Genomic DNA, 56,197 nt, shown 5'->3' on the forward strand with positions numbered 1-56,197 from the left:
CCCGTCCTCCGACGGCAAGATCACCGGCCTGTCCAAGCTCGCCCGCCTCGTGGACGTCTACGCCCGCCGCCCGCAGGTTCAGGAGCGGCTGACCACCCAGATCGCCGACTCCCTGATGCAGATACTGGAGCCGCGCGGGGTCATCGTCGTCGTCGAGTGCGAGCACATGTGCATGACCATGCGCGGGGTCCGCAAGCCCGGCGCGAAGACCATCACGTCGGCGGTGCGGGGGCAGCTGCGGGATCCGGCGACGCGCAACGAGGCGATGAGCCTGATCATGGCGCGATGACGTCGCTGGACGTGTCGCCTCAAGTCGCCCTTTGCGTGCGGCAGTTGTCCTCGTAGCCGTTGGACGGCGTCCCGCCGCCCCGGAAGAATCATGGTCGTAGAGAGACGTGGGAGACGTCAGAGAGACGTCCTACGCGAGATCACGACCCGATTTTCCGCGGACGGAGTTGCCTTTCATGAGCGAGCGAGCACTGCCCACCCGCCGCCTTGGTGGCCTTGAAGTCTCCGCGCTCGGCTACGGCGCGATGGTGCTGTCGCCGGGCGTGTACGGAGAGATCGACGACGAGCGGGCCGAGCGGGCGCTGAACGCCGCGATCGACGCCGGTGCCACCCTGATCGACACCTCCGACGGCTACGGCGCCGACGGCCACAACGAGCGGCTCGTCGGCCGCGCCCTGAAAGGGCGCCGGGAGCAGGTCGCCGTCGCCACCAAGTTCGGCTTCCGGCTGCCCGAGGGCGTCGCGCCGCACCCGTTCCCCGTCGGGTACGCCTTCGGGGAGCTCGGGGTCAACGGCGATCCCCAGCATGTACGCGGCTACGCGGAGGCGAGCCTGCGGGAGCTCGGCACCGACCGCATCGACCTGTACTACCCGCACTTCCCCGACCCGCAGGTGCCACTGGCGGACACCGTGGGCGCGGTCGCCGAACTGATCGAGGCGGGGCTCGTGCGCCACCTCGGGCTCTCCAACGTGACGGCGGAGCAGCTGCGGGCCGCGCACGCCGTGCACCCCGTGGCGGCCGTGCAGATCGAGTGGTCGATGTGGCGGCCCGCCGAGCCGGAGCTGCTGGCCGCCGCGCGGGAGCTGGGCGTCGGTCTGGTGCCGTGGTCGCCGCTGGGAGCCGGGTTCCTCACGGGGACGGTCGGGAGGGTGGCGGAGGGGGACTTCCGGCAGAACGCGCCCCGGTTCGACGAGGCCAACCTGAAGGCCAACAACGACCGCTTCGCCCCCGTGCGGGGGATCGCCGCCGAACTCGACATCACCCCGGCCCAGCTGGCCCTCGCCTGGCTCCTCCACCAGGACCCCAACGTCGTCCCGATCCCCGGCAGCCGCACCCCCGCCCACATCGAGGAGAACCTGGCGGCGGTCCGGGTGGACCTGGACGCGACCGTGCTGGCCCGCCTGAACGGCATCCTCAAGGAGACGAACGTGGAGGGCGGCACGCTGCTCTAGCGACTCCGCCACGTCCAGCGACTCCGCCCCGTCCGGCGAGAACTCACGTCCAGCGGCCAAGTCACGCGCGCGCCGGGGCGGCTCACGCTGCGGGAGCCGCCCCGCCGTGCTCGTCGTCCCCGTCCTCCGGCAGCTTGCACACCCGCTCCAGGAAGAAGGCGGCCGCTATCACGCCGATGCCCGCGAGCACCGAGAACCCGGCGTAGTACGCCTGGTCCCGGCGCGCGGGAATGTCCAGGAACTCCAGCATGAACACGCCCACGCCGCCGTACATCCCGCAGACCAGCGCGGCGACCAGCGCGCTGGCCTGACCGAAGACGACCGCCCGCGCGGCCATCAGCGGCTCGACGCCCTTCGCGCCGGGCCGCCGCTCCCGCTGGGCCTTCAGCCGCGCGCGCAGCGAGATCGCCGTGGCGAGCAGCACCACGGCGATCAGCGCGAGGACGATGGGCGCGGCCAGCGGCACCCGGGGCAGCGTGCCCACGGAGTCCCACAGCCGGGCCCCCGCCCAGGACAGCACTCCGGCGACGGCGAAGAGGCCTGCGAGCACTCTCACGCGCAATTGCTTCATTCCGGAGGTCGCCCCTTTTGTTCCCTTGTTCCGTGCCGTGTGTGTCGGGTCGTCCAGCCGTGCTGTGGACCCGTGCTGTGGACCTAACGATTACTCAGGCAGCCGGAGTTCCAGGTCGACACGGGGCGCGACACCCTCGCGCGTGACCCCGGCGAGCAGCTCCGCGACCGGCCCGCGGCCCGCGAGCTGTGCCTCGGGCTCGACGTCGTACCACGGGGCGAGGACGAAGGCCCGCTCGTGCGCCCGCGGGTGGGGGAGGGTGAGGACCGGGTCGTCGGAGACCACGTCGGCGTACGCGACGATGTCGACGTCGATCGTGCGCGGGCCCCAGCGCTCGTCGCGGACCCGGTGGAAGGCCTCCTCGACGGCGTGCGCGCGCTCCAGGAGGGAGTCCGGGGGGAGCGTGGTCTTCACGACGACCACGGCGTTGAAGTACGACGGCTGGGAGCCGGGCTCGACGCCCCAGGGCTCGGTCTCGTACACCGGGGAGACCGCCTTGACCCGCAGGCCGGGCGTGTCCTCCAGGGCGTCGACGGCGCCCTGGAGGGTCTCCAGGCGGTTGCCCAGGTTCGATCCGAGGGAGATCACCGCGCGCTGGGGGTTGGAGAGCGTCGTGTCGGCGGCGTCCACCTGCTCCACGACGGACGTGGGGACCGGCTGGACGGTGGGGTCGCTGTGGGGGGTCATACGCGGCTCCGGGTGATGGTGACGGTCACGTCGTCGAACGGGACGGTGATCGGGGCGTCCGGTTTGTGGACCGTGACCTCGACCTCCAGGACGCCGTCGTGCTTCAGGCAGGCCTGGGCGATGCGCTCGGAGAGCGTCTCGATGAGGTTCACCGGCTCGCCCTCGACGACGGCCACGACCTCCTCCGCCACGATGCCGTAGTGCACGGTCTTCGCCAGGTCGTCGTCGGCCGCGGCCGCCCGGGTGTCCAGGCCGAGAACCAGGTCCACGATGAAGGTCTGGCCCTCCTCGCGCTCCCGCGGGTACACACCGTGGTGCCCGCGCGCCTTCAGGCCACGCAGCGCGACACGATCCACGCGAATCACTCCTGACAGTCGTCGGTATCGGCCGGTTCCGCCGAGTGCGGTCGGCACACCAGCCACATTCGAATCTACCTGCGAGCACTGACAGTGTTCGCCCGCGGGGGCCGCCGGACGGCCCTCCCACGACGGTTCGCGGGTGCCCCTACCCACTCGGCGGCAACCCGCCACCACTCATGCGGGTGGCTCGTCGTCCTCGTCGTCACCGGTTTCGGCAAGCACGGGTGACGCGTGGTGCGACCACAGCTTCCAGCCGTCGCACGTGCGCCGGAACACATTCGTGGCGACCACGAGCTGCCCCACGAGCGGCCCCAGCTCGTCGCCCTCCTGCGGCGCCGGGCCCCCGCTGAGGATGTTCTCCGTGCAGGTCACCAGGGCCGTGTCCCCGGCCACACTGACGCGCAGGTCGGTGAGGAAGAACTGGATGTACTCCGTGTTGGCCATGATCAGCGCGTACGACCTGAGGACCTCGCCGCGGCCGGTGAGCACCGGCCAGCCGGGGTGCACGCAGGAGATCGCGGGGCCCTCCGCGGCCGCGTCCGCGCCGCCCTGGCCTTCCCCGCCGTCGTCCGGGTCGGCCTCGTCGTCCGCGTCGGCGTCGCCGCCCGCGTCCGGCGCCCCGGTGTACGTCTCCGCGTCGGCGAGGTCCGCGGCGTCCAGCCACAGGTCCGACACGCCGTCGAAGTCACCGCGTTCCAACGCCTCGTAGAAGGCGGTGTTGGCGAGTTCGACCTGCTCGACATCCGTTCGCGCGTGCGTCACTGAGCGCCCGCCTCCCCGGCCGCGCCCGTGACGGCCCGAGCGACCCGGACCGCGTCCGCCGTGGCCCGCACCTCGTGCACCCGCACCGCCCAGGCGCCCTGGTGCGCGGCGATCGCGGACACCGCGGCCGTGGCCGCGTCGCGCTCCCGCGCGGGCGGCGGGGCACCCTCCGGGCCCGCGAGGACCCGGCCGAGGAAACGTTTGCGGGACGCGGCGACCAGGACGGGGCGGCCGAGCGTGTGCAGCCGGTTCAGGTGGGCGAGGAGCGCCAGGTCGTGCTCGGCGTCCTTGGAGAAGCCGAGTCCCGGGTCGATGACGATCCGCTCCGGGGCGATCCCGCCGTCGATCGCGGCCGCCACGCGCGCGTGGAGCTCGTCGACGACTTCGGAGACCACGTCCTCGTACGCGGGGCGGGCGTGGATGTCGGCGAGGAAGCCGCGCCAGTGCATGACCACGAACGGCGCCTGGGCGGCCGCCACCGACGGCACCATGTCCGGGTCGGCGAGGCCTCCGGAGACGTCGTTCACGAGCACCGCGCCCGCGGCGAGGGCCTGCCGGGCCACCCGGGCCCGCATGGTGTCCACGGAGACCGTGACGCCCTCGGCGGCCAGACCCCGTACGACCGGGACGACGCGCCGCAGCTCCTCGTCCTCGTCCACGCGCGAGGCGCCGGGGCGGGTCGACTCACCGCCCACGTCGACCAGGTCGGCACCCTGGGCCACCAGGTCGATGCCGTGCTTGACGGCGGCCGTGGTGTCGAACCACCGGCCGCCGTCGGAGAAGGAGTCGGGGGTCACGTTCACGACCCCCATGACCGCACAGCGGTCCCATTGAGGCAGACCCTCGACCGTTCCCCGCCCGCGCAACGTACTCATGCCTCAAGCCTAGGCCCGCGAGCACGGCCGCTACGCCGCGCGGACCCCCCGCTCGGCGGTCTGGGCCGACTCGTGCGGGCAGGGGCGGCGCTGCGCGGTGGCACGGCGCAGGAAGCGCGGCATGTGGAACGTCACGAAACCTTCCGCCTGCATCGTCGCGAAACCGATCCGCGGCAGGTCGCGGCTGGCGCGGTAGACGACGAAGCGGGGCTCCCAGCGCGGCCGGAACTTGGCGTTGAACTTGTACAGCGACTCGATCTGGAACCAGCGCGACAGGAACACGAGCAGGCCGCGCCAGGCCCGCAGGACCGGGCCCGCGCCCAGCTTCTCGCCGCGCGCGAGGGCCGCCCGGAACATCGCGAAGTTCAGGGAGATCCGCTCGATGCCGAGCTTCGGCGCGGCCTGCAGGGCGGCGACGATGAGCAGTTCGTTCATGCCCGGGTCGGCCGAGCGGTCGCGCCGCATCAGCTCCAGGGACACGCCGTCCTTGCCCCACGGCACGAAGTGGATGACGGCCTTCAGGTCGCCGTACGGTCCGGGCCGCTCGTCGGCCTTGTGGGCCGTCGCGATCAGGCAGTCGCCGTCGTTCGGGTCGCCGATGCGGCCGAGTGCCATGGAGAAGCCGCGCTCGGTGTCGGTGCCGCGCCAGTCCTCGGCGGCGCGCTGGATGCGCTCCAGCTCCTGCTCGCCGAGGTCACGGATGCGCCGCACGCGCGTCTCGTAGCCATTGCGCTCGATCCGCTTGACCATCTGGCGCACGTTGCGCATCGCGCGCCCGGACAGGGAGAAATCCGCGACATCCACCACCGCCTCGTCCCCGAGCTCCAGCGCGTCCAGGCCCGTCTCGCGGGTCCAGACCTCGCCGCCCGTCTCGGAGCAGCCCATGACGGCGGGCGTCCAGGAGTGTGCCTTGGCCTCGTCCATGAAGCGCTCGATGGCGCCCGGCCAGGCCTCCACGTCGCCGATCGGGTCGCCTGAGGCGAGCATCACACCGGAGACGACGCGGTAGGTGACGGCGGCCTTGCCGCTGGGCGAGAACACGACGCCCTTGTCGCGGCGGAGCGCGAAGTGGCCGAGCGAGTCCCGGCCGCCGTGCTTGACGAGCAGCTCACGCAGTCGGCTCTCGTCGTCCTGGGTGAGCCGCGCCGCCGGGTGCTCGGGGCGGAACGCCAGGTAGATGGTGGTGAGCGCGGTCAGCATGCCGAGCGCGCCGAGCGAGAAGCCGACCGTCCAGGAGGTCCGGCCGGTGTAGCCGACGGGCCCCTCGAAGCCGAACAGGCCGTACAGGACGTGCGCGAGCCGGTCCGCGATGCCCGGGTCGCCCACGACCTTGTCCGGGTGGACGCTGACGATGACCAGGCCGAGCGCGATGGAGCCGGCGCCCAGGAGCACGAAGTTGGCAAGGGCGCGCCAGCGGCTGCGCGGGTCCGGCAGCGCGGCGAACTCACTGCGATGGCGCAGCAGGAGCGCGAGCAGCGCGAGCGAGATCGCCGCGCCGATGAACGAGTGCCGGTACGTGAACTGCGCCACCGCGCCCGCGGGCAGCAGCACCACCGCGGCCCGCCACGCCCGGCGCTTGTTCCGCCGCAGTCCGTGCGCGAGCAGGAGCAGCAGCACCCCGCAGCTCAGCGCGAGGGCGGCCGCGAAGGGGCCGAGCGCGCCCGGCAGGACCTCCGCGAAGGTGTGCAGCCGACTGCGCCGGAAGCGGGGGAAGACACCGGCCGCGATGTTCAGCAGTCCGACGAGGGCGCAGATTCTCGCTGCGAGGACCGGGACGGCTTCGGGGCGTGGGCCGCGGAAGAACCGGCGCAGCCCCCGGTCGCTGCCATCGTTGCCTCCTGGAACCACACCCGACATTTCCCCATCTATCCTGACAGACATCGCATCCCGTAGTTCTGCGAGAGAGCTTCCATCCGGTGCCAAAGGTGGCGTCCGGTGATATTGCGCCCTCTAGGACGGTCCTTCGGGGACACGGGTTCACTCCCGGCCGGAAAACCGGTGGAAAGCTGGCGGAAAAGGAACGTCGCCCGCACGGAGCCGATGGTTCCACCCCCCGTACCGGCCCCCGGGAAGAGAACAGGCAGAAAGCGCAGGCAGGATCATCCCATGGGTCTCACGAGCAATAATGTGCTGGCACTTGCGGTAGCGCTGGCCGTGCTGCTGTTCATCGGCACGATCTGGCTATGGCCGCGGCTGGCACGCCGCACCTGGCGCGCCATCACGGGCCGCGTCGGACTGCTGCTCGCCACACAACTGGCCGTCTTCGCGTCGGTCGGCCTCTCCACCAACCAGGCCTTCGGCTTCTACGCCACCTGGGCCGACCTGTTCGGCCAGGAGACGGCACAGGGTGTGGTCGTCGACCACGACGCCATGAAGGGCGAGAAGGGGCCCGTCCGGGTGGTCGACACCAAGTCGGTCGACGTTCCCGGCGGCGGCATCCCCCGCGTGGGCGGCCAGATTCAGAAGATCGACATCCAGGGCCGGCACTCCAAGATCGCCAGCCCGGCGTACGTGTACCTGCCGCCGGAGTACTTCCAGCCGCAGTACAAGCACCGCACCTTTCCCGCGGCCGCCGTCCTGACCGGCTACCCCGGCACCGCGGAAGCCCTGATCAAGGGCCTGCACTACCCGCAGACGGCGCACAGCCAGGCCAAGGACGGCAAGATGCAGCCGATGATCCTGGTCATGCTGCGGCCGACCCTGGCGCCGCCCCGGGACACCGAGTGCGTGGACATCCCCGGCGGCCCGCAGTCCGAGACGTTCTTCGCCAAGGACCTCCCGAACGCCATCACCGACCACTACCGGGTCGGCAAGAAGCCCGACAGCTGGGGCATCATCGGCGACTCCACGGGCGGCTACTGCGCCCTGAAGCTGGCCATGCACCACCCCGACGTGTACGCCGCCGGAGTCGGCCTGTCCGCGTACTACAAGGCCGCGCAGGACGTCACGACCGGCAACCTGTTCCACGGCGACAAGGACCTGGAGCAGCGCGCGAACCTGCTCTGGTACCTCGACCACATGCCGCCGCCCAAGACCTCCCTGCTGCTGACCACCAGCAAGAAGGGCGAGGGCAACTACAAGGACACCAAGAAGTTCATCGACAAGGTCAAGGCACCGACCCGGGTGTCGTCGATCACCCTGGAGAGCGGCGGCCACAACTTCAACACCTGGCGCCGTGAGATCCCGGCGTCGCTGGTGTGGATGAGCGGACGGCTGACCGGAGGGTCGGACGTGCGATGACGTCCGGCCCGCGATGACGTCGGGGTGCGATGACTTCGTACGTAGGGGTGCGGTGACGTCGTACGTACGGTGACGGGGGATCAGGCCCCCGTCACCGAGGCCACCGTCTCCAGCTCCACGTCCTCGCGCGGGATGTCCCGCGCGTCCGCCGCCGTCGAGCGGCGCAGCGCCTCGTGCAGCCGGGCCGGGGTCAGCACGCCGAGGAAGCGGCCCTCGCTCTTCTCGTCGATGACCGCGATCCAGCCCGCGTCGTGCTGGAGCATCGTCGAGAACGCCTGCTTCAGGCTCGCGCCCACCGGCAGCCACGCCTCCATGCGGCGGGCGTGCTCGCGCACCGTGCCGATGCCCACGCGCGCGTGCTCGGCGGAGAGCCAGCCGTGCAGGTTGTTCTCGCCGTCCAGGACGACGGCCCAGCGGGCATCGAGGTCGGCGGGCAGCGGGTCGTCGAGGTGCACGACGGGCGGCTGCTCCAGGTCGCCCTCCTCGATGGGGGTCACCGAGAGCCGCTTCAGGCCCCGGTCGGCGCCCACGAAGTCGGCGACGTACTCGGTCGCGGGTGCGCCGAGGACGGTCGAAGGGGTGTCGAACTGCTCGATGCGGCCGTGGCCGTAGACGGCGATGCGGTCGCCGAGGCGGACGGCCTCCTCGATGTCGTGTGTGACGAAGAGCACGGTCTTGCGGACGGCCTGCTGCAGGCGGAGGAACTCGTTCTGCAGGTGCTCGCGCACCACCGGGTCGACCGCGCCGAACGGCTCGTCCATCAGCAGCACCGGCGGGTCCGCCGCCAGTGCCCGGGCCACGCCGACGCGTTGGCGCTGGCCGCCGGAGAGCTGCTCGGGGTAGCGGTCGCCGAAGGTCGCCGGGTCGAGACCGACGAGGTCCAGGAGTTCGGCGGCGCGCTCGCGGGCCTTGGCGCGCTTCACGCCGAGCAGGTGCGGGACGGTCGCCGTGTTGTCCAGGACCGTCTTGTGCGGGAACAGACCGACCTGCTGGATGACATAGCCGATTCGGCGCCGGAGTTGCACGGGGTCGATTCCGGATATGTCGTCGCCGTCGAGGAATATCCGCCCGCCGGTGGGCTCGATGAGCCGGTTCACCATTTTCATCGTCGTGGTCTTGCCGCAGCCCGACGGGCCGACGAGTGTGACCAGTTCACCCTCGCCCACCTCGAAGGACAGGTCGTCGACGGCCGTTGTGCCGTCCGCGTACCGCTTGGTCACGTTCTCGAACCGGATCATGATTCCCCATTGTGGCGCGTGTTCTGTGAAGGCCGTGTTGCGCCGGTACGAAGAGCCTCTCTGCGTCTCGGAGATTGTCAGTGCTCGGGGTTAGGGTCGCCAGACAGCGGAACGTGTGGCTTTCGGCACGTGTACGGGTGGGCATGGTGACGGGGTTTCGGGGGAGGCGGGGCGGGTGAGCAAGCGCGACTGCCTGGTGGCGAACGACTGGATCTGCGGGGAGTACGTCCGTTCCCGCAGCCAGGAATTGATCGACGCGACCGTGGAGCACGTGGCGATCACGGCTTCCTCGGTGGCGATAGGAGTGGCGGTCGCGCTGCCCCTCGCGCTGCTCGCGCGGCGCTGGCGCTTCCTCGCGGCCCCGATTCTCGGCGTGACGACGGTGTTGTACTCGATTCCGTCGCTCGCGATGTTCTCGCTGCTGCTGCCGTTCTTCGGCCTGTCGGCGTCGCTGGTCGTCACGGGCCTCGTGCTGTATTCGCTGACGATCCTCGTGCGGAACATCCTCGCGGGCCTGCAGGCGGTCCCCGATGAAGCCAGAGAAGCCGCCAAGGGGATGGGATACGGACCGCTGCGACTGCTGTGGGAAGTGGAATTGCCTCTCGCACTTCCCGCGTTGCTCGCGGGTGTGCGGATCACCACGGTCTCCACGGTCGCCCTCACCACCGTCGGCGCGATCGTGGACTACGGCGGCCTCGGCACGCTGATCCTCGACGGCCTCGACACCCAGTTCAAGGCGCAGGTGCTCACCGCGTCCGCGCTGTGCGTCGCGCTCGCCATCGCGGCCGACCTGCTGCTCCTCGCCCTCCAGCGGCTCCTGACGCCCTGGACGCGAGCTCATCGAATACGACCGGGCCGCTTCGCGCGCAAGGCGGGCGCGGCCAACAGCGTGGCCAAGGTGGCTGAGCCCGTATGAACGCGATATCCGGTGCCTACGACTGGCTGACCACGTCGGCCAACTGGCAGGGCGAGAAGGGGGTGTGGCACCGGCTCGCCGAGCACCTGTACTTCAGCGGCGTGTGCCTCGCCGTGGCCTGCCTGATCGCGCTGCCGCTCGCCATGCTGCTCGGCCACATCGGCAAGGGCGGCGCGCTCGCCGTGAACATCTCCAACGTGGGCCGTGCGGTGCCCACGCTCGCCGTCCTGATCCTGCTCACGCTCACGCCGCTCGGCGAGCACGGGGACCTGCCGACGCTGATCGCGCTCGTCCTGTTCGCGGTGCCGCCGCTGCTCACCAACGCCTACATCGGCATGCGCGAGGTGGACCGGTCGGTGGTGGAGGCGGCGCGCGGCATGGGCATGAGCGGGCGTCAGCTCTTCGCCCGCGTCGAGCTGCCGCTGGCGTACCCGCTGATCATGACCGGGGTCCGGTCGGCCGCCGTGCAGGTCGTCGCCACGGCGACACTCGCCGCGATGGCGGGGGAGGGGGGCCTCGGGCGGATCATCACGGCCGGGTTCAACCTCCAGAACACCCCGCAGGTCGTCGCGGGCGCCTTCCTGGTGGCGCTGCTCGCGCTGGCAGTGGAGGGCGCGCTGGTGCTCGCCGGGTGGGTCTTCGATCCGATGCGGGGGCGGTCCCGTGTGAGCGAGTGAGTGGCGGGGGGCGCCGTCTGTGGGCTCCGGCCCGCGCGGCTCCGCCGGTGTCGGCTCCGCCTGTTCGGGACGGGGCCCTTCTTGACGCTTGATGTGGAAACTCTCGAAATGGTGGTTCACCGATGAACAGCAGGACGCGTCGCGCGCGACGGATGGCAGGGGCGGCCACGGCCGTCGTGGCGCTGACCGCGGGTCTCACCGCGTGCGGCGGCGACAGCCTGGAGGACGACAAGGGGTCCGACGGCGGCGGCAAGGGCAAGGTCGTGGTGGGCTCGGCGCGGTTCACCGAGCAGAAGGTCCTCGCCGAGCTGTACGCGGGCGTCCTGCGCGACGCCGGGTACGACGCGTCGGTCAAGACCGTGCAGAACCGCGAGGTGTACGAGCCCGAGCTGAAGAAGGGCTCCATCGACGTGGCGCCCGAATACGCCGCCACGCTCACGGAATTCCTCAACCTGAAGAAGAACGGCGCGGACGCCAAGCCGGTCGCCTCCAGCGATCTCGACGCGACCTACGGCCAGCTCACCAAGCTCGCCGACGGGCGCGGTCTGAAGGCACTCCCGGCTGGTGAGGCCGTGGACCAGAACGCCTTCGCGGTGACCGAGGATTACGCCGAGGAGCACAAGCTCAAGACGCTTTCCGATCTTGGAAAGTCCGGCGAGAAGGTCCGCATCGCCGCCGGTGACGAATGCGAGACGCGGCCGTTCTGCGCGCCCGGCCTCAAGAAGAAGTACGGCATCGACGTCTCCGGAATCGACCCCAAGGGCGTCGGCACCACCCAGTCCAAGCAGGCCGTGAAGAACGGCACCGACCAGCTCGTCCTGACGACGACCACCGACGCGACGCTGAAGAACTTCGGCCTCGTGATCCTGGAGGACGACAAGAAGCTCCAGAACGCCGACAACATCCTTCCCGTGGTCAACGAGAAGTCGGCGGGCGACAAGAAGATAGCCGCGGCCCTCGCCAAGGTCACCAAGACCCTCACGACGGACGATCTCATCGAACTCAACCGCAAGGTCGACGCCGAGCGCGAGAAGGAAGCGGATGTCGCCAAGGAGTATCTGGAGTCGAAGGGGCTGATCAAGAAGTAGGTCCCGCGGACGGCCCGGGGGTGCGCTCCGCGCGGTCCCGGGCCAGGCCGAACTCCAGGCCCTCGCGGAGCCTTCGCGGCGGAATGCGGAAGCGGCGCGCGCCGGGTTGCGGAATCCGCGCGGAGGAGATGGAGTGACGCTTCCAGAGGAAGTGGCTCGGCGGGGTGGGGAGTTGTGGTGGGGGTACCGGGAATTTGGCGGGCGGGGCACCAGACTTCGCCTACGCGCGGTAAGTTTCTGGCCATGCCACGTGGACGTCACCGCCATTCCCCACCACTGCACAGGCTGCTTCCTCCGTCGGCGGTCGCAGGCTTCTCCCTCGTCTGCGCCGGCGGCGCCTGGATGTTCTCGGAACCAGTCGTGCTGCGCGGCCTCGCCGCCGCGGCGGCCGCGAGCGCCGTCATCGGCTCCGTCGTCATGCGTCAGTGGGACCGGGCGGCCGGCAAACGGGTCGCTGAGCTGGGCCGGGCCCGGGCCAGCGACGAGTGGCGCTACGACGAGCGGATAGCCGAGGCCGAGTCCGACCTCGAGGAGTCGCGCGAACTGCGCACCAAGCTGGAGGGCAAGCTGCGCTCCAAGCGGGCCGAGCTCGCGGCCCTCCGCAACGAGCACGCGGCGCTGCTGCGGCGGTACGCGACGGCGGAGACCGAGCGCGCCAGCGCCCTCGAAGGACGACGACTGCTGGCCATCGAGGCGACCACGCCTACGCGGGCGTTGCCGCCGGGGGCGGCGGGGGACGGCGGCGAGGCGGGGGCTTCTGCGGCGGGGGACGGGGCTGCGGATTCCGCTTCTTCGGCTGAGTCGGTCGAGGCTGAGCTGTCTGTTGAGTCTGCTGAGGGTGCGCGGTTGGTCGAGTCCGGCGAGGGTGCGTCGCCCGCTGAGGCTGCTTCGTCCGCCGAGGTGGCGGGGCCCGCTGAGGCCCCGGAGTCCTCCGGGACCGCCCGCGTGGCGGTCCGCCCTGGTGCCAGTCCGACGCCCTCGCTGTACGGGCGCGCCAACGACGCGCTCGACCGGCTGGCGCGGGCGGCGACCGTGGCGGGGCCCGCGGTTGCGGATGACGGCCTCGACGCCGGTGAAGTCGCCGACGTAGCCGACGTTTCCCACGGTGCCGATGCCTCCGACGCCGCCGGTGCCCCCGACGACGTGGACGGCGGTGACGGCCAGGGGAAGCCCGCGGCGGCCGACGGGCACGGGCACGAGCGTGCGGTCGCCGGTCACTTCGCGGTTCCCACCGCGGCGGCCGTGGTGCCGCCCGCGCGGGTGCGGCGGCCTGCCGGGGAGGGCGGCTTCGACTTCTTCGGTACGAAGAGCACGTCCGCCAAGAGTGTGGCTCCGGCCGCCCTGGAATCCGTCCAGAACGAGGACCTCGCTGACGTCGTCGGCGAAGAGGCCCTCGCCGTGCACAAGGCCGAGGCCGAGGCCGAGTTCAGGCCGTCGGACGCGGCGACGGACGCCGAGCGGGGGGTCGGCCAGGTCATCGACCTGACGGCCCACGACGAGACGGAGCAGATCGACGTCGAGGGGTTGCGCACCGCACTGCGCGCGTAGCGTTCCCCTGGCCGGGGGCGCCCTGGGCCGACCGCCGCTTGCGCGTCGGCCTTTCCCCCACCCGCCCGCCCGTCGCTGTGGGACGCGGGGCGCCGTCCGGCGCTGGTGGTCCTGCGTGGCCTCGTCGCCGAGTTGCCGTGCGCCCTCCCCCGACCGCCGCTGCGCGACGGCCGATCTCCCACCCGCCCACCCGTTTCTGTAGGACGCGGCGCACCGTTCAGCCCTAGGGCGCTTCTGATGGTTCTTGGTCGGCCGCCAGGGAGATCGTCGGCGCAACGGGAGCTGCCCCGCGAGGTGCTGCTCGCCCCGGCGCCCACACCCGTGACAGCCATCTGACGGTTTCAAGAGCCGTCAGAAACGCCCTAGCCGTGCCCGTGTGCCCGCGTCGCCGAGTTGCCGTGCGCCTTCCGCCGACCCGTTTCTGTAGGACGCGGCGCGCTGCGGGGCGTTGGTGGTGCCGCGTGCCTGCGGGCCGGAGCGGCTGTGTTCCTGCGGGCTAGATCCGCCTCGCACCGCCGGGCGTTGGTGGTGCCACGTGTCCTACGGCCGGAGTCGCTTCACGCCTGCGGGCCAGAGTCGCCTAGCACCGCCGGGCGTTGGTAGTGCCACGCGCCCTACGGCCAGAGCCGCCCCGTGCCCGCGTGCCAGAGCCGCCCCGTGCCCGCGTGCCAGAGCCGCCCCGTGCCCGCGTGCCAGAGTCGCTGCGTGCCTGCGTGCCGGGGTCGCTGCGTGCCTGCGTGCCGGGGTCGCTGCGTGCCTGCGTGCCGGGGTCGCTGCGTGCCTGCGTGCCGGGGTCGCTGCGTGCCTGCGTGCCGGAGCCGCCCCGCGCCCGCGTGCCGGGGTCGCCCCGCGCCCGCGTGCCGGAGTCGCCCCGCGCCCGCACCCGCACCCGCGCCCCTCAACCCCCCACCCCACCCACCATCCACCGATCCGGCAACGCCTCCCGTCGCCCCGTCCGGGACCGTTCCGCCTGGGCGCGCAGGAGTTCTGTGGCCTCCGCCGTGCCCCGTAGCCGTGCTGTCACCGTCTTGTTGGCCCCGGTGTCCACCTTGACGTCGGCGACGTCCTTGAAGCGCTCCCAAGGGCCCTGGGCCAGCCTTACGCTCTGGACCTTCGCGTGCGGGACCAGGGAGAGGCGGCGGCGGAGGAGGCCGTGGCGGGCTGCGAAGACCGCGTCGGTGACCGCGAGGCCGTAGCCGTGCCACCACACCGGGACGCACCAGGCCGCGCGTTTGGGCGGGCGGGAGAGTTCGCTCGCCGCCGGGACCCGGGCCCCGGGCAGGACCTGGGCGATCACCGACTCGGCGAGTGCGCGCGGGGCGACCGGGACCAGCACGCTGTTGGACGAACCGGCCACGTCCAGCTCGACCCGGACCCAGTCCAGGCGGCGCCACAGCATCGGCTCGACGACGTGGACCGTCTGCACGCGCCCCGGCGGCACCGTCTCGTGCGCCTTGTCGAGCAGCCCGTGGTCGATGCGCAGGCCGTCCGGCGACTCGCCCACCCGCCAGTCGTACTCCGCGATGAACCGGCCCACACTGCTCGCGAACGCGCCGCCCAGCATGGGCAGCGCGGTCGCGATGACCGTCCACGCGTTGTGCGTGATCAGCCACAGGAACGTCGGGACGACGAGCGCGGCCACCAGGAGCACCCAAGGCGCGCCGGTCAGGAGCAGCGACACGGCAAGCATCCGGGGCTCCACGTGCAGCAGGTTGCGTACCGGCGCCTCGCCGACCTCGCGGGCCGTCTCCGGGGCGAAACCGGCCGCCCGCGCGAGCAGTTCGGCGCGCAGCGCGGCGGCGTGCTTCTCGTCGAGGTAGGCCAGCTCGTCCTTCTTCTCGGTGCCGACGACGTCCAGTTTGAGCTTGGCCACGCCCACGAGACGGGCCGCGAGCGGCTGGGTCACGTCGACGGCCTGGATCCGGTCGAGCCGGATGTGCGCGGTGCGCCGGAACAGCAGCCCGGTGCGGATGCGCAACTCCGTGTCGGTGACGGCGAAGTGCGTGAACCACCAGCTCAGGAAGCCGTACAGGGCGCCGCCCACGACCACAGCCGTGGCGCCGAGGGCGAGCGTCGTCGTGGTCAGTTCGGACAGGCGGCGCTGCGTGCCGTCCGGGTCGTGGAAGGCCCAGCCGACGAGGATCGCGACGGGCGCCCACGCGCGACGCAGGGGCGTCACGGGGTGCAGCCGCCGCTCCCGTACGTCTTCGGAGGGTGGCGGTACGGAGGATTCCGGGTGCGGCCCGGCTTCGGCGGGCGGTGCGCTGCCGGGATGCGGCGCTGCGGCTTCGGGGGGCGTCGGTGCGTCGGTGGGGTGGGGTACGCCGTCGGGCGGCGGCGCTGCCTCGCGGGCCGGGTCGTCCGCCGCGGACGGCGGCACGCGCGCGGGCGCCCGCGCGTCGTCCTGTTCCCGCTCCCGCGCCCCGCTCACAGCCCCGCCGATCGGGCCTCGCCGAGCTCCGTGAGGCGGTCGCGCAGGCGCTCGGCCTCCTTGGGGTCGAGGCCGGGGATGCGGGCGTCCGTGGCGGCGGCGGCCGTGTGCAGCTGGACGCCGGCCAGGCCGAAGTACCGCTCCACGGGGCCGGACGTGACCTCGACGAGCTGCATGCGGCCGTACGGCACGATCGTCTCCTCGCGCCACAGCACGCCCCGGCTGATGAGGAGGTCGTCGGCCCGCTCGGCGTACCGCCACGACCGCCAGTTGCGTCCGAGCAGCACCCAGCCCCAGGCCGCGAGCGCCAGCGGCAGCGCCGCGAAGGCCGCCCACCCGGGCCCCGCGAACAGCCCGAGCAGCACGCCGAGCGCCACCGCGAGCGGCACCAGCCACACCACGAGCAGCATCCGGCGCATGGTCAGCACTCCGCGCGGCAGCCCGGTCCACACGGGCGGCGCGTGGCGCTCCTCCGTGGTTCCCCCTGGCCCCGACCCCGTCCCGGTCTCCATGCCTCAAGACTACGTAGGGGATCCGACAGCGGTGCGGTCGCGCGTGCGGGATGGGGCGGCGGTGATGCGGGCCCGCGTACGGGATCTGACCGCGGCGCCGCGGCGGACGTACGACAGACTGGGGGCATGAGCCCCACGACGGAGCACACGCCCACGACGCGGCCGCCGCGGACGACGGCACCCGCCGAGACCACGTTCGGCATCGGCGGTGCCGCCGAGAGCACCGACATGGTGCTCAACATCGGCCCCCAGCACCCGTCCACGCACGGCGTGCTGCGCCTGCGCCTCGTCCTCGACGGCGAGCGGATCGAGCACGCGGAGCCGGTCATCGGCTATATGCACCGCGGGGCGGAGAAGCTCTTCGAGGCGCGCGACTACCGGCAGATCGTGATGCTGGCCAACCGCCACGACTGGCTGTCGGCGTTCTCGAACGAGCTGGGCGTGGTCATGGCCGTCGAGCGGATGCTCGGCATGGAGGTGCCCGCGCGCGCGGTGTGGACGCGCACGCTCCTCGCGGAGCTGAACCGGGTCCTGAACCACCTGATGTTCCTCGGCTCCTACCCGCTGGAGCTGGGCGGCATCACCCCGGTCTTCTACGCCTTCCGGGAGCGCGAAGAGCTGCAGAACGTCATGGAGGAGATCTCCGGCGGCCGCATGCACTACATGTTCAACCGGGTCGGCGGCCTCAAGGAGGACCTGCCCGCGGGCTGGACCACGCGCGCGCGGGCGGCCGTCGCCGCGGTGCGCTCCCGCATGGACGTGTACGACCGGCTCGTGCTCGGCAACGAGATCTTCCGGGGACGCACCCGCGGCGTCGGCGTGCTCTCCGGAGAGGCGGTGCATGCCTACGGAGTGAGCGGTCCCATCGCCCGTGCCTCCGGAGTGGACTTCGACCTGCGCCGCGACGAGCCGTATCTGGCGTACGGCGAGCTTGCCGACGTCCTGAAGGTCGTGACCCGCGAGGAGGGCGACTGTCTGGCCCGCTTCGAGTGCCTCCTGGAGCAGACCCACAACGCCCTCGACCTCGCGGACGCCTGCCTGGACCGCGTCGTCGACCTGCCGCAGGGGCCGATCAACCAGCGCCTGCCGAAGGTCCTGAAGGCCCCCGAGGGCCACACGTACGCCTGGACCGAGAACCCGCTGGGCATCAACGGCTACTACCTGGTGTCCAAGGGCGAGAAGACGCCGTACCGGCTGAAGCTGCGCTCGGCCTCGTACAACAACATCCAGGCGCTGGCGGAACTCCTGCCGGGGCAGCTCGTCGCCGACATGGTGGCGATCCTCGGATCGCTCTTCTTCGTAGTCGGTGACATCGACAAGTAGTCGGTGACATCGACGAGCTGTCGGTGATTTTGGTGAGCAGCGGCCTGGGGGCCTTCAGGGCGTGAGTACGTCCTGCAGGTCCAGGTCCACCGGCTGTGCCAGCCAGCCGAAGTCGCCGAGGCCGCCGGGCGCCGTCAGCTCCGCGGCCTCTCCCGCGCGGGCCAGGGCCCGTACGTAGGCGGCCGGGTCGCTGGAGGCGAGGGACAGGGGCGGGCGGTCGCCGGAGACGCCCAGGGCGCGCAGGGCGGCGCGCTGGGTGAGGAGCAGGGCGCCGGGCAGGGCGCACGCGTCCAGGGCGACGTGCGCGGTGATGTCGCGGCTGCCGTCCGGGACGGGCGGCTCCTCGCGGCCCGCGCGGAAGCCCGTCAACGTACCGAAGGGCGGCCGGTTGTCGCGGCTGTGGGCGTAGTCCACGGCGACCGCGAGCCCGCGCGTGAGCGTGGCCAGGGCCGCCGTCCACGCCTCGTCCCGGAGGCGGCCGATCTCCGCGCGCTGGCCCGCCTCCGTGCCGAGCGGCCACCAGCGCGCGAGCCACGCGGCGTCGGGCCCGGCCACCGGGCCGCCGAGTTCCTCGGTGCCGTCGGCGCGTACGAGGACCTGGCGCACCGCGCCGTCGGGCGCCCGTTCGGCCACGTCAAGGGGGACGTTGTCGAGCCACTCGTTGGCGAAGAGCAGGCCGGTCACGTCGGCCGGGGGCGCCGCGCGCCACTCGATCACCGGGTCGAGGCCCTCGGGGCGCTCGGCGCGCTCCACCGCGTACGCGCGCGTGCGTGCCGCCACGTCGGCGGGCAGCGCCGCGAGGACGCCCGCCGTCAGCTCGCCGCGGCCCGCGCCCATGTCCACGAACGCCAGCTCCTCGGGCTGCCCCAGCGCGGCGTCGACGCGGCACAGGAGCCCGGCCACGGCGTCCGCGAACAGGGGCGAGGCGTGCACGGAGGTGCGGAAGTGGCCCGCGGGTCCCTCCGGGCGCCGATAGAAGCCCTCCGGGCCGTACAGGGCCTCCTCCATGGCTTCCCGCCAGCCGCGCGGCGCGCCGCCTGGCGCTCGCGGCGCTCCCCGTACCTCATTCGTCACATCGAGAAGGTTATGCGGGCCTCCACCTTGCGGAGTACGAGGCGGCCGTACGGATCGGACCTCCGGTTGACCCGAGGGGCCCGACGGGTTGCCTACGCTGGGTTACGTGCAGCGCCTCTATGACCTTCTCCGCAGACACCCGACGGGAGTCGACGCCTTCTGGGCCTTCGTCCTGTTCGGGATCTCCGGGCTTGGCGTGGTGGCCGTCTCCGAGGCCGATGGCCGCGATCCGGCCCTCGCGTCGATACCGGTCGTCATCGGCATGTGCGTCGTGGTGGCGCTGCGGCGCCGGTGGACCGACCGGATGCTGCTGCTCGCCGCGGGGATCGGCGTCCTGCAGATGGTCTTCGACGTGGAGCCCGGGCCCGCCAACTTCGCGATGCTCGTGATCATCTACACGGCGGCCGCGGACGGCCCGCCGTGGGCCTCGCGGTTCGCCCTGGCAGGCGGGCTCGCGGCGGCTCCGCTGTCGCAGCTGCGCTGGCCGGAGGGGGCGTCCGGCGTCTGGGGCAACCTCCTGTTCATGGTGTTCATGGTGGTGCCGTTCGCGCTCGCCTGGGTGCTCGGCGACTCCATCCGCACCCGCCGCGCCTACCTCGCCCAGCTCGAGGAGCGCGCCGACCGCCTGGAGAGGGAGCGCGAGGCGCAGTCCAAGGTCGCGGTCGCCGCCGAGCGCGCCCGCATCGCCCGGGAGCTGCACGACGTCGTCGCGCACAACGTCTCCGTGATGGTGGTGCAGGCCGACGGCGCCGCGTACGTCCTGGACGCCGCGCCCGACCAGGCCAAGCAGGCCCTCGCCACCATCTCCGGCACCGGCCGGCAGGCCCTCGCGGAGATGCGCAGGCTGCTCGGCGTGCTGCGCACCGGCGAGCCCGAGGAGAGCGGCGAGTACGTCCCGCAGCCGGACGTGGAACAGCTCGACGAGTTGATAGAGCAGGTGCGCGGCGCGGGCCTGCCGGTCGACTTCCGGGTCGAGGGCACTCCGCGCCCGCTGCCCAGCGGCGTCGAGCTCACCGCGTACCGCATCGTCCAGGAGGCGCTGACCAACACCCGCAAGCACGGCGGCGAGAACGCCGGGGCGAGCGTCCGGCTCGTGTACTTCGACGACGGCCTGGGGCTGCTCGTCGAGGACGACGGCAAGGGCGCCCCGCACGAGCTGTACGAGGACGGCGGCGCCGACGGCAGCGGCCACGGCCTGATCGGCATGCGCGAGCGCGTCGGCATGGTCGGCGGCACCCTGGACGCGGGCCCGCGTCCAGGCGGCGGATTCCGCATCAGCGCTCTCCTGCCCCTGAAACCCGCACACTGACACCTGTCAGTGCCTGACGCCGTGTACGAGTGCCCTGACAGCGTGTACGTCGGGGCACTCCTGCGCGCATCCCGTGCGCATCCGCCGCTCCACGCCCCCGCCCCGTCCGCGATGATGGACGGACGACCGCTCCATGAAGGCCGTGAAAGGCCGTGAAGGGACTCCTTGATGTCGATCCGCGTGATGCTTGTCGACGACCAGGTGCTGCTGCGCACCGGGTTCCGGATGGTGCTCGCCGCGCAGCCGGACATGGAGGTCGTCGCGGAGGCCGGTGACGGCGTCGAGGCGCTCCAGGAGCTGCGGTCCACGGCGGTCGACGTGGTCCTGATGGACGTCCGGATGCCGAAGCTGGACGGCGTGGAGACGACGCGGCGCATCTGCGCCGACGCCAATCCGCCGAAGGTGCTGATCCTGACCACCTTCGACCTCGACGAGTACGCCTTCTCGGGGCTGAAGGCGGGCGCCTCCGGCTTCATGCTCAAGGACGTGCCGCCCGCCGAACTGCTCGCCGCCATCCGGGCCGTGCACAGCGGCGACGCGGTCGTCGCGCCCTCCACGACGCGGCGGCTCCTCGACCGCTTCGCGCCCATGCTGCCGGGCACCAGCCAGCCGCACCACAAGGAGCTGGAACGCCTCACCGAGCGCGAGCGCGAGGTCATGGTGCTCGTCGCCCAGGGGCTCTCGAACGGCGAGATCGCGGCACGCCTCGTGCTGTCCGAGGCGACCGTGAAGACCCACGTGGGCCGCATCCTGACCAAGTTGGGGCTGCGGGACCGGGTGCAGGTCGTCGTGCTCGCGTACGAGACCGGGCTGGTGCGGGCGGGCGGTGGCGGGACGGGCTGATCCCCTGCTCGGTGGCCGGGGCGGTCTGCTGCTCGGTGGTCGGGACGGTCGGATGCCCGATGGTCGGGGCGGTTTGCTGGCGCGCCCGCCGGGCGGACTTCGCTGACCCCGCGCGGGGGCGGCGCGCCGGATGGCGTCAGCGCAGGACGCCCTCGATGAACTCGCTGCCGAGGCGGGAGACCACACCCAGGTCGAGCTGGTGCTGCACGTACCGCCCGCGGCGGCGCGTCGTGATCAGCTCGGCCTTCTTCAGGACGCTCAGGTGCCGGGATATCTCCGGGGCCGTCATGCCGTGCGCGTCGGCCAGCTCCCCCGTGGTGTACGAACCGCGGGCCAGGTGGCGGCAGAGGCGCATCCGGACCGGGTGGGACAGCGCGGCCATGCGGCGCGTGAGCTGCTCCACGGAGGCGGGGGCGGCCAGGCCGGGGGAGTTCACCGGATACGTGATCGAGGACTGCCAGCCGAACCGGTGCAGGACCAGGAGGTGCGGCCAGCCGAGGCTGGTCGGCACCAGGACCAGGCCGCCGTCGCCCGTCCTGGTGTGGCCCACGGCCATCTTGTCGATGGTGATCCTGCGGGCGTCCTCGTCCAGGACCACCGCTCCGGAGATGGCGTTCAGCGCCTCGCCCAGGCCCTTGCGGCGCAGCAGCTCCGTCTTGTGCCGGGCGTCCGCGGCGAGCTGATGGCTGACCCGCGACCAGGTGTCCGCGAAGAACGCCTCGTCGCAGTCCTCCATGAGCTGCCGGAACCAGGCGCGCACGGCGGGCGGGTCGTCGAGCAGCCGCTTGGTGAACCGCACCTGGTGGTCACCGCGGGCGGCGGCGAGCTCCAGGGCGTGGCGGCGCATCTCCGGGTCGCTCAGCGGGTCCGTCGCGCGCTGCGTGTCGTACGCCAGCTGGCAGGTGAACTCCAGGGCGGCGTCCACGAACTGCTGGTCCGTGAGCTTGTCCAGGAGGTCGAGCTCCTCGGCGAGGGTGGCACCGGGGAGCGCGGTCTTGCCGGGGATGCCGGCGAAGGGCGCGAAGACGTCCGAGAACGTCGTCCGCCACAGGAAGTCCGCCTCGCACATGCGGTCCGCGAGGCACGGGTCCAGGCGCGTGGAGACAGCCGTCGCCCAGCCCTGCAGCCCCGGGTGGTGACCGGGCTCGGACAGCGCGTGCAGCGCCATGCCCAGCTCGGCGAGGGGCGAGGGCACCACATGGACCCGCTCCGGCGCCAGGCCGGTGATGTCGATGCTCACGCTCATGTCCCCATGGTGCACCGCGGCACTGACATCGCCGTCGCCGATTGACGACTGGCGTCAATCGGCGCGACGTGGCCTGCCGGCCGGGCGCAAGGTGGGGTTGTCGCCGTGGTCCGGCGGCTCGGCGGGCGCCGATGATGTCGCCCCTGACGTGGCCTGATCGTCGGGCTGTGGTGCCCTCGATCGCGCTTCGCGCTCGTCCTCGATCGCCGGCCGGGCTCTCTTTCCCCGTCTCGTCGTCAGCTCCCCGTTGTCCCGTCGTCTCCTTGTCAGCCGTCCGCCGGGCGGGCTGAGTCGCCCTCGCCGTTCGCTGTCCGTTAAGTACCATTTCTCATGAAAGGTCGTTCCGTCATGAGCGTCACCCAGCAGTACCTCCTCGACACCTACCGCGCCGCCCAGCTCGGGGAGCGGACGCCGCCCGCCCCCGGGGCCCACGACTGGCAGGTCGTGCGCGAAGTGCGCGACTACGGGCGCTTCGACGCCGTCGTGCACGAACGTCCGGCGCACGGGCGGGTCCGGGCCGCGCTCGGGCGGCTGCTGCGCGGGCTCAGGGGAGGCGGCGCACGAACTCCTCGACCGCTTCCCTGACGTCGGCGGGCGTCCATTCCAGGCCTGGGCCGGTCACGGTGACCTCCGTGACGGACAGGCCTGGCGGGCCGTCCGGGAACCAGCGCCAGAACAGTTGGGTCCCGGTCTCCTCGGTCTGCGTGAGCGCCGCCTCGTTGAGGACGTCGGGCGCGTACGGCAGCCAGACCTGGAACTGGTGGGTGTGCGGCGGGTCGGGGTGCACCCGTGACCACGGCACCCGTGAGGCGGCGAACCCGTCGCGCAGCGCGTCCGCGACCACGCGTGCGTGGGCGACGTAGTCCGGCAGCCGCGGCAGGACGTGCTTGAGGCCGAGCAGGGCCGACACGGCGGTCGGGAACTGCTGGAACATCAGCCCGCCGTACCGGTGCCGCCAGGCGCGGGCCTCGTCGGTGAGCGACTGCGGCCCGGCGAGCGCGGCGCCCGCGATGCCTTCGAGCGACTTGTAGAACGACACGTACACGCTGTCCGCGAGCGCCGCGATCTCCGGCAGCGGGCGGCCGAAGTGCGGGGTGCACTCCCACAGGCGCGCCCCGTCGAGGTGTACGACGGCGTCCCGTTCGCGCGCCGCCGCCACCACGTCCGTGAGCTCCTGCCAGCTCGGCAGGACGAAACCGGCCTCCCGTAGGGGCAGTTCCAGCATCAGCGTCCCGAACGGCTCCTCGAAGTCGCGCACTTCGTCGGCCGTGGGGGAGCGCGGTTCGTCCGTGGGGTGCACGGTACGCAGACCGCTCACCACGGAGAGGGCGCCTCCCTCGTGCACCTCCGGGTGCGAACGCGGGTGCAGGGCCACGGTCGCGTTGCCCGTGCGCCCCGCCCAGCAGCGCAGCGCGACCTGCTGGGCCATCGTGCCGGTGGGGAAGAAGACGGCGTCCTCCTTGCCGAGCAGCCGCGCGACCTCGTCCTCCAGGTCGGCGACCACGCCGTCGCCGTACATGTCGCTCATCCGGTCCGGGTCCGTGGCGTCGGCCAGGCCTGCCGCCAGCGCCGTGACGCGCTCGGCGAGGGTCACGGTCACGGGGGAGCGGGTCAGGAGGCGTCGGGCGCCCCGGGCTGCGGTGATCCGGCGGGCGCGCTCGTCCGGCCCGGCGGCTTCATCCGGCTCGGCGGACGCGTGCGGTCCGGCGGACTTGTGCGGCTGGGCGGGCTCATGGGGCTCGGCGGACTCGCGCGGTGCGGCAGACTCGTCCGGCTCGGTGGGCTTGTCCGGCTTGTCGTATGCGGTCATCCACAGATCATCGCGCGCGGTCGTACGAATGCCCACAGCCTGTGGACAGCCGACGGCGCCCTGCCGGGCGATAGCGTTAGCATGACGAGAAATCGTCCGGTACCCCGAGCGGACTGGAACGGAAGGCCTCATCGCGTGAACGCATCCCACCGGCCGGAGCAGCGTCCGGAGCCCCGATCGGATCCCAGGGACCGCCCCGCGCGGCTCACCGTGGGCGTCGTCGGCGCGGGTCGCGTAGGCCCGGCGCTGGCGGCGGCACTCCAGCTCGCCGGGCACCGCCCGGTGGCCGCCTCCGGGGTGTCCGACAGCTCCGTGCGGCGCGCCGCCGTCCTGCTGCCCGACGTCCCGCTCGTCTCGCCCGCCCAGGTCCTCGAGCGCGCCGACCTGGTCCTGCTCACCGTCCCCGACGACGCGCTGCCCGGCCTGGTCGAGGGCCTCGCCGAGACCGGTGCGGTGCGCCCGGGACAGCTCCTGGTGCACACCTCCGGGCGGTACGGCACGAAGGTGCTCGAACCCGCCCTGCGCGCCGGTGGCCTGCCCCTCGCGCTGCACCCCGCGATGACGTTCGCCGGCACCCCCGTGGACGTACAGCGCCTGGCTGGCTGCTCCTTCGGCGTCACCGCCCCCGACGAGCTGCGGCTGGCCGCGGAGGCCCTGGTCATCGAGATGGGCGGCGAGCCCGAGTGGATCGCCGAAGAGGCCCGCCCGCTCTACCACGCGGCCCTCGCGCTCGGCTCGAACCACCTGGTCACGCTGGTCGCCGAGGCCATGGAACTGTTGCGGGACGCAGGCGTGGCGGCGCCGGACCGGATGCTCGGCCCGCTGCTCGGCGCGGCCCTCGACAACGCCCTGCGCTCCGGTGACGCGGCCCTGACCGGACCCGTCGCGCGCGGGGACGCGGGCACGGTCGCCGCGCACGTCGCCGAGTTGCGCAAGCACGCGCCGCAGACCGTCGCCGGGTACCTGGCGATGGCCCGCGCGACCGCCGACCGCGCCCTCGCCCACGGCCTGCTCAAGCCGGAACTCGCCGAGGACCTGCTCGGGGTGCTGGCGGGCGGGGTGAACGGGCCGGGCGGCCACGGCGGGCCCGGCCCCGGCCCCGGTGGTCCGGGCGGCCCCGGCAGCCCGAGCGACACGGACGGCTCGGACGGCTCGGACGGCATGGACGGGTTCCGCGGCGACGGCTCGGACGGAGGGGACCGATGAGCGACGAGACGAAGCCCCGGGCGCCCCAGGCCGCGCCCGACATGCAGGACGCCACGGGGGCCCACACCGCCCCCGGGACCACCGGCACCCCGGAGACTCCCGGCACCCCGGGGACCACTGGCACCCCGGGGACCACTGGTACGTCCGGGACCCCCGGCACCCCCCACCCCCCCACCCCCCGCGCCACCCTCCTCCTCCTCCACACCGCCGCCGACCTCCGCGCCCGCACCCCCGTCGGACGCCGCGTCGTCGTCATGACCATGGGCGCCCTGCACGAGGGCCACGCCACGCTGGTCCGCACGGCACGGCAGACGGCCGGGCCCGACGGCGAGGTCGTCGTCACGGTCTTCGTGAACCCGCTGCAGTTCGGCGCGGGCGAGGACCTGGACCGCTATCCGCGTACCCTCGAAGCCGACATCAAGATCGCCTCCCAGGCCGGTGCGGACGTCGTGTTCGCCCCCTCCGTAGAGGAGGTCTATCCCGGGGGCGAGCCCCAGGTCCGCGTCACCGCGGGCCCCATGGGCAGCGTCCTCGAAGGGGCAACGCGCCCCGGGCACTTCGACGGCGTGCTCACCGTCGTCGCCAAGCTGCTGCACCTGACCGCGCCCGACGTGGCGCTGTTCGGCCAGAAGGACGCCCAGCAACTCGCCGTGATCCGCCGCATGGTGCGCGACCTGAACTTCCCCGTGGAGATCGTCGGCGTGCCCACGGTCCGCGAGGACGACGGGCTCGCCCGCTCCAGCCGCAACCGCTACCTGTCGCCGGAGGAACGCCGCACCGCGCTCGGTCTGTCCCGCGCCCTGTTCGCGGGCCGCGACCGGCACGCCGCACAGGAAGCGCTGCGCGCCCGGGCCGCCCTCGACCCCGCCACCCACGCGCGCGTGGACGGCCTCAACGCGCTGGGCGAGGCCCGCGCGGCGGCCGACGCGCACGCTGTCGCCCAGGCCGTCCCGGCGGGACCCGCGGGGCCGGACGCCGTCCGCGCGGCCGCCCGGCAGGTCCTCGACGAGGCCCGCCGCCTGCGACCGCCGCTCGTCCTGGACTACCTGGCGCTCGTCGACCCGGCCGACTTCCAGGAGATCAGCCCCGGCCACCAGGGCGAGGCGATCCTCGCCGTCGCCGCCAAGGTCGGCACGACCCGCCTGATCGACAACATTCCGCTGACGTTCGGAGCCCGCGCATGAGCCCGCGCAGCGGCCCCCGTACGAGCTCCCGCACCGGCCCTCGCGCGAACGCGCGCCCGTGCGGCACCCCCGACACCCGCCCGACCCGGATCGGAGCCCCCGCATGAGTGCCACCGGCATACGGCTGTACGCCCCCGCCCCCGGCTGGTCCCTCGACGCCGACGTCGTGGTCGTCGGCTCCGGAGTGGCCGGACTGACCGCCGCCCTGCGCTGCTCGGCGGCCGGACTGAAGACCGTCGTCGTCACCAAGGCGCGCCTGGACGACGGCTCCACGCGCTGGGCGCAGGGCGGCGTCGCGGCGGCCCTCGGCGAGGGCGACACCCCCGAACAGCACCTGGACGACACCCTCGTGGCGGGCGTGGGCCTGTGCGACGAGGAGGCGGTGCGCATCCTCGTCACCGAGGGCCCCGGTGCCGTACACCGACTGATCGCGACCGGCGCCCACTTCGACGAGTCGGCCGAGGGCGGCCTGGCGCTCACCCGCGAGGGCGGCCACCACCGCAACCGCATCACGCACGCGGGCGGCGACGCGACCGGCGCGGAGATCTCCCGCGCCCTCGTCGAGGCGGTCCGCGCGCGGGGCATACCGACGGTCGAGAACGCCCTCGTGCTCGACCTCCTGACGGACGCCGAAGGACACGCGGCCGGGGTCACCCTGCACGTCATGGGGGAGGGCCAGCACGACGGCGTGGGCGCCGTCCGCGCGCCCGCCGTGGTGCTCGCCACCGGCGGCATGGGCCAGGTCTTCTCCGCGACCACCAACCCCTCCGTGTCCACGGGCGACGGCGTCGCGCTCGCCCTGCGCGCGGGCGCCGAGGTCTCCGACCTGGAGTTCGTGCAGTTCCACCCGACCGTGCTCTTCCTGGGCGCCGACGCGGAGGGCCAGCAGCCGCTCGTCTCCGAAGCGGTGCGCGGCGAGGGCGCCCACCTGGTGGACGCGGACGGCGTGCGCTTCATGGTCGGCCAGCACGAACTGGCCGAGCTGGCGCCGCGCGACATCGTCGCCAAGGGCATCACGCGCCGCATGCAGGAACTGGGCACCGCGCACATGTACTTGGACGCCCGGCACTTCGGCGCCGACATGTGGGCAACGCGCTTCCCCACGATCCTCGCGGCCTGCCGCAGCCACGGCATCGACCCCGTCACCGAGCCCATACCCGTGGCCCCGGCCGCCCACTACGCCTCCGGCGGCGTCCGCACCGACCCGCACGGCCGCACCACCGTGCGGGGCCTGTACGCGTGCGGGGAGGTCGCCTGCACCGGCGTGCACGGTGCGAACCGGCTCGCCTCCAACTCCCTCCTGGAGGGCCTGGTCTACGCGGAGCGCATCGCGGAGGACATCACCGCCCGGCACGCCGACGGCACCCTCCACGCGCGCGTGCCCGCCGACCCGGCGCCCCCGCAGCGGCCCGCCCACCCCCTGCTGCCCCCGGAGGCCCGCTTCACCATCCAGCGGGTGATGACCGAGGGCGCCGGAGTGCTCCGCTCCGCCGCCTCCCTCGCCGCGGCCGCCGACCGGCTCGCCGCCGTCCACGCGGACGCGGCGGGCGCGCTCGCCGAGGACGGCAAGACCGCGGAGCCCGGCGTGGACGCCTGGGAGACCACCAACCTGCTGTGCGTCGCCCGGGTCCTGGTGGCGGCGGCACGGCAGCGCGAGGAGACTCGTGGCTGCCACTGGCGCGAGGACTACGCGGAGCGCGACGACGCGGCGTGGGGCCGCCACATCGTCGTACGCCTCAACCCGGCCCCTCCCGTCTCCCCCCACCGCCCTTCCGACGAGACGCTCCGCGCCGCGCCCCTTGAATTCACCACCCGCACCACCGACACCGCCCGTTTCCCCAGCACCCAGGAGCAGTGACCGACGTGAGCACCACCGACCTCCCCCTCGCCGACGGCAACGGCGGCTGCGGCGACGCCTGTGGCTGCGGCGACGCGGCGCACGACGCGATGGAGTGCGGCCTCGATCCGTCGCTCGCCGGGATGCTGGCGGCCGCGGGCCTCGACCCCGTCCAGGTCGAGGACATCGCGCACCTCGCCATCGCCGAGGACATGGAGTTCTCGCCGGACGCCGTGGACGTCACGACGGTCGCCACCATCCCCGAGGACGCCGTCGCCACCGGCGACTTCACCGCGCGCGAGGCGGGCACCGTCGCGGGCCTGCGGGTCGCCGAGGCCGTCCTGTCCGTCGTCTGCGAGGACGAGTTCGAGGTCGAGCGGCACTTCGAGGACGGCGAGCGCGTCGAGGCCGGTGACGTGCTCCTGAGCGTCACCACCCGCACCCGCGACCTGCTCACCGCCGAGCGCAGCGCGCTGAACCTGATGTGCCGCATGTCCGGCATCGCCACCGCCACGCGCGCGTGGGCGGACGTCCTGGAGGGCACCGGCGCCAAGGTCCGCGACACCCGCAAGACGACCCCGGGCCTGCGCTCCCTGGAGAAGTACGCGGTCCGCGCGGGCGGCGGCGTCAACCACCGCATGTCGCTCGCCGACGCGGCCCTGGTCAAGGACAACCACGTGGTCGCCGCGGGCGGCGTCGCGCAGGCCTTCAAGGCCGTACGGGACATGTTCCCGGGCGTGGCCGTCGAGGTCGAGGTCGACACCCTGCACCAGCTCCGCGAAGTCGTGGACGCGGGCGCCGACCTGATCCTCCTGGACAACTTCACGCCCGGCGAGACCGAGGAGGCCGTCGCCCTCGTCGCCGGCCGCGCCGCCCTGGAGTCCTCCGGCCGCCTCACCCTGGACAACGCCCGCGCGTACGCGGAGACCGGCGTCGACTACCTCGCGGTGGGCGCCCTCACGCACTCCTCGCCGATCCTCGACATCGGCCTCGACCTCCGCGAAGCGCAGGTCTCCGGAGAGGCCGACGGCTGATGCTGCTCACCATCGACGTAGGCAACACACAGACCGTCCTCGGCCTGTTCGACGGCGAGGACGTCGTCGAGCACTGGCGCATCTCCACCGACCCGCGCCGCACGGCCGACGAACTCGCCGTGCTCCTGCGGGGCCTGATGGGCATGCACCCGCTGCTCGGCGACGAACTCGGCGACGGCATCGACGGCATCGCGATCTGCGCCACCGTCCCGTCCGTCCTGCACGAACTCCGCGAGGTCACAAGGCGCTACTACGGAGACGTGCCCGCCGTCCTCGTGGAGCCCGGCATCAAGACCGGCGTCCCGATCCTCATGGACAACCCCAAGGAGGTCGGCGCCGACCGCATCATCAACGCGGTCGCCGCGGTCGAGCTCTACGGAGGCCCCGCGATCGTCGTGGACTTCGGTACGGCGACGACGTTCGACGCGGTGTCCGCACGCGGGGAGTACGCGGGCGGCGTCATCGCCCCGGGCATCGAGATCTCCGTGGAGGCGCTCGGCGTACGCGGCGCGCAGCTCCGCAAGATCGAGCTGGCCCGGCCGCGCAGCGTCATCGGCAAGAACACCGTGGAGGCCATGCAGGCGGGCATCCTGTACGGCTTCGCGGGCCAGGTCGACGGCGTCGTACGGCGGATGGCGCGTGAGCTGGCGGGGCCGGACGCCGCCCCCGAGGACGTGACGGTGATCGCGACGGGCGGGCTCGCGCCGATGGTGCTCGGCGAGGCGTCCGTCATCGACCACCACGAGCCGTGGCTCACGCTGATCGGCCTGCGCCTCGTCTACGAACGGAACGTGTCGCGCGGCTGATCGCGCGTTTCACGCCGTCGGGTGCGTCGCCTCGTCGCCAACTTCTCCCGTCCGCGAGACAACCCGCACCCCCTTCCAAGAGTCTGTGCTGGGAGGGGTTCTGACCGGGTGTCTGGTTGCGGGTGGCTGAAGAGTGTGGGGCGGATGAGGGGCAAGGCACGCCTAGGTGTCGTGGCGGCGGTAGCGGTGGTGTCACTGGCGGGAGGCCCGGCGACGGCGACAGCGACGGCTGCGGACGCCCCGGGGTTCTCGTCCTCGGCGGCCCTGCTCCTGTCGCCGACCCCGCCGACCCCGCCTCCCACGCGGACCGTGCCTCCTACGGAGACCGCACCTCCCACGGAGACCGTCTCGCCCGCCTCGACCACCATCCCGGCCACCCCCGCCCCCACAGGCCGCATGGCCGACACCGGAGCGGGCATCGTCCCCTGGATCGTGGCCGGAGCGGCGGGAGCCCTGGGCATCGGCGCGGTCGCCTTCGCCACCACACGCCGCCGCCCGGACTGACCCGCCGCGGCCGAAGGGCACAACGGCGCACCCGCCAGGTCCCGCACGGCTAAAACGCCACAACACGTCCGTTAAGAGGATTTTGTTCCTCCAGCGCGTATCGTCACCCCATGCCCACGCCATACGGATCCCGGGGCGGCATGGCCTTCGGTGCGCAGGAGCTGCGAGTGCTCCGCCGTGCGCTGGCCCACGCCCTGCACCCCAGCACCGTTCGTGCCCTTGACGACCAGGCCGTGCAGGACTGCGTGCGCCTGGCCGACGACATCGACGAGGCGGTACGCGAGGGCGCCCGGCTGCGCGCCTTCCTGGTGGCCGATCTCGCGCGCTACCGGGCGGCGCTGCCCGGCACCGCGGCCGGGTACCTGGAACTCCTGGAGGACGTCCTCGCGACCGGCTACCGGCCCGGCGCCGACGACCTCGCGGCCCTGCGCGCCCTGCGCGGCAACCCGCACGCGGCCGCGCTCCTCGACCGCTGCCGCACCCTCGCCGAGCAGGGCGTACGAGCCCGCCTCGCGGCAGCCACGGAGGCGACGGCGACGGCAGCGGCGGCCACCGCGAACGGGTGGGCCGAGACAGCCGCGCTCGCACCCCGCCCCACCATTCCCCCTTCCCGCACCCGCCTCCTCGCCCTCCCCGGCGGCCTCACCGCCGCCGACGAGAAGAAGCCCGCGCCCCGCCCCGATCCGCCCGCCGAGCCCCCCGCGGCCCCGCAGGAGCGGCCCCGCCCCGTGCCGACCCCGGCCGAGGTGTTCCCGCCCAAGCGCCCCGCCCCGCCCGCCGCCCCGTCGCAGCGGCTCGCCGCGGGCTAGCTACGCTGGGGGCATGGACTACGTCTCCGCGCTCGTGCCCCCCGTAGTGATGGCCGTGTTCTTCGTCGGCCTCATCGTGACGATCGTCAAGACCCAGGGCGGCGCCAACAAGGCCAAGGAGGACGCCGCCGTCGACGCGGCGATCGCCCGCACCGAGGCCGTCCGGCAGACCACCAAGACCAGCGACGCCTGAGCGGTACGCCTCCCGGCCGCCCCGGGCGGGGCCTGCCGACCCGCCGGCTCCGGCGTACGACTCCCACCGAGTCGTACGCCCTTTTTGTTGCGGAAATGACCGATATGCCACGTCCATCACGCCATTACTGACCTCGCCCACTATTGTTCAGCTGTGCCTCGCCCCTTGGGAGAACTCGAAGACGCAGTGATGACGCGGGTGTGGAAGTGGAACCGCCCCGTGACCGTTCGAGAAGTCCTGGAAGACCTTCAGCAGGAACGGTCCATCGCGTACACGACGGTCATGACCGTTTTGGACAATCTTCATCAGAAGGGCTGGGTGCGCCGCGAAGCGGAAGGCCGGGCCTATCGATATGAGGCGGTCTCCACGCGCGCCGCGTATGCCGCCGCACTGATGAACGACGCCTGGTCGCAGAGTGACAACCCGGCGGCGGCTCTCGTCGCGTTCTTCGGCATGATGTCGCCACCGCAGCGGGAAGCGCTCAGCGACGCCGTTCGCATGGTGGAAGGCGACACGGTTCGCCGCGAAGACGAAGCGGATCGCAGGGCCGAAGCCGAAGCCGAAGCGGATCGCAAGGCCGAAGCCGAAGCCGCGGCCGAACGCGGGGCGGAAGGACCGGAGAACCCCGGCGGCCCCGAGCCCGGGCCCGAACGATAGCGTCCGCTCATGCCAGCTCAGCCCGACGAACTCCCCCCGGCGCCCGGCGAACTCGGGGCGCACGGCACGCTCCCGGCAAATGCGGTCTCCGTGCGCAGGGCCCGCACCGCCGATGTGCCCGCCGTCCGGGACCTGCTGGACTCGTACGTCCGCCGGGCCGTCCTGCTCGACAAAGCGACCGTCACACTTTACGAGGACATCCAGGAGTTCTGGGTCGCGGAACGCGCGGACGGCAACGGCAATGAGGCGACGGTGGTCGGCTGCGGCGCGTTGCACGTGATGTGGGAAGACCTGGCCGAAGTACGCACACTCGCGGTGAATCCACAGGTCAAGGGCGCGGGCGTGGGTCATCAGTTGCTCGGAAAGCTGCTTGAGACCGCTCGTTGGCTCGGTGTCCGGCGGGTATTCTGCCTCACCTTCGAAGTCGACTTCTTCGCCAAGCACGGCTTCGTGGAGATCGGCGAGACGCCCGTCGATACCGTCGACACAGATGTCTACAGCGAGCTGCTGCGTTCCTATGACGAGGGCGTCGCCGAGTTCCTCGGCCTCGAACGAGTGAAACCGAACACCTTGGGCAACAGCCGGATGCTTCTGCATCTGTGATCGTGACCGAGGTATTCCGGGCAGTCACCTGCCCGGGTTCCCTATGTCCGAAACGCGCATGTTTCCCGGGATCTCGTGCAGCCGGTCTCTCCCAGGGGTTTGTGTTTTTCCGGGAAAAGCGGTTTGCTTTCCGACGTACTGCAGTGCTGCATATAACAGGGGGCGGCGATTCGGCGGCTCACCCCGCATGGTCCGGCCCTGAAGTTATCGATGAAAGGAAATCCGGTGGCACAGAAGGTTCAGGTCCTTCTTGTCGATGACCTCGACGGCGGCGAGGCGGACGAGACCGTGACGTTTGCGCTGGACGGCAAGTCGTACGAGATCGATCTCACCACCGCCAATGCGGACAAGCTCCGCGGTCTCCTTGAGCCCTACCTCAAGGGCGGGCGTCGCACCGGCGGCCGTGCCAGCGGCCGTGGCAAGGCGCGCGCCGCTGCCGTGGGCGGCGGCAACCAGGACACGGCGGCGATCCGCGCCTGGGCGAAGGACAACGGCTTCGAGGTCAACGACCGCGGCCGCGTCCCCGCGTCCATCCGCGAGGCCTACGACAAGGCCAACGGCTGACTGCTCGGACGCCGCAGCCGGACCCGGTGGCACTCTGTGGCCGCCGTGTCCACGAGCCGCACGAGGTCGGAGCCCGCGGCGGAGCCGGAATGGGGGTCGGTTCCGCTGCCGTCCGCGGCCAGGACCGCGCACGGCGCCAGGGCGGGCAGCGCCGTCAGTGACGGCAGTGTTCTCTCCACCTCGTGGCCGGGCTCGGGGGGCCGCAGCCAGACGGCGGCCCCCGGCGGACCGAGCACGCCGGGCGGGGTGGGCGCGTCGACGAGACCGCCCGCGCCGATCGCCCTGAGGTCCAGGGGAATGTCTCCCCATTCCAGCCAGTCGAGCAGCCCCGGCAGCTCGTCCGCGCTGCCCGCGGCCACGAAGAGCCGCATCGTCTCCCCGTGCCGGGCCACGGGCGCCCTCGGGCCGAGGTGCCGCAGCGCGGCGAAACCCGCCTGAGCGGGCATTTCCAGTACGTCGAAACGCAGCCCCGTGACGAGCCGGACGTCCGGCCCGGGAGCCACGGCCCAGCCGAGCCCGTTCTCGTACCAGCACCGCACCGCGGCCGGATCCCAGGGACCGGCCGCCGCCGCGCGCGACTCGATCGGCGGCCTGGGGTGAGGAACGCTGAGAGCCATGTTCGGAGCAACAGCACGGGGCACACTGGAGTTACGGCTCGTGTCACGCTGGGTACCGCCACGACTGCGTACGGTGGCCGGAAAGGGGGCGTGATGGCGTACTCCGCAGCGCAAGGGTGTTCGCCCGTAGCGGAGGGAACCGGTGCGCGCTGCATGGAGTGTCAGTGCATACGGGTAAGACATCCCTAGTGGGGAGGGGCGACACGCAGCGTTCAGGCGTCTCACGTTCGCCAACGGCGTACTGATGGCGAGGGTAACTGCTTGGCCTGCGGGAACATCGTCTCGCACCATCAGGTTGGAGCATGTGTCGGCGTATGAGTCAGGAACCGTTCCCTACCGTAGTGAGGGTGATCCGACCGGTGTCGGCAGTTGGAATGAGCGGTCCCCGCTTGCGGGACTAAGCTGCGGAAGGACAGGGAGGGGAGCGTCCCCTTACTGCCTGACCGCTCTGAGGAGCGATTAACGATGTTCGAGAGGTTCACCGACCGCGCGCGGCGGGTTGTCGTCCTGGCTCAGGAAGAAGCCCGGATGCTCAACCACAACTACATCGGCACCGAGCACATCCTCCTGGGCCTGATCCACGAGGGTGAGGGTGTCGCCGCTAAGGCCCTGGAGAGCCTCGGGATTTCGCTCGAGGCGGTCCGCCAGCAGGTGGAGGAGATCATCGGGCAGGGGCAGCAGGCCCCGTCCGGGCACATCCCCTTCACGCCCCGTGCCAAGAAGGTCCTGGAGCTCTCGCTCCGCGAGGCCCTTCAGCTGGGCCACAACTACATCGGCACGGAGCACATCCTGCTCGGCCTGATCCGTGAGGGCGAGGGCGTCGCCGCCCAGGTCCTGGTCAAGCTGGGTGCCGATCTCAACCGGGTGCGGCAGCAGGTCATCCAGCTGCTCTCCGGATACCAGGGCAAGGAGACCGCCACCGCCGGCGGTCCTGCCGAGGGCACGCCCTCCACGTCCCTGGTCCTCGACCAGTTCGGCCGGAACCTCACCCAGGCCGCTCGTGAGTCCAAGCTCGACCCGGTCATCGGGCGCGAGAAGGAGATCGAGCGGGTCATGCAGGTGCTGTCCCGCCGCACGAAGAACAACCCGGTCCTGATCGGTGAGCCCGGCGTCGGCAAGACCGCCGTCGTCGAGGGCCTCGCCCAGGCCATCGTCAAGGGCGAGGTGCCCGAGACCCTCAAGGACAAGCACCTCTACACCCTGGACCTCGGCGCCCTGGTCGCAGGATCGCGCTACCGCGGTGACTTCGAGGAGCGCCTGAAGAAGGTCCTCAAGGAGATCCGCACCCGCGGCGACATCATCCTGTTCATCGACGAGCTGCACACGCTCGTGGGTGCGGGTGCCGCCGAGGGCGCCATCGACGCGGCCTCGATCCTGAAGCCGATGCTGGCCCGCGGTGAGCTCCAGACCATCGGCGCCACCACGCTCGACGAGTACCGCAAGCACCTGGAGAAGGACGCCGCGCTGGAGCGCCGCTTCCAGCCCATCCAGGTCGCGGAGCCGTCGCTGCCGCACACCATCGAGATCCTGAAGGGCCTCCGCGACCGGTACGAGGCGCACCACCGCGTCTCCATCACCGACGAGGCCCTGGTCCAGGCCGCCACCCTGGCCGACCGGTACATCTCGGACCGTTTCCTGCCGGACAAGGCGATCGACCTGATCGACGAGGCCGGTTCCCGGATGCGCATCCGCCGGATGACCGCGCCGCCGGACCTCCGCGAGTTCGACGAGAAGATCGCGGGCGTGCGCCGGGACAAGGAGTCGGCGATCGACTCCCAGGACTTCGAGAAGGCCGCTTCCCTGCGCGACAAGGAGAAGCAGCTCCTGGCCGCCAAGGCCAAGCGCGAGAAGGAGTGGAAGGCCGGCGACATGGACGTCGTCGCCGAGGTCGACGGCGAGCTGATCGCCGAGGTCCTCGCCACGGCCACCGGCATCCCGGTCTTCAAGCTGACCGAGGAGGAGTCCTCGCGACTCCTGCGCATGGAGGACGAGCTCCACAAGCGTGTCATCGGCCAGAAGGACGCCGTCAAGGCGCTCTCGAAGGCGATCCGGCGTACGCGAGCGGGTCTGAAGGACCCCAAGCGCCCCGGTGGCTCGTTCATCTTCGCGGGCCCGTCCGGTGTCGGTAAGACCGAGCTCTCCAAGGCCCTCGCCGAATTCCTCTTCGGTGACGAGGACGCGCTGATCTCCCTCGACATGTCGGAGTTCAGCGAGAAGCACACGGTCTCGCGCCTCTTCGGCTCGCCCCCCGGCTACGTCGGGTACGAAGAGGGCGGTCAGCTCACGGAGAAGGTCCGCCGCAAGCCGTTCTCGGTCGTCCTCTTCGACGAGGTCGAGAAGGCCCACCCGGACATCTTCAACTCGCTCCTGCAGATCCTGGAGGACGGTCGTCTGACCGACTCCCAGGGCCGGGTCGTGGACTTCAAGAACACGGTCATCATCATGACGACCAACCTCGGCACGCGGGACATCTCCAAGGGCTTCAACCTGGGCTTCGCCGCCCAGGGCGACACGAAGTCCAACTACGAGCGCATGAAGAACAAGGTCTCGGACGAGCTCAAGCAGCACTTCCGGCCCGAGTTCCTCAACCGCGTGGACGACGTCGTCGTCTTCCCGCAGCTCAGCCAGGACGACATCCTTCAGATCGTCGACCTCATGATCGGCAAGGTGGACGAGCGCCTGAAGGACCGGGACATGGGCCTCGAGCTCTCCCAGTCCGCGAAGGAACTCCTCGCCAAGAAGGGGTACGACCCCGTCCTGGGTGCGCGGCCGCTGCGCCGCACCATCCAGCGCGAGGTCGAGGACACGCTCTCCGAGAAGATCCTCTTCGGCGAGCTGCGCCCCGGCCACATCGTGGTCGTCGACACGGAGGGCGAGGGCGAGACCGCCACGTTCACCTTCCGCGGCGAGGAGAAGACGGCACTCCCGGACGTGCCGCCGATCGAGTCCGCCGGCAGCGGTGGGCCGAATCTGAGCAAGGAGGCGTAGCTCTTCGCGGAGCGCGCCACAGGGGCTGCCCCGGACCGTGGAACCGGTCCGGGGCAGCCCCTTTTGCCATGCGTCCACGGGGTTCGCACGGAGTTTCCACGCGGGTTCCCACGGTCCGGCGTTTCCCGGCGGCGGGCGAACTCGTTGGGCCCCAAGGGCGCGCTCCCGAAGGGCCCCAACGGGTGCGATCCCCAGCCCCCCACGGCCCGATGAACGGAGACGCCCTGTGCGCATGACCGACCTCCAGCGCTGCGAGGTACGCCCCGGACGGCTCGTCGAGTGGACGCTCGACCCGGCGACGGTCGACAGGGCGGCCGACCTGCCGGACGACTCCCGGCCACCGGCCTACGTCCAGGAGTCCCACCTCCGGACGGCGCGGACCGTGCGCGAGGGCGGCCTGTTCGTGCCGACCTGGCTCGGTACGGCCTTCGACATTCCGGGCGCCGTCGATCTCGACGTACTGCAGGAAGCGCTGCGGAATTGGACGCTCCGGCATGAGACGCTGCGCAGCGGATTCCGCTGGGCCGGTGACGAAATGCGCCGGTTCACGTTCGACGCCGACGCGGTGTCGCTGCGGCGCGAAGTCGTCGGCGACTTCCCCGACGCGGAAGAACTCGTGCAGCGGCTCCAGGATCGCTTCGACGCCGTCGCGGACGCGCTGAACTGGCCGAACTTCCTCTATACGGCAGTGGTGCGGCAGGACTGCACGAGCGTGTACCTGGCGTTCGACCACAGCAATGTCGACTCGTACTCCATCCAGCGGATCCCCGCCGAGATCCATGAGCTTTACGCGGCGGGGTTGGAAGGCCGCACGGTGGCGCGGACGCCGATCAGCAGTTACATCGACTTCTGCGAGAGCGAGCGCGCGGATGCGGACCGTATCGACGGAACGCACGCGATCGTCGACCGCTGGCGGGAATTCATCAAACGGTGCGGCGGAAAGCTCCCGGAATTCCCCGTCGATCCCGGACTCGATCCCGCCGCGGGGATGCCCACGCAGAAACTCCTGCAGGAGAAGCTGGTCGACGCGGACGACGCCGCCGCGTTCGAGGCGTACTGCCGTCCCTTCGGCGGGACCCTCGTCGGTGTGCTGGCCGCCACGAGCCTCATCGCCCACGAGATCAGCGGGCAGCCCGTCTACCGCACGATCGTGCCGTTCCACACCCGTGTGAAGTCGCAGTGGCTGGACTCCGTGGGGTGGTACGTCGGCGGCGCGCCGATCGAGGTGCCCGCGGCGCGGGCACCCGACTTCGAGAGCGCCCTGCACTGCGTGCGCGGCGAGCTGCGGGCCAACCGGTCACTGGCGCGGATGCCCATCGCCCGGGTGCTGCGCCTGCTCGGCTCGGAGTTCCAGGCGACCTCGTCCGACCTGTACTCGATCGTCTCGTTCGTCGACGCCCGCGGCATCGTCGGCTCCGATCGCTGGGCCGAGCTGAAGGCGTACGGCCTGGTCCGGGTCTCGTACGGGGACAAGGCGTGCCACTGGGTCAACCGGCTCCATGAGGGCCTGCAGTTCGCGGGCCGCTACCCGGACACCGACGTCGCGGCCAAGAACATGCGGCTGTACGTCGAGCGGCTGCGCGCCACCATCGTCTCCGTGGCCCGCCAGGGCGCGCCCGCGTGCCTCGGTGGCGGCTCGACGGTGCCCCGTCCCCGCCGCGTCGACGCCGTGTCCGTCGAAACGTAGGAAGTCCAGCTTCGGGGCGGGGTCGGGTGGGGCGGGAGTTCGGGTCCGCGTCGGTCGCCCGGGTCAGTAGGCCGCCACCGTGAAGCGGGTGGGCAGCGATCCGGTGTGCCCCCGAGGGGCGGGGACGAACAGCTCCTCAAGGCGGGGGCAGAGCGCCGGGATCCCCGCCGCGTCGACCGGCTCCTTGCCCGGCGTGCCCACGTCGCTCAGGACGAGCTGCGTGATGCTGGGCAGGGACAGCCCGGGAGGTATCCGGGCGAGGCTGTCGATGTGCACGGTCAGCGCGCGGAGGTGGTCGAGGGAGGTGAGGCTCTGCCAGTCCGTGGCCGAGCCGGGGAACCCTCCGTAGGGGAAGCGCAGTTCGGTCAGCGTGCGCAGCGCATGCTGCGCCTTCGGTTCGAGGTCCCCGGGCGGAAACGCGAGCATCAAGTACGTCGGTGCGCACGCCACGAGCAGACGGGACGCGGCCTCCGGAGACACCGAATCGTGGATCTCCAGGAGCCGGGGGCGCAGGCCGAGCCTGAAGAGCTCTTCGACCTGCTCGTCCGTGCGGAGCGTGAAGTGCGTCCTGCCGTCGTCGAGTTTGCCGATCACCCCGTCCGCGTAGGACCGGCAGTCGAAGCGGTTCCAGCTCCACATCAGCTGCCTGCGTACGTTCAGGGAGGCGTGGTCCGCGTACCTCGTGAGCAGCGGGATCGCCGCGTCCGAGCGGATGTGGGTCGCCGCGATGGTCAGGTGGCGGGCTTCCTCGTCGCTCAGCCCGTCGAGGCCCGGCAGCAGATCCAGCACGATCGGCCCCACCGCCCCCAACTCCCGCGCGTCCCACGGCGTACGCGGCGGAATCAGCTCAGCCGTCCGCCGCTCCACCTTCGCCCGCACCTCGGGCGCCAGCTCCGCCGCATGCTCCAAGCAGGCCGCGGCCAGCAGATGCGCCCGCTTGCGGGCCGACTCGTCCGCCTGCCGGTCGCCGTACGCGAGCACGTCCCCCAGCAGCTCCGCCCGTTCCCGTGGCCGCGCCTGTGCCACCGCCATCCGGATGACGTCCTCCCACTGGTCGTCCGCCGCGTGCCCGGCCAGCACCCCGAAGTCGCCCTCGTCCACCGCCGCCCGCGCGCCCAGGAAGTCCTGGAACGTCCGGTGCACGAACTCGACCGTCCCGGGCCCGGGTTCACGGAGGAGGCCGCTGCGGTGGAGGAAGTGGGTGTAGACGGCGGCGGCGTCGCCGAGGGCCGCAAGCTCCGGTACGGCGGGGAGCGCGTCGCCGATGAGGGACTCGGCGCGCGTGCGGTCCATCTCCGTGCGGCCGTTGCGGATCAGCCAGTAGGCGAGGCGCTGGAGGAGCTGGAGCTGGGGCTCCTCGCGGAGTTCGGGGACGGCCATGTGGCGTTCGCGGTCGCGGCGGATGAGGAGCATGGACAGGGCGGCCGTGTAGAGGTCCTTGCGGCCGAGCGGCAGGAAGCCCCGGCGGTCGCGGTGCAGGGCACAGACCAGGCCGCACATCAGCGGGTTGGTGGCGAGCAGGCCCAGGTCGGGCTTGGTCCGCACGGCTTCGAGGAGCTGGGCCTCGTACGCGCGGAGGGCCAGGTCCTCGTCCGGGGCGCCCGTCGCCGCAGCCGTGTGCCAGCGCCGGATGAACGCCGTCACGTCCGCCCCGCTCATCGGCGCCAGCGTCAGCTCGGTGAAGTCGTCGTCGGTGAGCCAGTCCTCCCGTACGGCGGAGGGCCGGGACGTCACCAGCCAGCGGTTGCCGGGGTAGGCCTCGATCAGGTCGGAGAGCCACGCGCGCGTGCGGGCGCGTTCGGCGTCGGGGACCTCGTCGATGCCGTCGACCAGGACCAGCGCGCGGGCCGCCGTCAGGACGCGGGCCTCCCAGCCGTCGGGCTGCGTGCCCGCGAGGGGGGAGCCGACGGCGGACAGGAAGTCCATGGGGGCGGGGAGGCGCTCGCCGTGGCGGGTGAGGGTGCGCAGGGGGAGGACGTAGGGGATGCGGTCGTGGAGGTACGCCATGCGCCCGTCGTCGGGGTCCGCGTCCGGGGCCGTGTCCGCGGCCTGGCGGGCCGCCGACACCGCGAGCCACTGGATCAGCGTGGTCTTTCCCGAGCCCGCCTCGCCGCGCAGGAGCACCCGGTCGTGGGTGGCGAGGGCCTCGTCGGCGGGGCGGGGCGTCGGGTCGAGGTGGGCCTCGAAGACCTGCCGCCAGTCGTCGCCGATCTGGACGTCGCCCAGGTGCCGCCCGCGCTCGGTCGCTGTCAGGCTCAGGTAGGCCGCGTCCAGGGGCCACTTCCCGGGCGAGTTCGCGAGGTCGATGCCGAAGATCGTGAGCTTGCCGTGCTTCTTCGCGATGTACGCGAGGTACCGCTGCTCGAACGCCACGTCCCGCGCGCCCGGGAGCGGGTCCCGCGCGATCAGCTCGTCAACTTTGGCTATCAGTTCCGCCTGGCGGCGGCTCTGCTCGACGAGGGTGTGGGCGACGAAGGTCGACCGCTGGGTGAAGAAGTTCAGGATGTGCAGGCAGGCCGTGTCGAGGAGGCGGTGGTACAGGTGCGTGGCGTCCGCCGAGAGGTCCCGCGTCGCGTCCCCGCCCGCCCGGTGCAGCCTCACCGCCAGCTCCTGGTGGCCCAGGGACACCGCCTCCACGTCGGTGAGCGTGAGGGCGCCGAGGGCGAGCAGCGTGTCGGTCAGCGCGTGGCCGACGGCTTCGTCCTCGTCCTGGGGGAGGGGGCGCTCGCCGGTGCGCACGGCCTGGCGGACCAGCTCGGTGACGAGGCGGCGTACGTCCCGCTCGGCCAGCTCGCGCCGCTCGCCCCGGAAGGACACCAGGGAGTCGATGCGTACGGGTCGCTCCACCAGGCCCGCACCCGGACCCGGCCGTACGAAGAGCTTCCTGATCAGCGGGGTGACGACACCGGACGCGAGACGGACGCCAATGGCCGCGGGATCCATGGTCGAGAGCGTAGTGGGCGTCACATCCGAGGGTGGTGGATCTTGCCGTCCGGTGACATGACGCACAGGGCATACATCACATACGAGGCGGATTAGTGGTGCTTTTCGGCCGCCCGGACGGGACTTTCGGCCTGGAACCGGCGGCTTCGGGCGCCGTCACGGGTGGGCCCGGGTACGGCCGCCGCTAGTAGAGGGGCGTTTTGGGGGCGGGGCGGGGTGGGGGTTACCAAGGGATGGCCGTCCGGCATGCGCAGTCCGCGTGCCGGATTCCCTTTTGCCCGCAGCACCCCGTAGTACCCCGCACCACCCCGCAGCACCTGTGTGACCCGCACACCCCGTGCGGCTCGTACGCCCCGTGCGACCCGCACACCCCGTCCCCGCTGCCTTGCCCCGGAGGTTCCCCCATGTCGAAGCGCGCCAAGTCCCACCATTCCGGCCCGTCCCTGCGTCGTACCCGGGCGGCCGTTCTCGCCGCCGGTGTCGGCGTCACGACGGTGCTGGGTGCCGGGGTCGCGGCCGCCGCCGACACCAAGGGCGGGGAGCGGTCCGTGACCGCGTCCTCCGTGGGCGCGCAGGCCGTCGCCCAGGCCAAGGCCGCCGAGCAGGCCAAGCAGGCCGCGGCGAAGAAGGCGGAGCAGGTCAAGCAGGCCGCCGCGAAGAAGGCCGCCGCCTGGCAGGACCCGGTCGACAACTACCGCCTGTCCGCGAGCTTCGGCCTCGGCGGCAGCATGTGGTCCTCGAAGCACTCCGGCCAGGACTTCGCCGTGCCGGTCGGCACCGTCGTCAAGGCCGTGCACGCCGGTACCGTCGTCAAGGCCGGCGGCAACGGCGCCGGTGACGGCCCCGCGTACGGCAACGCCGTGGTGATCAAGCACGCCGACGGCACCTTCTCGCAGTACGCGCACCTCTCGCGCGTCGAGGTCCGCCCCGGCCAGGCCATCGCCACCGGCCAGCGCATCGCCCTGTCCGGCAACACCGGCAACTCCAGCGGCCCACACCTGCACTTCGAGATCCGCACGACGCCGAACTACGGCTCGGCGGTCAACCCGGTCAACTTCCTGCGCACGCAGGGCGTGCGCGTCTGACCCGCTCCGCGCGAGCAGGTCTGACCCTGCTGCGCGAGCAGGTCCGCCCCCCTGCACGAACGGGGCGTCCGCGTCCGATCCCCCGCGCGTGACGCCCCGGCTCAGACGCCGTTGTGCGCCTGGGTCACCAGATCGATGGCGACTTCGAGGATGGCCTTGCGCTTCTCCTCGGGGTCGCCATCGGCGCCTTTCAGGACGAACATCCCGCCGTGCATGGTGAACAGCGCGCTGAAGCAGCGCACCTGCGCGGTCATCGGCGTCGACGGGTCGTCGTGGTTGAGGATCTCCAGGAGCTGGAGCATCCGGTCCTTGAAGCTCTCGCCCGTCTTCAGGTCGCGCATCGTCGCCTGGTTCTCCTGCATGAAGCGGAAGAGCGGGGCGGCCTCGGTGAGGATCTCGCTGTAGCGGGTCAGGATCGCGCGCTTGGTCTCCAGCGTCCGCGGCTGCTCCCCGCCCCAGACGATCAGCTCGTCGATGGGTCGCGTCAGATCGTCGAAGATGCTGGTGAGGATGTCCTCTTTGGTCTTGAAGTGGTAGTACAGCGCCGCCTTCGTGACCTCTAGCCGCTCCGCGATCTCGCGCAGTGACGTCTTCTCGTACCCCTGCTCGGCGAAGAGTTCGAGCGCCACGTCCTGAATGCGCTGGCGGGTGTCCCCCCGGCGCCGCTGCCTGCCTGTGCTGCTCATGGTGGCGATCCTCGCACTTCTCCCCGGCACCGCCAGAACTTACTTGACGCCCGGCTAGTTAGGGGTCTACTTTCCTCTACTGTAGCCAACTTGCCGGGCGGCAAGTAAGTAGCGGGGAAGCGGGGACGGGAACATGGCGGCAAACAGCGCGACAGCTGGTGCGGCGGACAGGCTGCAGAAGAACCAGAAGAACCAGAAGAACCAGAAGAACCAGAAGAACCAGAAGAACCAGCAGGAACAGCCGGGCCGGCAGGCGGCGGCGCCGCCGGAACCCGAGCCACGCAGCGTCCGGGTGGTGATCTTCGCGCTGATGGTCGCGATCCTGCTCGCGATGCTCGACAACATGATCGTGAGCCCCGCGATGCCGACGATCGTCGGTGACCTCGGCGGCCTGGAGCACCTGTCGTGGGTCGTCACCGCGTACACCCTCGCGACCGCCGCCTCCACCCCGATCTGGGGCAAGGTCGGCGACATGTACGGGCGCAAGGGCGCCTTCCTCGCCTCCATAGTGATCTTCCTGATCGGCTCCGCGCTCAGCGGCATCGCCCAGGACATGGGGCAGCTCATCGGCTTCCGGGCGATCCAGGGGCTCGGCGCGGGCGGCCTGATGGTCGGCGTCATGGCGATCATCGGGGAACTCGTGCCGCCGCGGGAGCGCGGCAAGTACATGGGCATGATGACCGGCGTGATGGCGGTCGCGATGATCGGCGGCCCGCTGGTCGGCGGCACCCTCACCGACCACCTCGGCTGGCGCTGGGCCTTCTACATCAACCTGCCGCTCGGCATCGTCGCCCTGTTCATGGTCAGCGCCGTCCTGCACCTGCCGAAGAAGCAGGTCCAAGGGCGCATCGACTACCTCGGCGCCGCGCTGCTCACCATCGGCATCACCTCGTTCGTGCTTGTCACCACCTGGGGCGGTACGGAGTACGCCTGGGGCTCGGCCGTGATCATGGAGCTGATCGGGCTCGGCGTCGCCGCCCTCGTCGGCTTCTGGTTCGTCCAGCAGAAGGCCGCCGAGCCGGTCATGCCGCTGCACATCTTCCGCAGCCGCAACTTCTCCCTGATGTCCGTGGTCGGCTTCCTCACCGGCTTCGTCATGTTCGGCGCGATGCTGTTCCTGCCGCTCTACCAGCAGGCCGTGCAGGGCGCGTCCGCCACCAACTCCGGGCTGCTCCTGATGCCGATGCTGCTCGCGATGATGGCCGTGTCCATGGTCGCGGGCCGGTTCACCACCGCCACCGGCAAGTACAAGGTCTTCCCGATCGCGGGCAGCGTCCTGATGGCCGTCGGGCTCTTCATGCTCGCGCAGATGGACACCGACACCTCGCGCGTCACGACCGGCGTCTACATGGCCGTCCTCGGCGCGGGCATGGGCTGCCTGATGCAGATCACCATGCTGGTCGCGCAGAACAGCGTCGAGATGAAGGACATGGGTGTCGCCTCGTCCTCGGCCACGCTGTTCCGCACCCTCGGCTCGTCCTTCGGCGTCGCGATCATGGGCGCCCTGTTCAACAACCGCGTCCAGGACGAGATGGCCAAGGCCGGCGGCGACGGCGTCGCCAAGGTCACCGAGCACTCCGCCCAGCTCGACGCGGCGAGCCTCGCCAAGCTGCCGGAGGCGGCCAGGGACGCCTACCAGCACGCGGTGTCCGCCGGTACGCACGTGGCGTTCCTGCTCGCCGCCGTGATGGCGGTCGGCGCCCTGATCGCCGCGTTCTTCGTGAAGGAGACGCCGCTGCGGGGCGCCGGGCCCGCCGACAAGAAGCCGGCCGGGGACGCGGATGGGGACTCCGCGCGCGGGGAGCGGCAGCCGGTTGCAGAGGCCGTCTGACCCGCTGTTCCGCCCGGCCCGTACGGCCCTCGCACCCGAGTTCGCTCGGGCGGCGGGGGCCGTCGCCGTGTCCGGGGCGGGCTCGTCGGGCGGCCGTTGTCAGTGGGTCGTGCCAGCATCGAAGGCGTGGAGAGACTCCGCCAGCTCCGCATCGCCAAGGACGCGATGGACCGCGACTGGGCCGACCCCGCCCTCGACCTGACCGCGGTCGCCGCCCACGCGGGCTACTCGCGCTATCACTTCCTGCGCGCCTTCAAGGAGGCGTACGGGGAGACGCCCGGGCAGTATCTGTCGCGCCGCCGCATCGAGCGGGCCGAGGACATGCTGCGCTCGGCCGACCTCTCGGTGACCGACATCTGCATGCTCGTCGGCTTCACCAGCGTCGGCACGTTCTCGTCGTCGTTCAAGCGCCAGACCGGCCTCACCCCGAGCGAGTACCGCGTCAAGCACGTGGGACGCGGCGCCGCGCTGATCCCGGGGTGCTGGGCACTGCTGTGGGCCGGGGGGTTCCCGGGGCGGGCGGGTCTCGACGGCACCGGAACCGGGGAGCGCAATTCTTGAGAAGCGCGCTGCCCGACCCGCTGCCTACGGTGGCCGGGCAAGCACGGAAGCCCGTCACCAGGAGCGCATCATGATCAAGGGACTCGCCATTTCCACCGTCTGGGTCCTCGACCAGGACCGGGCCAAGGAGTTCTACACGGAGAAGCTCGGCCTGGAGGTCCGTACGGACATGACCCTCGGCGAGGGCGGCATGCGCTTCCTCACCGTCGGTGCCAAGGACCAGCCCGACCTGATGCTGGCGCTGATGGTGCCGGGCGGCGCGGGCATGGACGCCGAGTCCGCCGAGGCCATGCGGACGCTGGTCACCAAGGGCGTCCTCGGCGGCGGCGCGCTCAGCACGGACGACGTCCACGGCGACTACGAGAAGCTGAAGGCGCGCGGTGTGGAGTTCCTCCAGGAGCCGCAGGAGCGCCCTTACGGAGTCGAGGCGATCTTCCGCGACGACTCCGGCAACTGGTTCTCGTTCACCCAGGAGCGCGAGGGCGAGCTGGACCTGGACAAGGACTGGGGCTGCTGAGACCCGGACGCGGCCGGGTGCCGGGCCCCGGCCGTGGGTGCGCGCAGGACACCCGGCGCCCACCGGCCGCCCGCCCCCGGCGGCCCTACTTCTGCCACTTGGCGGGCTTGTCCGGCAGCTGCAGCATCGGGAAGCTCCCGGTGTTCGTCGGCGCGTGCTCCGGCAGCCACAGCACCGCCACGGCCCCTTCGGCGGGCTCGTCCGGCAGGGCCCCCGGCGGCCGGATGTTGCGGAAGGTCAGCCGGGCGCCGAGCACCCGCGCCTGCCCGGCCGCGATCGTCAGGCCCAGGCCGTGCCCGCGCCCCGCACGGTCCGCGGAGCCGGTGCGGAAGCGGCTCGGCCCCTCGGCGAGCAGCGCCTCGGGGAAGCCGGGGCCGTGGTCGCGCACCCGGACCACGCGGCCCTCGACGCTGACCTCGATGGGCGGCTTGCCGTGCTTGGCGGCGTTGGCGACGAGGTTGCCGAGGATGCGCTCCAGGCGGCGCGGGTCGGTGGTGACCTCCGACTCGTGCACGATCGTCACCCGTACGTCGTGGCTCAGCAGGGCCATGCGGCGGCTGACGAACTCGCCGAGCGTGATGTCCTGCAGCTCGGCCCGCTCGGACGCGGAGTCGAGGCGGGCCACTTCCAGGACGTCCTCGACGAGCGTGCGCATGGCCTGCGCCCGGTCCTTGACCAGCTCGGTCGGCCGTCCCGGCGGCAGCAGCTCGGCGGCGGTGAGCAGCCCGGTCACGGGGGTGCGCAGCTCGTGCGCGATGTCGGCGGTGACCCGGCGCTCGGCCTCCAGGCGCTGCTTGAGGGCGTCGGCCATGGCGTCCACGGCCTCGGCGAGGTCGTCGGTCTCGTCGCGCACGGTCCCGCCGATGGCGTCGCGTACGTACACGTCGGTGTTGCCCTGGGCGACCTCGCGTGCGGCCGTCGCGGCCTTGCGCAGGCGGCGGGCTATCTGGCCGCCGATGAGCACGCCGAGTGCGCAGCCGCCGAAGACGACCGCGATGGAGCCGATGACGAGGGCCTGGTCGAGGTCCTTCATGATCGTGGTGTTGCGGTCGGCGAAGCGGCTGTGCACCGACAGGACGTGGCCGTCGCTGAGCGGCACGGCGCCCCAGATGTCGGGCACGCCGTCGCCGTGCTCCTGCACGAAGGTGGCGCGGCGGCCGGTGAGGACCTTCAGGCGCAGTTCCTTCGGGAGCTGCGGGTCGTCGATCCTGGTGCCGTAGATGGCGCTGGTGGTGCGGCGCGCCTCGTAGTTGCGCTGCGCGATCTGCACGCGCTCGTCCTGCAGGTCGCGGGCGTTGTCGAGCATCGACACCCAGGCGGCGTTGTGCACGACGAGGCTCAGCGCCACCGCGACGAGCGCGCCGACCAGACCGATGGCGGCGGCGATCTTCCAGCGCACGCCGGTGCGCAGCCGCGCGCCGACCAGCGACCGCAGCCGCTCCGACCACGACCGGTCCAGCGGTCCCCGCGGTCCCTGCGGCTCGCGCAGGCCGCGTAGCCCTTCAGCCCGCCGCAGCCGCGCCCAAAAGCCCGTGCCGGACGCCTCGCCGGCCGCGGCCGGCCGCGTCCCGTTCATGCCCCTGCCCATGGCAGACCTCTGTGTCCCCCCACGCCGCGAGCTCACGCCTTGAGCTTGTATCCGAACCCGCGGACCGTCTCGATGCGGTCCTGCCCCACCTTCGTCCGCAGCCGCTGCACATGCACGTCGACGACGCGCGTGTCGCCGCCCCAGCCGTAGTCCCAGACGCGCTCCAGGAGCTTGTCGCGGGACAGCACGGTGCCGGGCGCGGAGGAGAACTCCAGGAGCAGCCGCATCTCCGTCGGTGTGAGCGCGACGGTCTCGCCGCCCCGGCGCACCTCCATGCCCTCGGTGTCGATCTCCAGGTCGCCGAAGCTCAGCATGCCGCCGTCGGCGCTCTCGTCCTGTTCGGCGGCGGGCGCGGCCGAGCCGGGGCCGCTGGCGTGCCCGAAGCGGCGCAGCACGGCGCGGATGCGGGCCACCAGGACGGCGCCGTCGAACGGCTTGGTCACGTAGTCGTCGGCGCCCGCCTCCAGGCCGAGGACGACGTCGATGGAGTCGGCGCGCGCCGACAGCATGATCACCGGCACCGTCGACTCGTCCCGGATGCGGCGGCAGAGGCTGACGCCGTCGAGGCCGGGCACCATCACGTCGAGCAGGGCGATGTCGGGCCGGTCCGCGCGGAACGCCTCCAGGCCGGACAGGCCGTCGGGCATGGCGGTGACCTCGAAGCCGTCGCGCTCCAGGGCGAGCTGCGTGGCCTCGCGGATGACGTCGTCGTCCTCGACGAACAGGACATGGGTGTGTTCTGCCATCGGGTGCTCTCAGTTCCGGTCTCGGTTGGGGGGCGGTCGGTGGTCCGGTCCCGGCGGTGGGGCCGGGGCGGGGGTGTCCCGGAGTCGCCGGGACGGTGGTCAGTCGGCCGACGGCTCGGTCGTCTCGCCGTCCGCCGTGGTGCTGTAGTTGTTGCGGGTGCGGTTCTTCTCGACGAAGTGGCCCGTCGACCAGCGGTACGTGATGATCTCTTCTCCCGTCGGGTCCGCCACCGAGCCGTCCTTGCCGAACATCTGCTTGCTGACGACCAGGTCGCCGCGGTCGATCTCGGCGTACACGGGCGGCTGCTCGTCGGCGAAGACATTCTCGTACTTCTTGCCTTCGGGGCGATACACGTAACTGCCGATGCCCACCCTGTCACCGCAGGTCAGGACGTTCACGACGACATCGTCTGACGCTGCTCCGGTCAGGTTGCCGTAGGCGACGTCCACCGGATACTCGTCGGCCGCGCACGGCTTCAGATCGCGTTTGACGGCCAGGCTGACCTTCGGGTCGTGCTTGACGAGGTCGACGGCGTCGACGTTCTTCGGGGTCGGCGACGGGGAGGCCGAGGGCGCGGTGGACGGCACGGCGCCGACGCGCGCGGGGCCCTCGTCACGGGTGCCGGAGCCGCCCGCGGAGCAGCCGGTGACGGCGAGCAAAAGGCCGAGGGCGGCGAGCACGGCCACCGCCGCACTCCCCGCCTTCCACTCTTTTGTGGCCCGGCCCGCTGGTCCGGTCCGGGCACTCAGGCCGCGCAACGCTCCCGCTCCTCACGTTCGAACACCCGTGCGGAGGGTCCCGCCGACTCGTCGGCGGCACGGCTCTCCAGCTCCTGGCGGAGCCGGGCGAGCGCGCGGTGCAGGGTGCTCTTGACCGTACCGGCCGACATGCCGAGCGCGGCGGCCGTCTCCTCGGTGGACATCTGCTCCCAGTGTCGCAGCACCACGACGCTGCGCTGCTTCGGGGCGAGCACCTTCATGATGTCCATCAGCAGGGCGCGGTCCGCGTGCTGCTCGGTGGCGTCGTCGACGCAGGCGTCCGGGAGCTGCTCGGTGGGCACCTCTTCGAGCTTGCGGGCACGCCACCACTCGGTCCGCGTGTTGATCATGACGCGGCGCAGGTAGGCGTCCGCGAGCCGCTTGTCGGCTATGCCGTCCCAGCGGCCGTACGTCCGTACGAGCGCCGTCTGCAGCAGGTCCTGCGCGTCGACCGGGTCCGGGACGAGCCGCCGGGCGCTGCGCAGCAGGGCATCCTGCCGAGTGCGGACGTACTCTTCGAACTCGAGCACCTCGCCGTGCGCCATACCCAACCGCCTCCGTTCCCGTCCAACCCCGTGTCCCCGGTCGATTGCCGGGTCCGTCGCGACCGCTGATCCCTTGCCTGTGCGGTACGAGAACGAAGTTACGGAGGGCGTGTCACGGCGTTGTGCGGAGCAGCCAGCGGCGGACGCACGGCTGTACGTAGGTTGTGTAACAGAAGTAGGCCGGACGTAAACCAGCAGGTGGGTGTGGGCGTCGATGCCCGTTTTGTCACTGGGAACGCTGTTGTCGGGCTGTGAGGTTCGCGGGCCGGGCGGTGCGGTTCGGGTGTCGAGCCGGGGCAGGTCTCAGGTCAGCGGCAGCCGGTAGTGCCCGTCCGGCAGCGGCTCCACCAACCCGTCGGACACGAGCCCGTCCAGCGCCCGGGCCCGCTGCACCGGCTCGTCCCACACCCGGTCGAGCGCGGACTGCGGCACCGGCGAGACGGCCTCGCGCAGCACCGCGAGGAGCTTGCCGCGGACCTGCCGGTCGGTGCCCGCGTACGTCTGGCCGCGGCGGGCGGGCCCCTCGTGCGCGGGCTTCCCCGCCGCCAGCCAGGCGCACTGCGCGGCCAGCGGGCAGCGCGCGCAGTTCTCGTTCTTGGCGCTGCACACCAGCGCGCCCAGCTCCATGGACGCGGCGGCCCAGCGGGACGCGGTCTGCTCGTCCGCGGGCAGCAGCGCGCGGGCCAGCTTGCGCTCGGCGGCGGTGGTGGCGTTCGGCGGGTACTGCACGCCGGTCACGGAGCGCGCGAAGACGCGCCGCACATTGGTGTCGAGCACGGCGTGCCGCTGCCCGTACGCGAACGACGCGACGGCCGCGGCCGTGTACTCGCCGATGCCGGGCAGCGCGAGCAACTGCGCGTGCTGTGCCGGTACGTCGCCGCCGTGCCGCTCCGTTATGGCGACGGCCGCCCCGTGCAGCCGCAGCGCCCGCCGCGGATACCCGAGCCGCCCCCAGGCGCGCACGGCCTCGCCGGGCGCCTCCTTGGCGAGGTCGGCGGGGCGCGGCCAGCGGGCGAGCCACTGCTCGTACACGGGCAGCACCCGGCTCACCGGCGTCTGCTGCAGCATGAACTCGCTGACCATCACGCCCCAGGGCCCGGCGTCCTCGCGCCGCCACGGCAGATCGCGCGCGTTGGCCTCGAACCAGGCGATGACAGGCGAGTGGAACTGCTCGTCCAGCGAACGGGCGTCGGCAGTGCCGGCGCTGACGAGATCGGCGGCGAGTGCGGTCGGCATGGGGACGATCCTGCCACGGGGGCGAGGGGCCGCGGGCCAACGGCGCGGTTCGGGGCGGGTGTCCCGTCGCCGTGGGACACCCGGCCCCGATCGGCGCCGCGTGCCTCGTCCTCGAACCCCGGACGGACCCGGACGGGCCCCCACTGGGCGCCCCCGGCCCGGCCACCCGAACGTGTGCGTAAGAAAAGCAAGGGCGGGTGGGAGAACCCTGACGATCGGCAGGGGCGCCCGGCGCCGGACGGCACGTAGCGTCGGCGGGGTGAAGAGTCGACGTCAGCTGGACGCCGCCCTGTGGGCGGCCCTCGCCGTGCCCGCGGTGAGCGCCGACGCGATCGGCCTGAACGAGCCCCGCCCGCTGTGGGCCCAGCTCGCGGGCCTCGCCGTCCTGGCCGCGGCCACCGCGAGCTGGCGCGCCCGCCCGGCCGCCGCCTTCCTCCTCGCCGCCGCCCTCGCCCTCACCGCCCCCGCCCTGTTCTCCGTCTCGTACGGCCCCGCCCTCGCCGTCCTCGCCCTGCTCCTCGGCAAGCACGGCCCCCGCGCCCGCCCGGCGCTGCTGGCCTTCGCGGCGGTCTGGGCGGCGGGCACGGCCAGGATCGTGGTCCGGGACGTGGACCCGGTCGTGGAGTGGCTGGTGCTGATGGGCACGCTGCTGTTCGGCGTGGTCTTCCCCTGGCTCGCGGGCCGCTACTGGCGCCAGGGCCGGGAGCTGGCCGCCGCGGGCTGGGCCCGCGCCGACCAGTTGGAGCGCGAGCAGCGCATCGTCGCCGACCGCGCCCGGCTGCGCGAACGCGCCCGCATCGCTCAGGACATGCACGACTCCCTCGGCCACGAGCTGAGCCTCATCGCGGTCCGCGCGGGCGCCCTCCAGGTGGCCGCCGACCTCCCCGCCCACCACCGGGCCGCCGCGTCCGACCTGCGCGCCGCCGCCGCGACGGCCACCGACCGGCTGCGCGAGGTCATCGGCGTGCTCCGGGACGAGGGCGACGAGACGGCCCCCCTCGCCCCGCCCGGCGAGACGGTCGCGCAACTGGTCGCGCGGGCGGCGGAGTCGGGCCTCGTGGTGCGGTACGAGGACGACGGCGCCGACGCGTCCGACGGCGCCGGGCGCGTGGCGTACCGCGTGGTCCAGGAGGCCCTGACCAACGCGGCCAAGTACGCACCGGGCGCGCCCGTCACCGTGACGGCGACGCACACCGAGGCCGCGACGACGATCGAGGTCACCAACGGGCCGCCCCCGCAGGGGGGTTCACCCCGGCCCGCCGCACCGGAGGGCGGCTCGGGGCTTGCCGATCTGCGGGCCCGGGTGCGGGCGGGCGGCGGGACGCTGACGGCGGGGCCGCGCGGCGGGGGGTTCCGGGTCACGGCACGGCTGCCGGTGGCGGGAGCGGGGCCCGGGGCGGTGGCGCTCGAACTGGCGGTGCCCGAGGCGGCGGTGCCCGAGCTGGCGGTGCCCGAGCCGATGCGCCCCGGCAGCAGCCACCAGCCCCCGGTCACCCAGCCCCCGGTCACCCAGCCCCCGGCCTCCGCACCGGCGACCCCACCGCCCGGCTCCGTCCTGGCCCACGCCCGCCGCCGTACCGCCCTCGCCTTCGGCGCCGCCATCGCCACGGGAACCGTCCTCGTCGCCGGGGCGTTCACCTGGTACGCGTACACGAAGACACACTCCGTCCTGCGCCCCGCCGACTACGCGTCCCTGCGCGTGGGCCAGCCGCAGTCGGAGGTCGCCGCCGTGCTCCCCGACCGGAGCGTCACGGACCCGCCCGCCGAGCGCGCGCCCACCCCGCCGCCCCCGGGCGCGGACTGCCGCTACTACCGCTCCAGCGGCGAGCTCTTCACCTCCCTGCCGCACTTCAGGCTCTGCTTCGACGACGGAAAGCTGGTGGACAAGACGGTGATCCCCAAGGCGGGCGCGGAACAGGAGAAGAAGCGGGAGGCGGCGTGGGCGCGGTGATCCGGGTGCTGCTCGCGGACGACGAGGCGATGATCCGCGCGGGCGTGAGCGCCATCCTCGCGGCGGGCGCGGACATCGAGGTGGTCGCGCAGGCGGCCGACGGCCGTGCGGCGGTCGAGCTGGCCCGGGCGCACCGCCCCGATGTGGCGCTCCTGGACATCCGCATGCCGCGCCTGGACGGCCTGGCGGCGGGGGAGGAGATCGTCCGGACGCTGCCGGGCACGGCGGTCGCGATGCTCACGACGTTCTCCGAGGACGCGTACGTGGCGCGGGCGCTCGGCGGCGGCGCGACCGGCTTCCTGCTGAAGTCCGGCGACCCGCACGAACTCATCGCGGGCGTGCGGGCGGTGGCGGGCGGCGCCGCGTTCCTCTCGCCGCGGGTGGCGCGGCAGGTCATCGACGGCTTCGGCGCCCGCAGACTGGCGCGCGGAGCCGAAGCGCGCGCCCGCGTCACGCTCCTGACACCCCGTGAGCGGGAGGTGCTCGGCCTGGTCGGCGCGGGCCTGTCCAACCCGGAGATCGCCGCGCGCCTCCACCTCGTGGAGGGCACCGTCAAGGCCTATGTGAGCGCGGTCCTGGACCGCCTGGAGGTCAAGAACCGCGTCCAGGCGGCGGTCGTCGCGTACGAGGCGGGCCTGGTGGCGGACGACGCGGCGGGGGAGCCGGGGCCGGGCTGAGGCCCGCGAACTCCCGTGTCAGGAGCGGGGGTCGGGGCGCTGCGGCCGGTACTGCGGCTGGTGCCCGTACGGCTCCTGATACGCGTCCGGGTTCCCGTACGGCTCCTGCCCCTGGTAGGACCCTTGCCCTTGGTACGCCCCTTGGTCCCGGTACGACTCGGGACCCTGGTAGTCCGCCTGCCCCTGATAGCTCCCCTGCCCAGGGTGGGCCCCCTGGCCCTGGTGGGCGCCTTGCCCCTGATAAGCCCCCTGGCCCTGGTGCGCGTCCTGGTGCCGCCGCAGCGTCATCGTCTGCTCCTGGGGCTGCTCCGCGCGCGTGGGCCGGTACGGCAGCGAGTTCTCGTACTGACCGCCCGGACCGGACTGACCGGCCTGCGACGGCACGTACTGGCCGCCCCCGGCACCGGGTGCGACCGCCGCGCCCGCACCCGCACCCGCGCCCGCGAACCACCTGACCACGCCGGTCCGCGACCCCCGCATCGCCTCTGTGATCCGCGTCACGGGCCGGGCGGCGAACTTGACCGCGAGGAACACCACGACCGCGCCGAGGACCAGGCCGACGGCCACGTCGTGCGGGTAGTGCACGCCCACGAACACCCGCGAGAACGCCATGAGCACCGCCATCGGCAGCGTCAGGGCGGCGATCCGGGGCCAGGCGAGGGCGAGGCCCACGGCGGCGGCGCCCGCGATCGTCGAGTGGTTGCTGGGGAACGACCAGTCGCCGTGCGGCGGGCACTCGACGAGCGGCTTGAGCGCCCCGGATACCGCGCGGCAGGGCCGCTCCTCCTCGATGAAGGACTTCACGGTCTCACTGATGACGTACGCGAGCGCCGTACCGAGCGGCGCCAGGACCGCCACCGCCACGGCCCGCGGGTCCCCGCGCCGCGCCCGCCACCACGCCACGACGAACAGCACGCCGAAGAGCAGCAGGCCGAGCTCGGTCCACACCTCCGCGAGGTGCTGCACCCACGACGGGGTGTCATGGGCGAACTCGGTGACGTCTAGGTAGAGGCCGGAAGAATCCATGGTGTCCATGATTCCGGACCGTACGCAGTGGTCCGGCACCGTCACATCCGGCGATGGGCGCATCGTCGACCTGACGAAAGTCAGGGGTCGGGCCCCGCGAGGGGCGTCCGGGGGGACCGTTCCGGGGCCTTCGGGCGGGCCTGTCCGGGATGATGATCCGCAAAAGTTGTGGCCTGAGGCGGCGGGTGGGGCAGGACAACGCCCGGTTCTCTCGTAAGGTTTGGGCGTGGGATCTCTGCGCAATCCGATCGGGCCGCTTCCCTCCTCCATCTACTGGCGTCGGAGGGCCGTCCTGCTGTCCGTTGTCGGACTCCTCTTGCTGCTTGTCGTGTGGGCTCTAGCCTCGGGCGGAGGTGGCGGTGACAACGGCGCTGACGGTCCGTCGGGCAACGGCCCGGCGACGTCCATCACGCCCGGACCCTCCGGCTCCGGGCCTGCGATCAGCGAACACCCGGGCGGCCGGGACGAGTCGGAGGGCGAGGGGGACGGCGACGGCTCCGGCGACGGCTCCGGCGACTCCGAGGGCTCCGGCTCCGGCGGCTCGGACTCCGGGGGCGGGTCGGGCGGCTCCGGCGGTTCGGACGACGCCAAGGGCGGCGGCGGGTCGGGCGCGCGGCTCCCGGCCGGGTCTCCCCTCGCCAAGTGCACGTCCGGCGCGGTCCAGTTGAAGCTGCGCAGCGTGCGGAACTCGTACGCGCCCGGGCAGAAGCCGAAGCTGGAGCTGACCGCCGTCAACAGCGGCGGCAAGGCCTGCAAGGTCGACCTCGGCGGCAAGGGCACGGTCGTGACGATCACCCTGTCCGGGGCGGACGACGCGATCTGGTCGTCGAACGACTGCCCCGGGGCCGCGGCGAGCCTGCTGTTCAAGGTCCCCGCGAACGGCCACGTCACGCACTCCCTGGAGTGGGACCGCAAGGCCAGCGCCCCCCAGTGCGCGACGCCCCCGGCGGGCGGCGCGAAGGCGGGCACGTACTTGGTGGAGGCGCGGGCGACGGGCCTGGGCAGCGACCAAGCGTCGTTCGTCCTGACGAAGGACTAGGGCGTTTCTGACGGCTCTTGAAACCGTCAGATGGCTGTCACGGGTGTGGGCGCCGGGGCGAGCAGCACCTCGCGGGGCAGCTCCCGTTGCGCCGACGATCTCCCTGGCGGCCGACCAAGAGCCATCAGAAACGCCCTAGACGCAGGACTGGGCGCCGGTCCTTCTCCCGCCCGCCCACACCTGACCGAGTCGGCCCAGGTGCCGGCCGCGCGGCCCTGCCTGGGGCGAGTCGGCCGTGACGGGTGGGCGAGTGGGCGGGCGGGAGGCTCCGCCGCGAAACGGCGGGAAGGACGGTCGCGCAGGCCAAGGGCACCCCGACCCCCAGCGGGCCGGGGGCCGGCGTACCCGC

51 protein-coding genes and 1 pseudogene (1 of these 52 running past the window's edge) are annotated in these 56,197 nt (G+C 72.3%); 31 read left to right on the plus strand and 21 right to left on the minus strand.

The window, feature by feature from the left end; translation table 11 throughout:
* Together folE and IE274_RS24950 are read left to right on the plus strand one after the other, a co-directional pair.
* On the plus strand, positions 1-289 hold the final stretch of the coding sequence (gene folE, locus IE274_RS24945; protein ID WP_190118093.1) for a GTP cyclohydrolase I FolE. It extends 317 nt beyond the left edge of the window; 289 of the gene's 606 nt are visible here — the last part of the coding sequence; the start codon falls outside the window, past its left edge; its stop codon occupies positions 287-289.
* A gap of 175 nt (positions 290-464) precedes the next feature.
* The gene (locus IE274_RS24950) at positions 465-1,460 is read left to right on the plus strand and encodes an aldo/keto reductase (RefSeq protein ID WP_190118094.1); all 996 of its coding nucleotides are present in this window, start codon (positions 465-467) and stop codon (positions 1,458-1,460) included.
* 82 nt (positions 1,461-1,542) lie between these two features.
* Here the strand turns inward: IE274_RS24950 and IE274_RS24955 are convergent, their stop codons facing one another.
* The 6 genes from IE274_RS24955 to IE274_RS24980 form a co-directional block, all read right to left on the minus strand.
* Positions 1,543-2,031 carry a DUF3180 domain-containing protein gene (locus IE274_RS24955; protein ID WP_190118095.1) on the minus strand — a complete coding sequence of 163 codons (489 nt, stop codon included), beginning with the start codon at positions 2,029-2,031 and terminating at the stop codon, positions 1,543-1,545.
* Between the two features lie 90 nt (positions 2,032-2,121).
* A complete protein-coding gene (folK, locus tag IE274_RS24960) occupies positions 2,122-2,718 on the minus strand; it encodes a 2-amino-4-hydroxy-6-hydroxymethyldihydropteridine diphosphokinase (RefSeq protein ID WP_190118096.1) in 597 nt (198 codons plus the stop codon).
* Complete coding sequence (folB, locus tag IE274_RS24965; protein ID WP_030361050.1) at positions 2,715-3,074, minus strand: dihydroneopterin aldolase; 360 nt, start codon at positions 3,072-3,074, stop codon at positions 2,715-2,717. Before folB ends, folK begins: the two co-directional genes overlap by 4 nt.
* Positions 3,075-3,251: 177 nt before the next feature.
* Entirely contained in the window at positions 3,252-3,839 is a 588-nt protein-coding gene (locus IE274_RS24970; protein WP_190118097.1) for a nuclear transport factor 2 family protein, read from the minus strand.
* Positions 3,836-4,714: a dihydropteroate synthase gene (folP, locus tag IE274_RS24975; protein ID WP_190118098.1), complete on the minus strand. Its 879-nt coding sequence runs from the start codon at positions 4,712-4,714 to the stop codon at positions 3,836-3,838. Before folP ends, IE274_RS24970 begins: the two co-directional genes overlap by 4 nt.
* A gap of 30 nt (positions 4,715-4,744) precedes the next feature.
* Positions 4,745-6,571, minus strand: coding sequence for a phosphatidylglycerol lysyltransferase domain-containing protein (locus tag IE274_RS24980; protein WP_190118099.1), 1,827 nt, complete (start codon positions 6,569-6,571; stop codon positions 4,745-4,747).
* 249 nt (positions 6,572-6,820) lie between these two features.
* Here IE274_RS24980 and IE274_RS24985 point away from each other — a divergent pair, with 249 nt between their 5' ends.
* Entirely contained in the window at positions 6,821-7,954 is a 1,134-nt protein-coding gene (locus IE274_RS24985; RefSeq protein ID WP_190118100.1) for an alpha/beta hydrolase, read from the plus strand.
* A gap of 80 nt (positions 7,955-8,034) precedes the next feature.
* On the opposite strand, the gene IE274_RS24990 is transcribed toward IE274_RS24985, so the two are convergent.
* A complete protein-coding gene (locus tag IE274_RS24990) occupies positions 8,035-9,192 on the minus strand; it encodes an ABC transporter ATP-binding protein (RefSeq protein ID WP_190118101.1) in 1,158 nt (385 codons plus the stop codon).
* 175 nt (positions 9,193-9,367) lie between these two features.
* Between IE274_RS24990 and IE274_RS24995 the strand changes: the two genes are divergently transcribed.
* The 4 genes from IE274_RS24995 (at position 9,368) to IE274_RS25010 (ending at position 13,421) form a co-directional block, all read left to right on the plus strand.
* Complete coding sequence (locus IE274_RS24995) at positions 9,368-10,108, plus strand: ABC transporter permease (protein WP_190118102.1); 741 nt, start codon at positions 9,368-9,370, stop codon at positions 10,106-10,108.
* Positions 10,105-10,785 carry an ABC transporter permease gene (locus IE274_RS25000; protein ID WP_190118103.1) on the plus strand — a complete coding sequence of 227 codons (681 nt, stop codon included), beginning with the start codon at positions 10,105-10,107 and terminating at the stop codon, positions 10,783-10,785. The genes IE274_RS24995 and IE274_RS25000 overlap by 4 nt, the downstream gene beginning before the upstream one ends.
* 122 nt (positions 10,786-10,907) lie before the next feature.
* Positions 10,908-11,873: an ABC transporter substrate-binding protein gene (locus IE274_RS25005; RefSeq protein ID WP_190118104.1), complete on the plus strand. Its 966-nt coding sequence runs from the start codon at positions 10,908-10,910 to the stop codon at positions 11,871-11,873.
* A gap of 342 nt (positions 11,874-12,215) precedes the next feature.
* The gene (locus IE274_RS25010; protein WP_229909781.1) at positions 12,216-13,421 is read left to right on the plus strand and encodes a hypothetical protein; all 1,206 of its coding nucleotides are present in this window, start codon (positions 12,216-12,218) and stop codon (positions 13,419-13,421) included.
* 898 nt (positions 13,422-14,319) lie between these two features.
* Here the strand turns inward: IE274_RS25010 and IE274_RS25015 are convergent.
* Complete coding sequence (locus tag IE274_RS25015) at positions 14,320-15,852, minus strand: PH domain-containing protein (protein ID WP_229909782.1); 1,533 nt, start codon at positions 15,850-15,852, stop codon at positions 14,320-14,322.
* Positions 15,849-16,364 carry a PH domain-containing protein gene (locus IE274_RS25020; protein ID WP_190118106.1) on the minus strand — a complete coding sequence of 172 codons (516 nt, stop codon included), beginning with the start codon at positions 16,362-16,364 and terminating at the stop codon, positions 15,849-15,851. Before IE274_RS25020 ends, IE274_RS25015 begins: the two co-directional genes overlap by 4 nt.
* 126 nt (positions 16,365-16,490) lie before the next feature.
* On the opposite strand from IE274_RS25020, the gene IE274_RS25025 reads away from it, so the two are divergent.
* A complete protein-coding gene (locus tag IE274_RS25025; protein WP_190118107.1) occupies positions 16,491-17,687 on the plus strand; it encodes an NADH-quinone oxidoreductase subunit D in 1,197 nt (398 codons plus the stop codon).
* A gap of 54 nt (positions 17,688-17,741) precedes the next feature.
* Here IE274_RS25025 and IE274_RS25030 read toward each other — a convergent pair whose 3' ends face one another.
* The gene (locus IE274_RS25030) at positions 17,742-18,695 is read right to left on the minus strand and encodes an SAM-dependent methyltransferase (protein ID WP_190118173.1); all 954 of its coding nucleotides are present in this window, start codon (positions 18,693-18,695) and stop codon (positions 17,742-17,744) included.
* A 172-nt stretch (positions 18,696-18,867) separates the two neighbouring features.
* On the opposite strand from IE274_RS25030, the gene IE274_RS25035 reads away from it, so the two are divergent.
* Positions 18,868-20,070: a sensor histidine kinase gene (locus IE274_RS25035; protein ID WP_190118108.1), complete on the plus strand. Its 1,203-nt coding sequence runs from the start codon at positions 18,868-18,870 to the stop codon at positions 20,068-20,070.
* Between the two features lie 168 nt (positions 20,071-20,238).
* A complete protein-coding gene (locus IE274_RS25040) occupies positions 20,239-20,913 on the plus strand; it encodes a response regulator (RefSeq protein ID WP_190118109.1) in 675 nt (224 codons plus the stop codon).
* A gap of 136 nt (positions 20,914-21,049) precedes the next feature.
* Here the strand turns inward: IE274_RS25040 and IE274_RS25045 are convergent, their stop codons facing one another.
* On the minus strand, positions 21,050-22,159 hold the full coding sequence (locus IE274_RS25045; protein WP_190118110.1) for a DUF5937 family protein: 1,110 nt from the start codon (positions 22,157-22,159) through the stop codon (positions 21,050-21,052).
* A gap of 348 nt (positions 22,160-22,507) precedes the next feature.
* On the opposite strand from IE274_RS25045, the gene IE274_RS25050 reads away from it, so the two are divergent.
* Positions 22,508-22,744 carry a hypothetical protein gene (locus IE274_RS25050; RefSeq protein ID WP_190118111.1) on the plus strand — a complete coding sequence of 79 codons (237 nt, stop codon included), beginning with the start codon at positions 22,508-22,510 and terminating at the stop codon, positions 22,742-22,744.
* Here the strand turns inward: IE274_RS25050 and IE274_RS25055 are convergent.
* Positions 22,704-23,969, minus strand: a complete 1,266-nt coding sequence (locus IE274_RS25055) for a threonine aldolase family protein (protein WP_190118112.1) — start codon at positions 23,967-23,969, stop codon at positions 22,704-22,706. The two genes, IE274_RS25050 and IE274_RS25055, sit on opposite strands and share 41 nt — an antisense overlap.
* Before the next feature lie 81 nt (positions 23,970-24,050).
* Here IE274_RS25055 and IE274_RS25060 point away from each other — a divergent pair, with 81 nt between their 5' ends.
* The 11 genes from IE274_RS25060 (at position 24,051) to IE274_RS25110 (ending at position 33,366) form a co-directional block, all read left to right on the plus strand.
* Complete coding sequence (locus IE274_RS25060; RefSeq protein ID WP_233103864.1) at positions 24,051-25,175, plus strand: Rossmann-like and DUF2520 domain-containing protein; 1,125 nt, start codon at positions 24,051-24,053, stop codon at positions 25,173-25,175.
* Positions 25,172-26,359, plus strand: a complete 1,188-nt coding sequence (panC, locus tag IE274_RS25065; protein WP_229909783.1) for a pantoate--beta-alanine ligase — start codon at positions 25,172-25,174, stop codon at positions 26,357-26,359. The genes IE274_RS25060 and panC overlap by 4 nt, the downstream gene beginning before the upstream one ends.
* Positions 26,360-26,462: 103 nt before the next feature.
* The gene (locus tag IE274_RS25070; RefSeq protein ID WP_190118114.1) at positions 26,463-28,217 is read left to right on the plus strand and encodes an L-aspartate oxidase; all 1,755 of its coding nucleotides are present in this window, start codon (positions 26,463-26,465) and stop codon (positions 28,215-28,217) included.
* A 5-nt stretch (positions 28,218-28,222) separates the two neighbouring features.
* On the plus strand, positions 28,223-29,230 hold the full coding sequence (gene nadC / locus IE274_RS25075) for a carboxylating nicotinate-nucleotide diphosphorylase (protein WP_190118115.1): 1,008 nt from the start codon (positions 28,223-28,225) through the stop codon (positions 29,228-29,230).
* Positions 29,230-30,036: a type III pantothenate kinase gene (locus tag IE274_RS25080; RefSeq protein WP_190118116.1), complete on the plus strand. Its 807-nt coding sequence runs from the start codon at positions 29,230-29,232 to the stop codon at positions 30,034-30,036. Before nadC ends, IE274_RS25080 begins: the two co-directional genes overlap by 1 nt.
* A gap of 144 nt (positions 30,037-30,180) precedes the next feature.
* The gene (locus IE274_RS25085; RefSeq protein ID WP_190118117.1) at positions 30,181-30,540 is read left to right on the plus strand and encodes a hypothetical protein; all 360 of its coding nucleotides are present in this window, start codon (positions 30,181-30,183) and stop codon (positions 30,538-30,540) included.
* Positions 30,541-30,650: 110 nt separating this feature from the next.
* Positions 30,651-31,349 (plus strand): hypothetical protein, encoded by a 699-nt coding sequence (locus tag IE274_RS25090; protein WP_229909784.1) that lies wholly within the window; start codon positions 30,651-30,653, stop codon positions 31,347-31,349.
* A gap of 13 nt (positions 31,350-31,362) precedes the next feature.
* The gene (locus tag IE274_RS25095) at positions 31,363-31,542 is read left to right on the plus strand and encodes a hypothetical protein (protein ID WP_030361024.1); all 180 of its coding nucleotides are present in this window, start codon (positions 31,363-31,365) and stop codon (positions 31,540-31,542) included.
* A 153-nt stretch (positions 31,543-31,695) separates the two neighbouring features.
* Positions 31,696-32,199, plus strand: coding sequence for a BlaI/MecI/CopY family transcriptional regulator (locus IE274_RS25100; RefSeq protein WP_190118118.1), 504 nt, complete (start codon positions 31,696-31,698; stop codon positions 32,197-32,199).
* A gap of 9 nt (positions 32,200-32,208) precedes the next feature.
* The gene (locus tag IE274_RS25105) at positions 32,209-32,802 is read left to right on the plus strand and encodes an amino-acid N-acetyltransferase (RefSeq protein WP_229909785.1); all 594 of its coding nucleotides are present in this window, start codon (positions 32,209-32,211) and stop codon (positions 32,800-32,802) included.
* A gap of 225 nt (positions 32,803-33,027) precedes the next feature.
* Positions 33,028-33,366, plus strand: coding sequence for a histone-like nucleoid-structuring protein Lsr2 (locus tag IE274_RS25110; RefSeq protein WP_030361021.1), 339 nt, complete (start codon positions 33,028-33,030; stop codon positions 33,364-33,366).
* Here the strand turns inward: IE274_RS25110 and IE274_RS25115 are convergent.
* Positions 33,345-33,983 (minus strand): SCO3374 family protein, encoded by a 639-nt coding sequence (locus tag IE274_RS25115; protein WP_190118119.1) that lies wholly within the window; start codon positions 33,981-33,983, stop codon positions 33,345-33,347. The genes IE274_RS25110 and IE274_RS25115 overlap by 22 nt on opposite strands.
* 465 nt (positions 33,984-34,448) lie before the next feature.
* On the opposite strand from IE274_RS25115, the gene IE274_RS25120 reads away from it, so the two are divergent.
* Positions 34,449-36,971, plus strand: a complete 2,523-nt coding sequence (locus IE274_RS25120) for an ATP-dependent Clp protease ATP-binding subunit (RefSeq protein ID WP_190118120.1) — start codon at positions 34,449-34,451, stop codon at positions 36,969-36,971.
* Positions 36,972-37,197: 226 nt separating this feature from the next.
* On the plus strand, positions 37,198-38,658 hold the full coding sequence (locus tag IE274_RS25125; RefSeq protein ID WP_190118121.1) for a condensation domain-containing protein: 1,461 nt from the start codon (positions 37,198-37,200) through the stop codon (positions 38,656-38,658).
* 63 nt (positions 38,659-38,721) lie between these two features.
* Here IE274_RS25125 and IE274_RS25130 read toward each other — a convergent pair whose 3' ends face one another.
* Entirely contained in the window at positions 38,722-41,601 is a 2,880-nt protein-coding gene (locus IE274_RS25130; protein ID WP_229909786.1) for an NACHT domain-containing protein, read from the minus strand.
* 404 nt (positions 41,602-42,005) lie between these two features.
* On the opposite strand from IE274_RS25130, the gene IE274_RS25135 reads away from it, so the two are divergent.
* On the plus strand, positions 42,006-42,686 hold the full coding sequence (locus IE274_RS25135) for a M23 family metallopeptidase (protein WP_190118122.1): 681 nt from the start codon (positions 42,006-42,008) through the stop codon (positions 42,684-42,686).
* Positions 42,687-42,787: 101 nt separating this feature from the next.
* Here IE274_RS25135 and IE274_RS25140 read toward each other — a convergent pair whose 3' ends face one another.
* The gene (locus IE274_RS25140) at positions 42,788-43,372 is read right to left on the minus strand and encodes a TetR/AcrR family transcriptional regulator (protein WP_190118123.1); all 585 of its coding nucleotides are present in this window, start codon (positions 43,370-43,372) and stop codon (positions 42,788-42,790) included.
* Positions 43,373-43,505: 133 nt separating this feature from the next.
* Here IE274_RS25140 and IE274_RS25145 point away from each other — a divergent pair, with 133 nt between their 5' ends.
* The 3 genes from IE274_RS25145 (at position 43,506) to IE274_RS25155 (ending at position 46,281) form a co-directional block, all read left to right on the plus strand.
* Positions 43,506-45,203, plus strand: coding sequence for an MDR family MFS transporter (locus IE274_RS25145; RefSeq protein WP_229909787.1), 1,698 nt, complete (start codon positions 43,506-43,508; stop codon positions 45,201-45,203).
* A gap of 165 nt (positions 45,204-45,368) precedes the next feature.
* Positions 45,369-45,764, plus strand: a complete 396-nt coding sequence (locus tag IE274_RS25150) for a helix-turn-helix transcriptional regulator (RefSeq protein ID WP_190118177.1) — start codon at positions 45,369-45,371, stop codon at positions 45,762-45,764.
* Between the two features lie 70 nt (positions 45,765-45,834).
* Entirely contained in the window at positions 45,835-46,281 is a 447-nt protein-coding gene (locus IE274_RS25155; protein ID WP_190118124.1) for a VOC family protein, read from the plus strand.
* A gap of 85 nt (positions 46,282-46,366) precedes the next feature.
* On the opposite strand, the gene cseC is transcribed toward IE274_RS25155, so the two are convergent.
* From cseC to IE274_RS25180, 5 genes are all read right to left on the minus strand, one after another.
* Positions 46,367-47,857 carry a two-component system sensor histidine kinase CseC gene (cseC, locus tag IE274_RS25160; RefSeq protein WP_190118125.1) on the minus strand — a complete coding sequence of 497 codons (1,491 nt, stop codon included), beginning with the start codon at positions 47,855-47,857 and terminating at the stop codon, positions 46,367-46,369.
* A gap of 44 nt (positions 47,858-47,901) precedes the next feature.
* Positions 47,902-48,615, minus strand: coding sequence for a two-component system response regulator CseB (gene cseB, locus IE274_RS25165; protein WP_190118126.1), 714 nt, complete (start codon positions 48,613-48,615; stop codon positions 47,902-47,904).
* A 99-nt stretch (positions 48,616-48,714) separates the two neighbouring features.
* Positions 48,715-49,374, minus strand: coding sequence for a hypothetical protein (locus IE274_RS25170; RefSeq protein ID WP_372447278.1), 660 nt, complete (start codon positions 49,372-49,374; stop codon positions 48,715-48,717).
* The gene (locus IE274_RS25175; protein WP_190118127.1) at positions 49,362-49,919 is read right to left on the minus strand and encodes a SigE family RNA polymerase sigma factor; all 558 of its coding nucleotides are present in this window, start codon (positions 49,917-49,919) and stop codon (positions 49,362-49,364) included. The genes IE274_RS25170 and IE274_RS25175 overlap by 13 nt, the downstream gene beginning before the upstream one ends.
* Positions 49,920-50,222: 303 nt before the next feature.
* Complete coding sequence (locus tag IE274_RS25180) at positions 50,223-51,155, minus strand: HhH-GPD family protein (protein WP_229909789.1); 933 nt, start codon at positions 51,153-51,155, stop codon at positions 50,223-50,225.
* Positions 51,156-51,414: 259 nt separating this feature from the next.
* Here IE274_RS25180 and IE274_RS25185 point away from each other — a divergent pair, with 259 nt between their 5' ends.
* Complete coding sequence (locus IE274_RS25185; protein WP_229909790.1) at positions 51,415-53,106, plus strand: sensor histidine kinase; 1,692 nt, start codon at positions 51,415-51,417, stop codon at positions 53,104-53,106.
* Complete coding sequence (locus IE274_RS25190; protein ID WP_190118180.1) at positions 53,103-53,783, plus strand: response regulator transcription factor; 681 nt, start codon at positions 53,103-53,105, stop codon at positions 53,781-53,783. The genes IE274_RS25185 and IE274_RS25190 overlap by 4 nt, the downstream gene beginning before the upstream one ends.
* Positions 53,784-54,206: 423 nt before the next feature.
* Here IE274_RS25190 and IE274_RS25195 read toward each other — a convergent pair.
* Positions 54,207-54,818 (minus strand): annotated as a pseudogene (locus IE274_RS25195) (phosphatase PAP2 family protein); the annotation flags it as partial.
* A gap of 217 nt (positions 54,819-55,035) precedes the next feature.
* Here IE274_RS25195 and IE274_RS25200 point away from each other — a divergent pair.
* The gene (locus tag IE274_RS25200) at positions 55,036-55,848 is read left to right on the plus strand and encodes a hypothetical protein (RefSeq protein ID WP_190118128.1); all 813 of its coding nucleotides are present in this window, start codon (positions 55,036-55,038) and stop codon (positions 55,846-55,848) included.
* Positions 55,849-56,197: the final 349 nt, after the last annotated feature.

The sequence above is a fragment of the Streptomyces flavofungini genome, from assembly GCF_014650815.1.
Lineage (GTDB): Bacteria > Actinomycetota > Actinomycetes > Streptomycetales > Streptomycetaceae > Streptomyces > Streptomyces flavofungini.

Excerpts from the sequence above, each read along its gene's own strand:
- IE274_RS25030 (WP_190118173.1), bottom strand. The coding sequence starts at position 18,695 with ATGGAGGAGGCCCTGTACGGCCCGGAGGGCTTCTATCGGCGCCCGGAG.
- IE274_RS25055 (WP_190118112.1), bottom strand. The coding sequence starts at position 23,969 with ATGACCGCATACGACAAGCCGGACAAGCCCACCGAGCCGGACGAGTCT.
- IE274_RS25135 (WP_190118122.1), top strand. The coding sequence starts at position 42,006 with ATGTCGAAGCGCGCCAAGTCCCACCATTCCGGCCCGTCCCTGCGTCGT.
- cseB (WP_190118126.1), bottom strand. The coding sequence starts at position 48,615 with ATGGCAGAACACACCCATGTCCTGTTCGTCGAGGACGACGACGTCATC.
- IE274_RS24990 (WP_190118101.1), bottom strand. The coding sequence starts at position 9,192 with ATGATCCGGTTCGAGAACGTGACCAAGCGGTACGCGGACGGCACAACG.
- IE274_RS25020 (WP_190118106.1), bottom strand. The coding sequence starts at position 16,364 with ATGGAGACCGGGACGGGGTCGGGGCCAGGGGGAACCACGGAGGAGCGC.
- IE274_RS25040 (WP_190118109.1), top strand. The coding sequence starts at position 20,239 with ATGTCGATCCGCGTGATGCTTGTCGACGACCAGGTGCTGCTGCGCACC.
- IE274_RS25140 (WP_190118123.1), bottom strand. The coding sequence starts at position 43,372 with ATGAGCAGCACAGGCAGGCAGCGGCGCCGGGGGGACACCCGCCAGCGC.
- folP (WP_190118098.1), bottom strand. The coding sequence starts at position 4,714 with ATGAGTACGTTGCGCGGGCGGGGAACGGTCGAGGGTCTGCCTCAATGG.
- IE274_RS25085 (WP_190118117.1), top strand. The coding sequence starts at position 30,181 with ATGAGGGGCAAGGCACGCCTAGGTGTCGTGGCGGCGGTAGCGGTGGTG.
- IE274_RS25115 (WP_190118119.1), bottom strand. The coding sequence starts at position 33,983 with ATGGCTCTCAGCGTTCCTCACCCCAGGCCGCCGATCGAGTCGCGCGCG.
- IE274_RS25180 (WP_229909789.1), bottom strand. The coding sequence starts at position 51,155 with ATGCCGACCGCACTCGCCGCCGATCTCGTCAGCGCCGGCACTGCCGAC.
- IE274_RS25045 (WP_190118110.1), bottom strand. The coding sequence starts at position 22,159 with ATGAGCGTGAGCATCGACATCACCGGCCTGGCGCCGGAGCGGGTCCAT.
- IE274_RS25070 (WP_190118114.1), top strand. The coding sequence starts at position 26,463 with ATGAGTGCCACCGGCATACGGCTGTACGCCCCCGCCCCCGGCTGGTCC.
- IE274_RS25060 (WP_233103864.1), top strand. The coding sequence starts at position 24,051 with ATGACGAGAAATCGTCCGGTACCCCGAGCGGACTGGAACGGAAGGCCT.
- IE274_RS25000 (WP_190118103.1), top strand. The coding sequence starts at position 10,105 with ATGAACGCGATATCCGGTGCCTACGACTGGCTGACCACGTCGGCCAAC.
- IE274_RS24980 (WP_190118099.1), bottom strand. The coding sequence starts at position 6,571 with ATGTCGGGTGTGGTTCCAGGAGGCAACGATGGCAGCGACCGGGGGCTG.
- IE274_RS25150 (WP_190118177.1), top strand. The coding sequence starts at position 45,369 with ATGGACCGCGACTGGGCCGACCCCGCCCTCGACCTGACCGCGGTCGCC.
- IE274_RS25095 (WP_030361024.1), top strand. The coding sequence starts at position 31,363 with ATGGACTACGTCTCCGCGCTCGTGCCCCCCGTAGTGATGGCCGTGTTC.
- IE274_RS25120 (WP_190118120.1), top strand. The coding sequence starts at position 34,449 with ATGTTCGAGAGGTTCACCGACCGCGCGCGGCGGGTTGTCGTCCTGGCT.
- cseC (WP_190118125.1), bottom strand. The coding sequence starts at position 47,857 with ATGAACGGGACGCGGCCGGCCGCGGCCGGCGAGGCGTCCGGCACGGGC.
- IE274_RS24985 (WP_190118100.1), top strand. The coding sequence starts at position 6,821 with ATGGGTCTCACGAGCAATAATGTGCTGGCACTTGCGGTAGCGCTGGCC.
- IE274_RS25145 (WP_229909787.1), top strand. The coding sequence starts at position 43,506 with ATGGCGGCAAACAGCGCGACAGCTGGTGCGGCGGACAGGCTGCAGAAG.
- IE274_RS24950 (WP_190118094.1), top strand. The coding sequence starts at position 465 with ATGAGCGAGCGAGCACTGCCCACCCGCCGCCTTGGTGGCCTTGAAGTC.
- IE274_RS25130 (WP_229909786.1), bottom strand. The coding sequence starts at position 41,601 with ATGGATCCCGCGGCCATTGGCGTCCGTCTCGCGTCCGGTGTCGTCACC.
- panC (WP_229909783.1), top strand. The coding sequence starts at position 25,172 with ATGAGCGACGAGACGAAGCCCCGGGCGCCCCAGGCCGCGCCCGACATG.
- IE274_RS25080 (WP_190118116.1), top strand. The coding sequence starts at position 29,230 with ATGCTGCTCACCATCGACGTAGGCAACACACAGACCGTCCTCGGCCTG.
- IE274_RS25090 (WP_229909784.1), top strand. The coding sequence starts at position 30,651 with ATGCCCACGCCATACGGATCCCGGGGCGGCATGGCCTTCGGTGCGCAG.
- IE274_RS25175 (WP_190118127.1), bottom strand. The coding sequence starts at position 49,919 with ATGGCGCACGGCGAGGTGCTCGAGTTCGAAGAGTACGTCCGCACTCGG.
- IE274_RS25105 (WP_229909785.1), top strand. The coding sequence starts at position 32,209 with ATGCCAGCTCAGCCCGACGAACTCCCCCCGGCGCCCGGCGAACTCGGG.
- folK (WP_190118096.1), bottom strand. The coding sequence starts at position 2,718 with ATGACCCCCCACAGCGACCCCACCGTCCAGCCGGTCCCCACGTCCGTC.
- IE274_RS25050 (WP_190118111.1), top strand. The coding sequence starts at position 22,508 with ATGAGCGTCACCCAGCAGTACCTCCTCGACACCTACCGCGCCGCCCAG.
- IE274_RS25010 (WP_229909781.1), top strand. The coding sequence starts at position 12,216 with ATGTTCTCGGAACCAGTCGTGCTGCGCGGCCTCGCCGCCGCGGCGGCC.
- IE274_RS25005 (WP_190118104.1), top strand. The coding sequence starts at position 10,908 with ATGAACAGCAGGACGCGTCGCGCGCGACGGATGGCAGGGGCGGCCACG.
- IE274_RS25025 (WP_190118107.1), top strand. The coding sequence starts at position 16,491 with ATGAGCCCCACGACGGAGCACACGCCCACGACGCGGCCGCCGCGGACG.
- IE274_RS25155 (WP_190118124.1), top strand. The coding sequence starts at position 45,835 with ATGATCAAGGGACTCGCCATTTCCACCGTCTGGGTCCTCGACCAGGAC.
- IE274_RS24955 (WP_190118095.1), bottom strand. The coding sequence starts at position 2,031 with ATGAAGCAATTGCGCGTGAGAGTGCTCGCAGGCCTCTTCGCCGTCGCC.